This window comes from Pseudonocardia sp. GCM10023141 (genome assembly GCF_042653605.1).
Genome location: NZ_JBHSIR010000024.1, coordinates 1 through 55,052, shown reverse-complemented (window position 1 = coordinate 55,052; position 55,052 = coordinate 1). Strand labels below are relative to the sequence as shown.

Below are 55,052 nucleotides of genomic sequence, written 5' to 3'. Positions count from 1 at the left end.
CGCGGTGCGCCAGGCGCGGGCGGTCTGCTCGGCCGTGAGCGGCTCACCCAGCCGGGCGGTGATCTCCTCACCCGCGCTGGTGCGCCAGCTGGAGACGCCCGAGTAGGCCAGGAACACCACGGGCCGCACGACGCCGTCGGCCAGCGCCTCGGCGTAGCCGTAGTTGTGGTCGGCCCGGCTGCGCAGCGCCCCCTCGGCGTCGGGCAGGTAGTCGATGAACGGGATCGGGTTGTCGTCGCTGCGGAACGGCGTGCCGGTGAGCGTCAGCCGCCGGGTGGCGGGCTCGAAGGCCTCCTTGACCGCGTCGCCCCAGGACCGGGCGTCGCCGGTGTGGTGGACCTCGTCGAGTATCACCAGCGTGCGCCGGTTCTCGGTGCGGGCGCGGTGCAGCAGCGGGTGGGCCGCGATGCCGGCGTAGGTGACGGCGATGCCGGTGTAGTCCGACGACGTGGCGCCCGTGGAGTTGCGGAAGTCGGGGTCGATCGCGATCCCGACCGCGGCGGCCGCCGCCGACCACTGGTGCTTGAGGTGCTCGGTGGGGGTGACGATCGTGATGTTGCTGATCACGCGGTCGGCCAGCAGCTCGGCGGCCACCCGCAGCGCGAACGTCGTCTTGCCGGCGCCGGGCGTGGCGACCGCGAGGAAGTCGCGGGGCGCCGCGGCCAGGTAGCGGGCCAGCGCGCTGCGCTGCCACGCTCGCAGCGGACGTGCCGACGGAGCGATCTGCTGGGCCTGGGACACGCAACTCCCTGACATCTCGACGGCAGATGATCGGCCCTGCTCGGGCACCCGCCTCGGTGCGGGGCCCCTGGCAGCCATCCGGTGCTCGGCGTTCTCGGGGCGTCGGCCAGAGTAACCGGGACGCCTCAGCCGACGCGTCATGACCCGCCCGGCCCGCCGCGCGTCCACCATGCGTGGACCTTCCTGGGCGGGGAGCATCCTGGAGAGGCGATGACCCCCACCGAGCCCGCGTCCTCCGCAGCGACCGCCGGACCGGCGTCCCCACCCCGGCGCCCACCCCGGCGCGCCACGCTGGGCCGCGCCGATCTCGGCCGCGTCGCGCGGCGGACGCTGGGCAAGGCCTGGGACGACGACATCTTCTCCCACTCCGCGCAGGCCGCGTTCTGGCAGGCGCTCTCGCTCCCGCCACTGTTCCTGGGCCTGCTGGGGGCGCTGGGCTTCGTCGGGGGCTGGTTCGGGCCCGAGACGGTCACCACCGTGGAGACCGGCATCATCGGGTTCGCCCGGCGGGTGTTCACCTCCGACGTCGTGGACCAGATCATCGCGCCGACCGCGCAGAGCATCCTCACCACCGGGCGCGCCGACGTGGTGTCGATCGGGTTCGTGATCTCGCTGTGGGCCGGGTCGTCCGCGGTGGCCTCGATCATCGACTCGATCACCGACGCCCATGGCCAGAAGCTCGTGCGCCACCCGGTGTGGCAGCGGATCTTCTCGCTGCTGGTCTACCTGCTGGCGCTCGTGGTGGCCGTGTTCACGCTGCCGATCATCGCGCTGGGGCCCGACCTGCTGCCCGACGTCCTGCCGGCCGCGTGGCGACCGGCCGCGGTGCAGGCCATGGCGTCGTTCTACTACCCGGGCACCGGGCTGCTGCTGGTGGTCGTCCTCACGGCGCTCTACAAGGTGGCGCTGCCGCTGAGCCTGCCGTGGCGGCGGCTGCTGCCGGGCGCGCTGCTCGCGATGGTCGTGTTCATCGCCTCCACCACCGGCCTGCGCTTCTACATCGCGGTGCTGATCAGCTCGGGCTACACCTACGGCGCGCTCGCCACCCCGATCGCGTTCCTGCTCTTCGCGTTCCTGCTCGGGCTCTCGATCGTGCTGGGCGCCCACCTCAACAACGCGATCCAGGAGGTGTGGCCGCGGCCGCTGCCCGAGCAGCGCCGATGGCAGCGCTGGTGGCCACCCCACGAGGAGGCGCCCCCGGCCGCGGATTCACCCGCTCCGGATTTGCCAGCACCCACCGCCACCACCCAAGCTGATCCCGGCCAGAGCGTTCGGGTAGCACCCGCCGTCGAGAAGGAGCCAACGTGACCCACTCGACCTCCGAGAGCACGGGAGCCGACGCCGACGTCGCCACCGGCCTGGACATGCTGCTCACCGACGGTGCGCTCGGCCCGCTGCGCCGGATGCTGCCCGCCCTGCCCGCGCTGCGCACGGTGGCGGCGCTGGCCGGCAGCCCGGTCACGGTCGCGCGCCGCACGGCCGGTCTCGCCACCGAGCTGGCGCGGATCGCGGTGGGCCGCTCGGCGGTCGCCCCGAACCCGAAGGACAAGCGCTACGCCGCGCCTGCCTGGTCGAGCAACCCGGTGCTGCGCAGGCTCGTGCAGGCCCATCTCGCGGCCAGCACCACCGTCACCGACCTCGTGGCCGACGCAGAGCTCGACTGGGCCGACCACGAGCGGGTCATGTTCGCCGTCGGCAACATCGCCGACGCGCTCGCACCGAGCAACAGCCTGCTCAACCCGGTGGCGCTGCAGGCGGCGCGCGACACCCGCGGCGCGAGCCTGGTGCGCGGCACGAAACGGCTGATCGACGACATGTCCGCACCGCCGCGGGTGCCGTCGATGGTGGAGCCCGACGCGTTCACCGTGGGCGTCGACATGGCCGCGACGCCGGGTGCCGTGGTGCTGCGCACGCCGGTCTTCGAGCTGATCCAGTACCTGCCCCAGACCGAGCAGGTGCGCGAGCTCCCGGTGCTGGTGGTGCCGCCCACGATCAACAAGTTCTACGTGGCCGACCTCGCCCCCGGACGCAGCATCGTCGAGAACCTCGTCCGCGGCGGCCAGCAGGTGTTCCTGATGTCGTGGCGCAACCCGGGCGCCGAGCACGCCCACTGGGACCTCGACACCTACGGCCAGGCCATCCTCGACGCGATGAGCGCGTGCGAGCGGATCACCCGCACGCCGTCCACGGCGCTGATGGGCTTCTGCTCCGGCGGGATGATCACCTCGATGCTGCTGGGCCACCTCGCCGCCACCGACGAGCTGCACCGGGTGGCGTCGATGACGTTCGCCGTCACCGTGCTCGACCAGGAGAAGGCCGGCACCACCGGCGCGCTGATGGACCCGGAGACCGCGCGCGCCGCCGTAGCGGCGTCGGCGAAGAAGGGCTACCTCGACGGGCGCACGCTGGCCGAGGTCTTCGCCTGGCTGCGGCCCAACGACCTGATCTGGAACTACTGGGTCTCCAGCTACCTGCGCGGCGAGCCGCCCAAGGCGTTCGACATCCTGTTCTGGAACGCCGACACCACCCGCATGACGGCCGGGCTGCACCGCGACTTCATCGACGTCGCCCTGCGCAACGCGCTGGTCACCCCGGGCGAGGCCACGATGCTCGGCACGCCCGTCGACCTCTCGAAGGTCGACACCGACACCTACGTGATCGCCGGCATCGCCGATCACCTGTGCGCCTGGCAGTCCTGCTACCGCACCACGCAGCTGCTGGGCGGGTCCAGCAGGTTCGTGCTCTCCACCAGCGGCCACATCGCATCGATGGTGAACCCGCCGGGCAATCCGAAGGCGAGCTTCCGGGTCGGGCCCACCACACCCGCCGATCCCGAGCGCTGGCTGGCCGCTGCGGCCACGGAGAAGGGCTCGTGGTGGCCCGATCACCTGAGCTGGCTCAGCACGCGCAGCGGCGCACTGCGCGACGCTCCGCCGGAGCTCGGTGGGCGGGGGCTGCACGCGATCACCCCGGCGCCCGGCGACTACGTGCTGGCCCGATGACGGGCACGGGCATCGCCGCCGAGGAGTTCGAGCTCACCGTCCGGCGGCGCCGGCTGCGTGTGTCGGTGCGCCGGGCGTCCGGCGCCGGGCCGTCGCGCACCCCGTTGGTGCTGCTCAACGGCATCGGGGCCCCGCTGGAGCTGCTGCAGCCGTTCGTCGACCAGCTGCCACCCGGGCTCGAGGTGATCCGGTTCGACGTGCCCGGCATCGGCGGGTCGCCCATACCGGTGGTGCCCTACCACATGTCGACGTTCGCGTCGGTCGTCGGCACGCTGGTGGAGCGGCTGGGCTACGAGCGCGTGGACGTCATGGGGTTCTCCTGGGGCGGCGGGCTCGCCCAGCAGTTCGCGGTGACGCAGCGGCGCCGCTGCCGCAAGGTGGTGCTGGCCGCCACCGGCATGGGCTCGCTCATGGTGCCCGCCCGCCCGTCGGTGCTGGCGAAGATGCTGACCCCGCGGCGACACCGCGACGCCGCCTACGCCACCACGATCGCCGGGCAGATCTACGGCGGCACGATGCGCGAGCACCCCGAGCGGGCCGCTGCGGTGCTGCACAACTACTCGCGGCGGGGCCCGCAGCGCGGCTACTACTACCAGCTGCTGGCGGGCGCCGGCTGGAGCAGCCTGCCCGCGCTGGGCCTCATCCGCCGTCCCACCCTCATCCTCGCGGGCGACGACGACCCGATCATCCCGCTGGTCAATGCCAAGATCATGGCGCGCGGGATCCCGGGGGCCCGGCTACACGTCTACCGCGGCGGGCACCTAGCGCTCCTGACGGAGGCTGTCGAGCTCGCGCCGGTCGTCGACCGCTTCCTCCTCGCCTGAGCAGTCGGGGCAGGGATAGTCGACGCACTCCGCGCCGTGGGACACCATCGGTGCGGCGGCGACGGCGAGCCGGAACGAGGACTGCCTGCTGGACTTCATGGTGTGCATCTCGACGATGTCGACACCCGCGTCGGCGAAGCTGCCGCGGAACTCGTCCTCGTAGGTGACGCGCCCGAACTCGATGGTGGTGAAGTGGCGGATCAGCGGCTTGAGCCGCTCCCGCACCGGTGACCGGTGGTGGTGGAACGTCTGCGTGGCGAACACGCTGCCGCCCGGTGTGAGCAGCTTCGCGACGTGCGCGATGGCCCCCGCCGGATCGGGCAGCAGCATCAGGCTGGCCGAGAAGTAGACGGCGTCGTACGGGCCGTCGGTGTGGTCGTACACCGACGCCAGCTTCGCCGCGACCCGGCCGCTGAGCCCGGCCCTGGCGAGGTTGCGGTGGCAGCGCTGCAGGTAGTCGGCGTCGATGTCGAGGCCGTCGATGCGCAGCTCGCGCTCCCGCACGAGGTCGGCGCAGCCGGCCAGCGCCGCTCCGGTGCCGATGCCGACGTCGAGCAGGCGGGCCCGCTCGGGCAGCCGGCCCAGCACCTCGCGGTACCAGCCGGTGGTCATCCCGGCCACGAGTCGGTCGTACGCCCAGCCACGAACGGCGCGGCGGGCTGAGTGTGATGCCGGGTGTGATGCTGGGTGTGCTGCGGTGGCGTTCAGCCCTGACCGTCCTCAGTCCTTGCCGGGGCGCAGCGACTCGTAGATCTTCTTGCAATCCGGGCAGACCGGCGAACCGGGCTTGGGCGAGCGGGTGACCGGGAAGGTCTCGCCGCACAAGGCCTGCACCATGTTGCCGAGCACTGCGCTCTCGGCGATCTTGTTCTTCTTGACGTAGTGGAACATCTTGGGCTCGTCGGTGCCCGTTGAGTCGGTGCCCTCGGGGCGGGTCTCGACGTCGGGCAGCACCTGGGTGGCCATGGATACATGATACGTCCCCCGTCCCGGGCCGCAGGTAGGCTGCTGCCACCATGATCGCTGCACCGCCTGCCGGCCCCGTCCGGACGTCCCCCGAGGTCGCCGAGGCGCTCGCCGCGGGGCGCGCCGTCGTCGCGCTCGAGAGCACGCTGCTCGCCCACGGGCTGCCCGCACCCCAGAACCGCGCCGCCGCCGACGAGCTGGAGGCCGCCGTGCGTGCCCACGGCGCCGTCCCGGCCACCGTCGCCGTGCTCGACGGCGTCCCCAAGGTCGGGCTGTCGGCCGCCGAGCTCGATCGCGTGTGCGGTGATGACCTGGTCAAGCTGTCCGTGCGTGACCTGGGTGTCGCCGTCGGGCTCGGCCGCGACGGCGCCACCACGGTGGCCGCGACGGCCGCGCTCGCGCGCATCGCCGGGGTGGAGCTGTTCGCCACCGGCGGCCTCGGCGGGGTGCACCGCGGGGCCCGCGACACCTGGGACGTCTCGGCCGACCTGGCCGGGCTCGCCGCCACCGCCGTGCTCGTCGTCTGCTCGGGGGTCAAGTCGATCCTCGACGTCGCCGCCACGCTCGAGGTGCTCGAGACCGAGTCCGTCCCCGTGCTCGGTTACGGCACCGACTCCTTCCCCGGTTTCTACCGCCGTGATTCCGGACACGCCGTGCCGTGGCGCGTCGACTCGCCCGCCGAGGTGGCCGCCGTGTGGCGGGCCCACCGGTCGCTCGGCGGGGTCGCCGGGGCCGTGCTGGCCCAGCCCGTCCCGGCCGCCGACGAGCTCGACGCGGCACTGCACGACCGGCTGCTCGCCGAGGGGCTCATGCTGCTCGCGGAGCGCGGCATCACCGGCAAGGACGTCACCCCCGCGCTGCTCGAGCACTTCCACGCCGGCAGCGGGGGTGCCAGCCTGCACACCAACCTCGCGCTGGTGAAGGCCAACGTCGTGCTCGCGGCACAGGTGGCCGTCGCGCTGGCGTCGTGACCGGGCGCGTGCTCGTCGTCGGTGACGTGGCCGCCGACGTCCTCGTCACCCCGCTGGCGACACCTGTGCCGGGTGCCGATGTGCGCGCCCGGATCCGCACGACGGCGGGGGGTGCGGGGGCCAACACCGCGGCCTGGCTGGCACACCTGGGCGCGACCGTCACGCTCGTGGCCAGGGTCGGTGACGACGCGGCCGGGCGCGGCGCCGCCGCCGAGCTCGCGGCCGCCGGCATCGACACCGCGCTGGCCGTCGACCCGCAGCACCCCACCTGCACGGTCGTGGCGCTGCTGCACGACGGCGACCGCACGCTGCTCTCGGACCGGGGTGCGGCCGCGTACCTGTCCCCCGCCGATCTCCCCGACCCGGCGGGCGCCACCCACCTGCACCTGTCGGGCTACGTGCTGCTCGACGCGTCGTCGCGGCCGGCGGGGATCGCGGCACTCGCGGCGGCCCGCGCGGCCGGGCTCAGCACGTCGGTCGATCCGCAGGTCGCGCCGGCGCTGGGCCCGGCGTTCCTCGACCTGGTGCGCGGCGTCGACCTGCTGCTGCCCAACGCGGCGGAGCTGGCCGCGCTCGGCGGGATCGCGGCCGTCCGACGGTCGGTCGGTGCCGTGGCCAGCACGGCCGCGGGTGGCGTCGCCACCTGGCAGGACGGAGCCGGGACGTGGAACGTCGCGGCCCCCGCCGTCGAGGTGGTGGATGCGACGGGCGCCGGCGACGCGTTCAACGCCGGGGTGCTGCTGGCCCGGCTGCGCGGCGCGGACCCCGAGGCCGCGCTGCGGGCAGGGTGCGCCGCAGGAGCAGCGGCGGTGAGCGCACTGGGCGCGCGCCCGTCACCCTCGGCAACCCCCACCCCGTCGAGAACGACGTTGTCGTGATCAAATAGCCCTTTTGATCATGATAGGTGCGTTCTCGACGGTTGGAGGGTCAGCCGTCGATCACCGGGTGTGACCGGGATTCGAGCTGCGGGCGGTCTCCCTTGTAGCGGTTGGGGTCCTCGGACTTCTTCGGCAGCCGGTCGTTGGCGATGAGCACGGCCATCCACGGCAGCGGGATGGACAGCACCAGGAACGTCACGGCCAGCCACGGCGTCTGGTAGCAGATCGCGGCCAGGATCATCAGCGGGATGCGGAGCCCCATCATGATCTTGTAGCGGCGCTTGCGGGTGGCCAGCTCGTCCTCGTACGAGCGGGGTGCATCCGTGATCAGTACCGGATCCACGGGACGCTCGGCCTCTGTCACGGAAACTCCTCGCTGGCGCGATCGCGGCGCCTACCCAGCGTCCCGGGGACGACCTGCACCCGCCCGGGAACCGCCTCGCGCCTCATGGTGCCACCCGCCGGTCGCCACCGCGCGCCGGGTTCGGGCCACGTCCTCAGTGCGGGGCGGCGTTGCGGTGCAGCGCGACGTCGCCCACCACACCCTCGGACACGACGTCGAGCAGCCGGATCGTGAGATCCCCGGTGACGCTGTAGCGCACGAGCCGGCCCTCGCGGTGGGCGGCGACCATGCCGTGGGCGCGCAGCAGCCGCAGCGCGTGCGACACGGCGCTGTCGCTCATACCGACGGCGAAGGCCAGGTCGGAGACGCACAGGTTGCCGGCATGGTGCAGCGCCAGCAGCAGCGAGAGCCGGTTGGCGTCGCCGAGCGCGTCGAGCACCGCGGCGGCATGCTGCACCTGCGCGCCGTCGGCGAGGACGGCCGTGGCGTCGCACACCTGATCGGCGTCGATGATCCGCATGTCGCGGCGGGCCGTGGGGACCTGGTGCACAGAACGAGCTTATCCCTTGCCGGCCGCGGCTTCCTTGGCTGCGGCCTTGGCCGCCTGTTTGAACGCGCGGACCTTGCCCAGCGACTCCGGATCCACGACGTCGGCCACCGACTTGTAGACGCCGTCGACCCCGTAGCCACCCGCGGCCTCGCGCCAGCCGGTGGGGGTGACACCGCGCTGCTTGCCCAGCAGGGCGGTGAAGATCTGCGCCTTCTGCGGTCCGTAGCCCGGCAGCGCGACGAGCCGGGCGTAGAGCTCCCGGCCCTCGACGACATCGCGCCAGATCGTGGTGACGTCGCCGTCGTACTGCTCGACGATCGCGGCGCACAGCGTCTGCACCCGGCCGGCCATCGACTTCGGGTAGCGGTGCAGCGCCCGCGGCGTCGCGAAGATCGTGATGAGCGCGTCGGTGTCGTACCCGGCGATCTCGCGGGCGTCGAGGTGATCGCGGCCCAGCCTGCGGGCGAGCTCCGAGGGCGCCCAGAACGCGTGCTCCATCGGCACCTGCTGGTCGAGCAGCATCCCGATGAGCAGCGCGAGGGGATCGCGGTCGAGCAGCGCGTCGGCCTCGGCGTCCTGCGCGAGCGCCAGTGTCCTCGTCATGCCGGCCTCCCTGGTCATGGCCTGATACTGGCACGGCGCCGCGACCGCCACACATGACTCCACCCGCTCCGCGCCGGCCAGGCCCCTCCCAGCGCGAGAACTGCCCCGGCCGTGGTGACGACGATGCCCGTGAACACCCGCTTTCCCGCGGCCTGGCGGATCACGGTGGCCGGGTGCATCGGGTCGTAGACCAGCTCGACGGTGGCCCCGGTGGGCTCGGTGCCGCCCCCGGTGAACGTGTGGCGGGTGCCGTCGACCGCCTGGAACGCGATGGTGAGCTCGGTGTTCCCACTATCCCCAGCTGCCGTCGCGCCCCACTCGTGACGATCGACCACCGTGCCCACGGCCACGACGCCGCGCTCGTCGAGCACCGCACCCTCGCCGATGATGGTGATCCCCCAGAGCAGGACGGCTCCCGAGACCGCCACCCACCCCACGACCCGCGCGACAGCGGCCAGGCCCGGCTCGACCCGCCACCACCACGACTCCCATCTCCCCACGGGATCGATCGTGGCAGGTCCCCCCGACATTCGTGGCCCCCTGCATTCCTGGCCCCCTGCCGACCGCCCACACCCGGCGCGGCACGATCATCGGATGCTGCCCAACCTGTCCCCCGCCTCCGCGGATGCGCTGCGCACGGCGTTGCAGCGGGTCGGCTACACCACCGACGGGGTCCGCGAGCTGCTCGGACCCGGCGCGCACAGCGCGCTCGCCCGCGACGAGGTCGTGCCGGCACTGCGCGCCGCGGCAGGCCCGGACGACCTCGCCGTGCTCGTGCGGCTGCTGCTGCTCGGCACCACCGAGCCCGACGCCGCCGTGACCGCCGTCCTCGCCCCGCTGACGCCTGCCGCCGCCGCGGAGGCCGGCCTGCTGCGCCGCGACGGCGACGGCTGGCGCGCCGCGCTGGACCTGCGGCCCTACGGCGACGACTCCGACGGCACCGAGAAGGCGGAGTGGTGGGTGCTCTCGGACCTCGACCTGCGCCGCCAGGACCGCGACCACGTCACCGGCGTGGGGGCGGCGTCGCTGACGCTGGCCGCCGCCACCGTCCGGCGCCCGGTGGGCACGCTGCTCGACCTCGGCACCGGCTGCGGTGTGCAGGCCCTGCACGCCGGCCGCCACGCCGCGCGCGTCACCGGCACCGACCTGGCGCCGCGCGCGCTGGCGCTGGCCCGCTCCACGTTCGCCCTCAACGGGCTCGACGTCGAGCTGCTGGAGGGGCCGTGGCTGGAGCCGGTGGCCGGGCGCCGGTTCGACCAGATCGTGTCCAACCCGCCGTTCGTGCCGGGGCCGCCGCGCATCGACTACGTCTACCGCGACTCCGGGCAGGGTGGCGACGACGCGCTCGGCGCGCTCATCCGTGACCTGCCCGGCCACCTGGAGCCCGGTGGGGTGGCCCAGCTGCTCGGGTCCTGGCTGCACGTCGAGGGCGAGGACTGGCCGGACCGGGTGCGTTCCTGGCTCCCCGACGGCGTCGACGCCTGGATCCTGCAGCGCGAGGTCGCCGACCCGGCACTGCACGTGGGCACCTGGCAGCGCGACGCCGGGCTCGACCTCGCCTCCCCCACGGCGCGCGAGCAGGCCGGGGGCTGGTTGGACTGGCTGGAGCGCGAGCGCGTCGAGGGCATCGGCTTCGGCCTGATCACGCTGCGCCGCACCGGCGGCGCACCCACCGTCGTCTTCGAGGACATGGCGGGCGCTGTGGACGACCCGCTCGGGCTCGAGGCGCAGGGCTGGCTCGACCGGGTGGAATGGCTGCGCGCCCATGCCGCCGACGAGGCGCTGCTGGGCGCGCGGCTCGCCGTCGGGCCGCAGGTGGTGCTGGAGCGCTACGCCGAGCCCGGCACGGGTGACGACATCGGCTGGACCGAGGTCGGCGCCGCCGTCGCCCGGCTGGACGGGCCCCGCTGGCGCCACGAGATCGACGAGCCCGCTGTGGCGCTGCTGGCCGGCTGCCGCGGTGATCTCGCGCTGGGCGAGCTGGTGGAGCTGCTGTCGTTCGCCCACGACCGCCCCGCCGACGAGCTGGTGGCCGCGACGCTGCCCGCGGTGCGCGAGTTCGTGCGCCACGGCCTGCTGGTGCCGGTGCCGTGAGGGCCGTCGCGGCGCGGGTGACGCGCGCCTCGGTGCGGGTGGGCGGCGAGGTCGTGGGCGCGATCGACGGGCCGGGCCTGCTGGTGCTGCTCGGGGTGCACCGCGACGATCCGGCCGAGGCCGCGGCCACGATGGCCCGCAGGCTCCACGAGCTGCGCATCCTCGACGGTGAGCGCTCCTGCGCCGACCTCGGTGCACCGCTGCTCGTCGTCAGCCAGTTCACGCTCTACGGCGACGCCCGCAAGGGCCGCCGCCCGACGTGGTCCGCGGCCGCCCCGCCCGAGCAGGCCGCCCCGATCGTCGAGGCCGTGGTGGCGGCACTGCGCGAGCGTGGTGCCACCGTCGAGACCGGGGTCTTCCGGGCCCGGATGGAGGTGGAGTCGGTGAACGACGGTCCCTTCACCGTGATCATCGACGTGTGAGGGCACCGGCACGCGAAAGCCCCGTCCGAACGTGCCGGACGGGGCTTGCGCCTACTCCTGCGGGGAACCGCGGGTCAGCTCTTCGGCGTGGCCTTGGCGGCGCGGGTGGTGGCCGCGGTGGCCTTGCCCACGACCGACTCGGCGGCCTTGCTGACGCTCTCGCCGGCCGCGACGGTCTGCGCGGTGACGGTCTGCGTGGCCTTCTGAGCGGCCTGGGCGGCCTGCTCGGTGGCGGACTCGGTGGCCTTGGCCACCTGCTCCGTCACGGACTCGGCGGCCTGCGTGCCGGCGGCGAGCACCGTCTGCGCGAACTTGCGCTGGTTGTCGAGCACCTGCTGCGCGAAGTCGAAGTAGCGCTCCACGAACACGCCGGCGTCGGGCAGCGTGGAGTGCGGGGTCGCGAAGTTGCCCGCGACGCTCTGCACCGTGTCGGCCCACGTGCGGACAGCGGAGGTGACCGCTTCCTGGGTGCGGTTGGCGATGTCGGCGAACTGGTCGGTAGCTGCAGTCATCGGTTCGTCCCTCCTGGGATCGGATCAGCTCCTCGGGGTGGGGAACCTGCTACCCATACTGCGCACTGCCGTTAAGTATGTCAAGCAACGATGGTGTGTGCTCAGGCACTCGCGACGTAGCTGCGGTACACGGCCAGCAGCGCCGTGCGCTGCTCGGGACTGAGCCGCGGATCGGCCCGGATGGCGTCCTCGGTGCCGGTGACGGGCTCGGCGACGGGCGCGGAGTCCGTGGCGCCGGTGGCCCAGCCGCCCTGCTTGAGCAGCTGCTCTGTGGACAGCTGCAGCGCGTCGGCGATGGAGTGCAGCACCTTGAGCGAGGGCTGGTGCAGCCCCCGCTCCACCTGGCTCAGGTAGGCGTTGGACACGCTCGTCATCGAGGCCATCTCGCGCAGCGACAGCTTGGCCAGCTGCCGCTGCGCGCGGATGAAGTCGCCGAGCGCGTTGAACTGTGCCGACCAGCCTGCGGTGGTCACGGGGTCTTCCGGTCGCGCACTCATGTGCCCATCATCGCGCCTCACCGCACCGGCGAGCCACCCAACACCCGGCCGGCACTCAGCTGCCCAGCACGTAGCTTCCGGGTGCGTCCTGGAGTCCCGGATGGGCGGCGCTGCCGATCGCGCGTGCCGGCACCTGCTCGCCCGCCCGCTCCGCGATCCACGGCGTCCAGTCCTCCCACCAGCTCGTCCGGTGCTCGGCGGCGTCGTCGCGCCACCGCTGCGAGTCGGCACCCAGCGCGCCGACCGGGCCCGTCCAGTGCCGCGACTTCGACGAGGGCGGGTTGACGACACCGGCGATGTGCCCGGAGTTCGACAGCACGAACCGCACGTCGCCGCCCAGGTGCGTGGCGCCCTGGTAGGAGGAGCGCCACGGCGCGATGTGGTCGGCCTCGGCACTGATCACGTAGGCGTCCTGGCGCACGGCGGCGAGGTCGAGGCGCTCACCGGCGAGCTCCATCTTGCCCTCGGCGAGCTGGTTCTCCTGGTAGCAGGTGCGCAGGTACTCGGCCTGCATGGCCGCCGGCATCCGCGTCGAGTCGGCGTTCCAGCTGAGGATGTCGAAGGCGGCGGGGTCCTCCCCCAGCAGCCAGTCGTTGATGACGTAGTTCCACAGCAGGTCGCTGGGTCGCAGCATGTCGAAGGTGGTCTTCATGCTCTCCGCGGGCAGGTAGCCGGTGCGGCGCATGCTGCGCTCGAGCCGCCCCACCGTCTTGTCGTCGATGAAGACGCCCAGCAGGCCCGGCTCGGTGAAGTCGAGCAGCGTGTTCATCAGCGTGATCGATCCGATGCGACCGTCGTTGCGGGCCGCCGACCAGGCCGCCGCGGCCGTGGCCAGCGTGCCGCCGAGGCACAGGCCAGCGACGTTGACCTGTGGCGCGCCGGTGATCTCCTGCACCACGTCCAGCGCGGCGAGCGGGCCCTCGCGCAGGTAGTCGCTCATGGTGACGTCACGCAGGGACTCGTCGGGATTCCGGTAGCTGATCATGAAGACGGTGTGGCCGTGCGCGACCGCCCACTCCACGAGGCTCTTCCCCGGCGCAAGATCCATGATGTAGTACTTGTTGATCCACGGCGGCGAGAGCAGCAGCGGCGTCGCGTGCACGGTCTCGGTCTGCGGCGCGTACTGGATCAGCTCGATGAGCCGGTTGCGGTAGACCACCGTGCCCGGTGTGGTCGCGAGGTCGCGGCCGGGCACGAACTGGCCGGGCGTGGTCTGGCGCGGCAGGCCCTTGTTCGTCACCGCATCACGCAGCGCGTTGCGCGCACCGCGGACCAGGCTCAGCCCGCCGGTCTGCAGCGCCTTCGTGAGCATCGTCGGGTTGGACCACGGGAAGTTGACGGGCGCGGTGGCCGCGACCGCCTGCTGGACCAGGAAATCGATCTTGCGCCGGGCCGTCGGCGAGAGCTCCAGCCCCGACGCGACGGCCTGCAGCTGCTCGCTGAAGAGCGTGTGCTCCTGGCGGAGCAGGTAGTAGAGGGCGTTGCCCTCCCACGCCGGATCGGCGTAGCGGCGGTCCTTGTCCGGCACCGTGGCCGGTCCGGCGCTGTGGCCGCCCAGCCCGCGCTGCACCGCGGCGAGCGTCGCGCGGCTCGAGCTCGCGGCGAGCGCGGAGGCCGCCCTGGCCACTGGGAGAGGGTGGCGCGCCAGCGCCTTGGCAGCCTCGCCGAGAGCGCCGGCGAACCCGATCGGGTCCACGGCGGCAGCGAAGCCTTCGGGATCGAGCATCTCGCGCACCGTGCTTGTTGCCTGTCGCACCTGCGCGGCAGGGCCACTCGGACGGGTCACGTCGTCGCCTCCTGAAGGGGTTCCGGGTTCGGATGAGTACCCATGGTGACGGTGTACTCACCGGTAGGCAGCGTGGCCCGCACCAGGTCACGTGAGTGCCCGGTCACGTCCCCATCTTGCTTGACATGCCGAGCAGAAGTTACCGTTGAGTAGTACGGCACTGCCGCCGTACCCGCAGGGAGGAGCCGGTCGTGACCACTGGGGAATCCGGACCGACGATCACCGACGCCATGCAGCACCTCACGGCCTACAACGCCGCCGCAGGCGCGCGGTCGATCGCCGAGGTCACCCGCGCCGCAGGTACGGCTTGGGTCGACGCGCTGACGGGGGCCGTGCCGCCTGCCGGCCTCGCCACCAGGGGCCTGCTCTGGTGGACCACCATGGCCGACCGGCGCGCACCGCAGTGGCACCTGCCCAACGAGATCGTCCTGACCACGGCGTTCGCGCACCTGCGTGATTTCTCACCCGCGACGGCGGACCCGGACCTCATCCCCACCCTGGTGCTGCCCCCGCAGGCCGGGCACTCCAGCCACGTCATCGACTTCGCGCCGGGCCAGAGCCAGCTCGAGACGATCGCCGCCGCCGGGCTCGACCGGCTCTACGCGCTGGAGTGGCGCCCGGCCACCACCGCCACCCGCGGCGTGACGATCACCGACTACCTCGACGTGATCGACCGTTCGATCCGCCGGATGGGCGGGCGCGCCAACCTGGTCGGCGACTGCCAGGGTGGCTGGCTGGCCGCGATCTACGCCGCACTGCACCCTGAGCGCGTGCACACGCTCACGCTCGCCGGGGCGCCGATCGACTTCCACGCCGGCGAGTCGGTGATCGCCTCGTCCACCCGTGCGCTGGGCGGGTTGTTCGGCCTCGCCCCCTACCGCGCGATCGTGGCGCTCGGCGGCGGCAACATGCCCGGGTCGGCGCCGCTGGCCAACTTCATCGCGATCCAGCCGCAGTCCGAGATCGGCCGGCAGCTGGACCTGCTCAACAACATCACCGACGACGCGCACGTGGCGCGCTACCGGGTGTTCGAGGACTGGTTCAAACACACCCAGGACATCCCCGGCGCCTTCTACCTGTGGCTCGTGGAGCACCTGTTCCAGCGCAACGAGCTCATCGCGGGTGACCTCGTGATCGCAGGTCGGCGCGCCGACCTGCGGGCCATCACCTGCCCGCTGTTCCTGCTGGCGGGCTCCACCGACCACATCACACCGCCCGCCCAGCTGTTTGCCGCGGCGGCCGCCGTGGGTACCCCCGGGGAACTCGTGACGCAGCGAACCGCCACGGGTGGACATCTGGGGCTCTTCATGGGGCACAACGCCCTGGCCGAGGACTGGCCGGTGCTGATGGCGGGCGTCTACGCGCTGTCCTGAGGAAACGAGCTCCTGAGGACAAGCTGAGAGTTGCGTCGCCACCACGCAGCGTCGGGAACGTTCTGCTGGAAGCGCACGTTCTACCCCATGAGAGCTTCGGGCGGCAGGCGCCAGCAACGCCCCGCCCGGGTCGCGCAGGGGAGGAACTCCAGCTATGAGCACGCAAACCCTGTCGGAAGCGCCGAGCATCCCGAGCCAGCGTACCGACTCCATCCGCCGAAGCGAGCGTACCGACTTCGGCAGCGATGACGCCAGCATGGATGAGACCGTGACCACCGGTCGTCCCGAGCTGTCCGCAGAAGACCTCGACGCGCAGAGCCCGGCAGCAGACCTGGTGCGCGTCTACCTCAACGGCATCGGAAAGACCGCACTGCTGACGGCCGCGCAGGAGGTGGATCTCGCCCGCCGCATCGAGGCCGGCGTCTTCGCCCAGCACGTGATCGACACCTCGGCCGCCGAGGGCACCGAGCTGGACCAGCAGTACGCCCGTGACCTGCGCGCCATCGTGCGCGACGGCCACCGCGCCCGCAACCACCTGCTCGAGGCCAACCTCCGGCTCGTGGTCTCGCTGGCCAAGCGCTACACCGGGCGCGGCATGCCGCTGCTCGACCTGATCCAGGAGGGCAACCTGGGCCTGATCCGCGCGGTCGAGAAGTTCGACTACGCCAAGGGCTTCAAGTTCTCCACCTACGCCACGTGGTGGATCCGCCAGGCGATCACCCGCGGCATGGCTGACCAGGCCCGCACCATCCGGCTGCCCGTCCACCTGGTGGAGCAGGTCAACAAGCTGGCGCGGATCAAGCGTGATCTGCACCAGAAGCTGGGCCGCGACGCCACCCACGAGGAGCTGGCCACCGAGTCCGGCATCCCGGAGGAGAAGATCGCCGATCTCCTCGACCACGCCCGCGACCCGGTGAGCCTGGACATGCCGGTCGGTTCCGAGGAGGAGGCGCCGCTGGGCGACTTCATCGAGGACGGCGAGGCCACCGACGCCGAGACCGCGGTCATCTCGCGGCTGCTCCACGACGACCTGCGCCGGGTCCTGGCCACGCTGGAGGATCGCGAGCAGCACGTGATCCGCATGCGCTACGGCCTCGACGACGGCCAGCCGCGCACCCTCGACCAGATCGGTCGCCGCTTCGGGCTCTCGCGGGAGCGCGTGCGGCAGATCGAGCGGGAGGTCATGTCCAAGCTGCGGATCGGCGAGCGGGCCGACCGGCTGCGCGCCTACGCCAGCTGATCGACCCGCTCCACCGACACGTTGCCCTGACCGGCACCGTCCACTGGGCTCCCCGTGAGCGCGGACGGTGCCGGTCGACGTGTTGTCTACACGTCGCACCGGCAGTTGCGTAGCCGACCCGGCCGACACCGCCGCGATTTCACCCCAACGTGGGCGGCCGCTTCGGGTGGGCTTTCCCGATCCGTTGTGGTGTCCGACACGCCACTCCGTGGCCGAAGACATGGTGATGGGCCGCGACCGCACCTAGGGTCGTGGCATGACGGGTAGCGCACCACCCGGCCCGGTCTCGCCTGTGGTCATGCGAGACGTGCTGGGTCATTTCGTGACCGGGATCGTCGTCATCACGGCCAGCGGGCCGGACGGGGCGATCGGCTTCACCTGTCAGTCCTTCTCGTCGCTGTCGCTGGACCCCCCGTTGGTCAGCTTCTCCCCCGCCCGCTCGTCCACCACGTGGCCGCGGATCCGCGAGATCGGCACGTTCTGCATCAACGTGCTCGCCGCCGACCACCAGGACGTCAGTCGCGGGTTCGCGCGCTCGGGCATCGACAAGTTCGAGGGTGTGGAGTGGCGGCCCGCGCCGTCGTCGGGCGCGCCGGTGCTGAGCGGGGTGAGCGCCTGGGTGGACTGCGCGCTGTGGGCCGAGCACGACGGCGGCGACCACACCATCGCCGTCGGGCGGGTGCTGGACCTGGGCGCCGACCCGTCGCGCCTTCCCCTGCTGTTCTACCGCGGCCGCTACGGCGTGACCGCAGACCCCGAGGAGTCGCGTTGACCGTCACGATCATCGGTGTCGCCGGCGGCCCCGAGGCGGGCGGGCGCACCAGCACCGCGATCGCCGGGGTGCTCGCGGGCGCGGCCGCCACCGGTGCCACCACCACGCTGCTGGAGCTGTCGGCCAGCCCCGTCGACGAGGTCATCGCGGCGATCGAGGGCGCCGACGGTGTCGTGTTCGGCAGCCCGATCTACCGGGCCACCTACAGCGCGCTGCTCAAGGACCTCCTGGAGCGCACCGAGCGCGGCAAGTGGGGCGAGTCCACCGCTCCCCTGCAGGGCAAGGTCGCCGCCACCGTGCTGACCGGCGCCAGCGGCCATCACTTCCTGGCCACCAACGATCTGCGCGGGGTGCTCGCGAGCTTCTTCGCCGTGCAGGTGCTCTCGCCGGGGATCTACTTCGACCACGGCGCCTACGTCGACCGCTCCACCCTGACCGACGACAGCGCGGCGCTGACGGCGGCCCACGGTGCGGCACTGGCCGATCTGGCCGCCGCGGTGCGGGCGTCCAAGGCGCTGAGCGCGATCACGCCCCAGGTCTGAGCTCGCACACACCTCCAGGGCACGGCACACACCTCCTGCGGTGTGTGCCGTGCTGCTGCGGTGTGTGCGAGCTCAGTGAGCGGCGCGGACGGCCGCGGCGCTGGGCGCCGTCAGCGCCGCCGCCGCGCGGTGGGCGCACTCCGCCGCGTCGAGCGTCCGGACCTCTTGCTTGGTGGCAGCCACCGCGGGCGGGGTGACGCTCAGCTCGCGCACGCCGAGCCCGACGAACAGGGCGGCGGCCAGCGGGTCGGCGGCTGCCTCCCCGCACACCGCCACGAGCGCGCGCTCCCCCGCGGCGCGGCACACGGCGTCGACGAGGCGCAGCACGCCCGGATCGACGGCGTCGGCGAGGTCCGCCACGGCGGCGTTGCCGCGCTCCGCGGCCAGCGCGTACTGGGTGAGGTCGTTGGTGCCGATCGAGAAGAAGTCGACGTGGGGCGCGAACGCCGCGGCCTTCAGCGCCGTTGCCGGTACCTCGACCATGATCCCCACCTCCAGCCCCGCCGGGGTGCCACGACCGTCCGCGACGATCGCCGCGTCGAGCGCGGCCCGCGCCGTGAAGAGCTCGTCGAGCACCGCCACCATCGGGAACATGATCGACATCGGTGACTCGTGCGCCACCCGGACGGCGGCCAGTAGCTGGTCGGCGAGCAGGTCGGGGCGCCGCCGCGCGAGCCGGATGCCGCGCAGGCCCAGGTACGGGTTCGCCTCGGCGGGCAGGGGCAGGTAGGGCAGCGGCTTGTCACCGCCGACGTCGAGCGTGCGCAGCGTGACACGCCTGCCGCCCGCCGCCGCGGCGACCTCGCGGTAGGCCGCCACCTGCTCGTCGACATCGGGTGCCGCGGCGCGGCCGAGGAACAGGAACTCCGTGCGCAGCAGCCCGACCAGATCGGCGCCACCGACCGGGTCCGTGGTCGCCGCGACGTTGGCCCCCACCAGCACTTGCACCCCGTCGCGGGTCACCGCGGACTCGCCGGCGTGCTGCGCCGCGGCGCGGGCGCGGGCCCTCGCGGCTCCGGAGCGGGCGCGGAACGTCGCCGCCTCCGTGGCCGACGGGTCGATCACGAGCTCGCCGGTGGTGCCGTCGAGCGCCAGCAGCGTGCCGTCGGGCACCGCGAGGACGTCCGGTCCCGCTCCCAGCACGGCGGGCACGGCCCGGGAGCGCAGCAGGATCGCGCTGTGCGCGGTGGCGCTGCCCCCGGCGAGTACGACGCCCGCGGTGACGGCCGGGTCGAGCAGCGCCGCCTCGGCGGGCGTGAGGTCGGGCGCGACGAGCACGGCGCCCGCGGGCACCTGCCCCAGCCCGGTGGGCGCCCCGACGAGCGCCCGCAGCACCTGGTCGCCGACCGCCCGGACGTCGGCCGCACGGGCGGCGAGGTAGGCGTCGGGCAGCGCGTCGAAGGCGGCGGCCGCCGCGTGCACCGCATCGGCCCAGGCCCGGCCCGCGGACGCACCTGCGGCGATGGCGGCGGCGGTGGGGTCCAGCAGCGCCGGGTCGTCGAGCAGTTGCAGGTGCGCGTCGAAGATCTCGGCGCCCGCGACGGTGGCCGAGGCGCCGATCTCGGCCCGGACGGCGTCGCGGGCGGCGTCGAGCCCGGCCTGCTCGGCCGTGGGGTCCCCGGCAGGCGCCTGCGGGATCACGACGGCGGGCTGCCGCACCGCGAACGCCCTCCCGACAGCGATGCCCGGCGAGGCCCCGACCGGCCCCCCGGCCGCCGGTGGCGATGGCGGCGCGCCGCCGACCGCGGCGCCCATCATCGCGAGCACCGACGCCAGCGCGTCGGCGGTGGATGCCGCCACCTCGATCTCGTGGCCCTGCAGGGCGCTCAACGTCGCGATCCGCGACAGGCTCGCGCCCGGCACCCAGCCGGAGCCGGTGGTGGTGTTGCGCAGCCGCACCTCGGCGCCCTCGAGCGAGCGCACCAGCGTGACCAGCCGCGCCGCGGGGCGGGCGTGCAGACCGTGCGGATCGGCGACGACGAACGCGCCGCGCACCGCGGGTGCGGTCTCGGCGCCAGTTCCCGGCTCGGCGGGTGGGGCCAGCTGCGCCAGCTTGCCCGCGAGCGCGTCGGCGGCCTCCGCGGCGACCTCCGCACGGCTTGCCCCGCCTGCCGCCGAGACGGCCGCGACGACCAACCCCTCCACCAGTGGCGCCGGGCACAGCAGCGCGCGCCCGGGATCGTCGAGCAGCTCCAGCGCCAGCTCCGCCGACAGCACCGCGCTGCCCAGGTCCATGAGCACCACGACGCCGTCACCCCGGTCGGCCGCGGTGATCGCGGCGGCGATGGCGACGGCGTCGGTGCCGAAGGCGTGCGCGTCCAGGCCGGCGGCGATCTCGATCGGCGGCTCCCCCGGCGCCATCTCCCGCGCCAGCGCAACCGCCGCCGTCGCCAGCGCGTGGCTGTGCGAGACGACAACCAATCCGATCATGCTTCGGCCCCCGAGCCCCGTTGCCCCCGTGCCCCTCGTTGCAGGAAGGCCACCTTGCAGCGAGAATCTTGCGGCAAGCTGGCCTTCCTGCAATGGGGTTGGGGCGGGAGTCACCCTCAGCCGAGGGTGGCGGCGGCCGTCTCCAGCAGCAGCGCGGTGGACGTGGCACCCGGATCCTGGTGGCCCACGCTGCGCTCGCCCAGGTAGCTCGCCCGGCCCTTGCGCGCGCGCAACGGTGTGGTGGCGTCGCGACCGGCGGCCGCGGCGTCGGCGGCGGCCCGCAGCGCCCCCGCGATGTCCTCGGGTGCGGCCGCGAGCGCCCCGTCGAACGCGGCGACGGCCGGGACCAGCGCGTCGAGCATCGTCTTGTCGCCGACCGCCGCCTTCCCCCGTGCGACGACGCCGTCGAGACCGGCGCGCAGCGCGGCGGCGAACGCGGGACCGTCCAGTTCGGACGCCGGGCCCGCCGACTGCGCCATCCGCAGGAAGAACGTGCCGTAGAGCGGCCCGCTCGCCCCACCGACGGTGCTGACCAGCGTCATCCCGGCCTGCTTGAACAGCGCGCCCGGATCGGCGGCCGGGCCGGTGTCCAGCTTGGCGACCACGGCCTTCATGCCCCGGGCCATGTTGGACCCGTGATCGGCGTCGCCGATGGCCGAGTCCAGCTGCGTCAACAGCGCCTCGTTGTCGCTCACCGCGTCGGCGAACGCCCGGATCCAGCGCTGCAGCGACCCGACGTCGATCACACGCCCCACCGCAGGCCCGCCGTGCGCACCGGCATGTCCCAGAGCCGCTCCAGCTCGTCGTCCATGGCCAGCAGCGTGAGCGAGCAGCCCGCCATCTCGAGGCTGGTGATGTAGGGCCCGACCAGCGAACGCACCACCCGCACGCCCGCGGCGTCGAGGAGCTTGGCGACCTCGTTGTACATCAGGTACAGCTCCAGCAGGGGCGTGCCGCCCATGCCGTTGACGAACGCGAGCACGCCGCCGGCTCCGGTGAAGTCCAGATCTGCGAGAACGGGCTCCACCAGCTCGCGGGCGACGTCGCGGGCCGGCATCGCCTTGACCCGGCGTCTGCCCGGCTCGCCGTGGATGCCGATGCCGATCTCGATCTCGTCGTCGGGCAGGTCGAACGTGGGCCTCCCCGCGGCGGGCACCGTGCAGGACGTGAGCGCCATGCCCATGCTGCGTGACCGGGCGTTGACCCGGCGCGCCATGTCCGCGACCGCGGCCAGGTCGCGCCCCTCGTCCGCGGCGGCGCCGACGATCTTCTCCAGCAGCACGGTGGCGCCGACCCCGCGGCGGCCCGCGGTGTAGAGGCTGTCCTGCACCGCGACGTCGTCGTCGACGACCACCGACACGACCTCGACGCCCGTCTCCGCGACGGCCAGCTCGGCCGCCATCTCGAAGTTCATGACGTCACCGGTGTAGTTCTTGACGATGTGCAGCACGCCCGCACCGCCGTCGGCGCCGCGCGTGGCGGCGAGCATCTGGTCGGGAACCGGTGAGGTGAACACCTCACCCGCGCAGGCCGCGTCGAGCATCCCGGGTCCGACGAACCCACCGTGCATCGGCTCGTGTCCCGACCCGCCACCCGAGATCAGCGCGACCTTGCCCGCCACCGGGGCGTCGCCCCGATAGATGATCTTGTTCTCATGGTCGATGCGCAGCTCCGGATGGGCTGCGGCCATGCCCTGCAACGCCTCCGCGACCACATCGGCGGGATCGTTGATCAACTTCTTCACAGCGGCGGGCTCCCTGGTGCGACGTCAGGTCCCCGTAAGCTACGCGCCCGTGACGGTCGGTGACAGGGATGGATCAAGGTTGGGGATCGGCCTCGCCGCGGTGGCCCGACCGGCCTACATCACGTCCGGCCGAGCGGCCGATCTGGGTGTGCACCGCAGCGTCGAGGACCTGCGGCGGCGCAGCCACGCCGTGCTCGACGCGGCGTACGCCGCGGGGATGCGCTACGTCGACGTCGCCCGGTCCTACGGCCGCGCCGAGGAGTTCCTCGCGTCCTGGCTCGCCGCGCACCCGGCGATCGACGACGTCGAGATCGGCTCGAAGTGGGGCTATCGCTACGTCGGCGACTGGCAGCTCGACGCGGCCGTGCACGAGGTCAAGGACCACTCGCTCGCGATGTTCCGCACGCAGCTCGCCGAGACCGCCGCGCTGCTCGGGCCCCGGCCGGCCGTCTATCACGTGCACTCGGCGACGCTGGACACCGGCGTGCTCGACGACACCGCGCTGCACTGCGCGCTCGCCGGGCTGCGGGATCGTGGCGTGCGCGTGGGCATCTCCACGTCCGGCCCGCGCCAGGCCGACGCCGTGCGCAGGGCGATCGCCGTGACGGTCGACGGTGCGCCCCTGTTCACCTCCGTCCAGTCGACGTGGAACGTCCTGGAGCCCTCGGTGGGCTCCGCGCTGGCCGAGGCGGCCGCGGCGGGCGCGCGGGTGATCGTCAAGGAGCCGGTGGCCAACGGCAGGCTGGTGCCCGGCGGGGACGTCGCCGCCGAGGCGATCGCGGCCGCTCACGGCGTGCCGCTCGACCAGCTCGCCATCGCCGCCGCGCTCGCGCAGCCGTGGGCGTGGCGCGTGCTGTCCGGAGCCGTCGACGCCGGGCAGGTGGTGAGCAATGCGGCCGCGGCCGACCTCGCCGAGGTTCCATTGGACGAGCTGGGTGCACTTGCCGAACCGGCTGCGGACTACTGGGCGGCGCGCGGCAAGCGGGCTTGGGTCTGAGATCAGCCGCTGGTCGTTGAGGGCACTCCGCTGCAGGTGGGGCGGGAGCGCGGCCGCGCTCGCCGGCACCTCATGGAACCTTGCGGCCGTCGGAGCCCCGCCGCCAGGCGCCACATGGAACCATTTGGCTGCCCAAGCCCGCTGCCAGATGCCACATGGAACCTTGTGGCTGCCCGACCGATCAGCAGCGCGCCACGAAACCCGACCAGCGCCCCCAGCAACCAGCCGAACGCCGGAGCCCGCCCGTCACCCGTTATTCATCACCCGTTGAGTTTTACGTCGAACGGCGTTACCGTGGCTCATGACCACGACGCAGGCGTCCGTCATCGGCCTCGACGACCCCGCCGCACGCTCGCTCGCGCTGGTCGGCGGCAAGGCCGCCAACCTCGCCGAGCTCATCGCCGCGGGGTTCGACGTGCCGGGCGGGTTCTGCGTCGCCACCACCGCCTACGCCGAGACGGCAGCATCGGCCGGGCTCGCGGACGTCGTCACCGCCGCCGGGCCCGGCCTCCCCGAACGGGCCCGCACAACGCTCCTGCGCGCGCCGATCCCCGATGGCGTCGCTGCCGCGGTCACCGCCGCCTACGAGGCGCTCGGTGATCACGTTCCCGTGGCCGTCAGGTCCTCGGCCACCGCCGAGGACCTGCCCACCGCCAGCTTCGCGGGCCAGCAGGACACGTTCCTCAACGTGGTGGGCGCCGCAGCGGTGCTCGACGCCGTGCGCCGCTGCTGGGCGTCGCTGTGGACCGACCGCGCGGTCAGCTACCGGGAGAGCACCGGCATCCCGCACACCGACGTGCAGCTCGCCGTGGTCGTGCAGCGCATGGTCGAGGTCGAGGTGGCCGGGGTGCTCTTCACGGCCGACCCGATCAGCGGCAGGCGCACCCGCACCGTCATCGACGCGAGCCCTGGCCTCGGTGAGGCCGTCGTGTCGGGCGCGGTGAACCCCGACCACATCGTCGAGAGCGACGGTTCCATCCTCGAGCACCGGCGCGGTGACAAGGCCGTGGAGATCCACGCGCTGACCGGTGGGGGCACCGAGACCGTCCGGCGCAGCGACGGCGCCGACCGGGCCGCTCTCACCGACGCGCAGATCGGCGCGCTCGTGGCGCTCGGGCGCCGCGTCGAGGCGCACTACGGCGCACCCCAGGACATCGAGTGGGCGATCGACACGGCCGGGACGCTGCGACTCACGCAGTCACGCGCGATCACGACGCTGTACCCCGTGCCGGCGAGCCGCGCCGCCGGCAAGCGCGCCTACCTCAACGTCAGCCTCGCCCAGGGCCTGACGCGACCGATCACGCCGATGGGGCTGGCGGCCTTCCGGGTGCTCGGCGCCACCGGGTCCGCGCTCGCGTTCGGGGTGCCGGTCGCCGATCCGCTCGCCGGGCCGCCGGCGTTCGTCGTCGCGGGTGGCCGGGCGTTCGTCGACGTCACGCCGGTGCTGCGCAGCCGGATGGGCCGCACGCTCGCCCCGCGGGTGCTCGACGTCATGGAGACGCGTTCGGCTGTCGTCCTGCGCGGTCTGTTCGACGATCCGGCGTTCACGGTGACCGCGACGTCCCGGTGGCCCTTCGTGCGACGGGTGCTGCGGCTGCTGGTGCGGTTCCGGATCCCCGCGCTGGTCGCGTTCGCGCTGGCCCGGCCGGCGGCCGCCCGAGCACACATCGCCCGCTACGGCGTGGCACTGCAGTCCCTGATGGCCACGCCGGCCGGGGCGAGCGGCACGGCCCGGCTCGACCATGTCGAGCAGGTGCTCGCCGCCACCTTCCCGGTGCTGCCGCGAACCGCTCCGGTGGCCGCGGCGGGCTTCGCCATGTTCGGCCTGGCCGGCAAGCTCGCCGGCACCGATCTCGACGCCACGACCGGGCACGAGGTGATGCGGTCGCTCCCGCACAACGTCACCACGGAGATGGACCTGGAGCTCTGGTCGCTCGCCACCACCGTTCGCGCCGACGGCCCGTCGTCCGCGGCACTGCGCGCGACGCCGCCCGCCGAGCTGGCGGCCGCGTACGGCCGCGGCGCGCTGCCCGCGGTGCTGCAGCAGGCGCTCGCCGGGTTCCTGCGGGTGCACGGGCACCGCGCCGTCGCGGAGATCGACCTCGGCATGCCCCGCTGGTCCGACGACCCGGCCCACGTGCTCGGCGCGGTGGCCAACTACCTGCGCCTCGACGATCCCGACCAGGCCCCCGACGCCCAGTTCGCGCGGGGCACGGCCGCGGCCGACCGGGCCGTCGCCGCGGTGGTGGCCGCCGTCCGGAACCGGTCCCGGATCCGGGCGCTGCTGGTGGGGGCCGCGCTGCGGCGGATGCGCGAGCTCGCGGGCATGCGCGAGACCCACAAGGACTACCTCGTGCGCATGCTCGCCGCCGCCCGCGCCGAGCTGGCGACGATCGGGGCCGAACTGGCCGCCAGGGACTTGCTGACCGACGCCGCCGACGTCTACTTCCTCGATCTCGTGGAGGTGCGCTCGGCGCTCGCCGGCACCGACCACCGGGGCACGGTCGCCGCCCGCCACGAGGAGTACGACCGCGAGCTGCGCCGCCGGCACGTGCCCCGGGTACTGCTCTCGGACGGCACCGAACCGGAGATGCTCGCCGTCGCGGCCGACGTCGAGGGTGCGCTCGTCGGCACCCCGGCGTCGGCGGGCACCGTCACCGGCCCCGCCCGCGTCGTTCTCGACCCGGTCGGAGCGCACCTGGAACCGGGCGAGATCCTCGTCGCACCGTCCACGGACCCGGGATGGACGCCGCTGTTCCTCACCGCGGGCGGGCTCGTGATGGAGATGGGCGGCCCGGTGTCGCACGGCGCCGTGGTGGCGCGCGAGTACGGCATTCCCGCCGTGGTCGGGGTGCCGGATGCGACGTCCCGGATCCGTACCGGCGACATCGTCACCGTCGACGGAGCCGCCGGAGTGGTCCTGATCGAGGAACCCGAGGCAGACTGATCATGTGATCGTTCGCCCGCGCCAACCCGATGACCTCACCGCGTGCCGCGCGGTGCTGCACGGTGTCCACCTCGCCGACGCCTACCCGATGCGGTGGCCCGCCGACCCGGCTGGCTGGCTGCTCCGCGACGGGCTCGACACCGCCTGGGTCGGCGAGCTCGCCGGCGTCATTGCGGGGCACATCGCGCTGCGGCCGATCACGGACACCACCGCGGAGATCGTGCGGCTGTTCGTCGGGCCCTCCGCGCGCGGGTCCGGGCTGGGGCGCGCACTGCTCGACGCCGCCGCCGCGCACGCGGCGGGCACCGGGTTGCGGGCCGTACTCGATGTCGTCGACGGCACCGGGGCCGTCGCCTTCTACGAGGCCGCCGGCTGGGAGTTCACGACCATCGAGCCAGCGCTGTGGACCGCTCCCGACGGGCACCACCCGCTCCTGCGCCGCTACGCCGCCCCGGTCGCCGATCGCCCCCGCGCGCGATGGTGACGCGCGCTGTCGGGGTCGAGCAGCGGCGGGCCCGGCTGGGTCGACGCCACGGGCTGGCGGCAGGCTTCGCGGGGCCCATCGAGGCGGCCGCGGCGATGGTGGCCCTGCACGCGACCGATCCGGGCACCGTCTTCCTGTCGGCGCTGGTCCGGGCGCCCGGCACGGACATCGCGGCCATCGAGGCGGCGCTCTACACCGACCGTGCGCTGGTCAGGATGCTGTCGATGCGTCGCACGGTGTGGGTCACGCCGCGCGACACCGCGCCGGTGCTGCAGGCCGCCTGCACCCGCGACGTCGCAGCGGTGCAGCGCAAGCGGCTGCTGCTCCACCTCGATGTCGGCACCGATCTCGCCGATCCGCCGAGCTGGCTCGCCGCGGTCGAGCAGGCCACCGTCGCGGCGATCACCGAGCGCGGGGAGGCGACGGCGGCGGAGCTCGTGAGCGACGTCCCCGACCTGCGCACGCGCATCACCGTGCCGGGCCAGCCGGCGAGCCAGAACGCGACGAGCCGGGTGCTGCTGCTGCTCTCGGCCGACGGGCACATGGTGCGCGGCCGCCCGCTCGGCTCGTGGCTGTCCACCCAGTACCGGTGGTCCCCCACCACGGTGTGGTGGGACGGCGGCATGCCGCAGCTCGACGCGGATGTGGCGCGCGCCGAGCTGGCGCGGCGCTGGCTCGCGACGTTCGGGCCGGCGCCGGCGTCGGATCTGCAGTGGTGGGCAGGCTGGACGGTCGCCCGCACGAAGGCGGCGCTGGCCGCTGCCGGCGCCGTCGCCGTGACGCTGGACGGCGGGCCCGGCGTCGCACTGGCCGAGGACCTCGACGACGAGCCCGAACCCGAACCTTGGGTCGCCCTGCTGCCCGGGCTCGACCCGACCCCGATGGGCTGGCAGGCCCGCGACTGGTTCCTCGGGCCACACAAGGAACCCCTGTTCGACCGCAGCGGCAACATCGGGCCGACGCTGTGGAGCGACGGCCGGATCGTCGGTGGCTGGGCGCACCGGGCCGACGGCACGATCGCGCTGCGGCTGCTCGAGGATGTCGGCGCCGAGGTGCGGGCCGCGATCGAGGCGGCCGCCGAGCGGCTGGCGGCACGGATCGGGCCGGGCCGGGTGACGCCGCGGTTCCGCACGCCGCTGGAGAAGGAGCTCTCCGCCTGACGGTCTTCTAGTCCGCGAATTGGCCGCGACGGTCTACTAGCCTCGCCATGGTGACTGTTGATCCTCTCGACCTGTCCGCAGGCGCCGTCGGCGGCTGGCTGCAACTCCCCAGCGCACCCGTCGCCGAGCTGATGGGCAGCGTCGGATTCGCCTTCCTGTGCATCGACCAGCAGCACGGGATGATCGGGCCGGACGCGATGATCCCGATGCTGCAGGGCCTCGCCGCCGCCGGCACCCCCGCGGTCGTGCGAGTGCCGTCGAACGACCACACGGAGATCGGCCGGGCGCTCGACCACGGCGCCGCCGCGGTGATCGTTCCGCTGGTGAACTCCGCGGAGCAGGCCCGCGCCGCCGTCGACGCGTTCCACTACCCGCCGCGCGGCTCCCGCAGCTTCGGACCGACGCGCTCGAGCTGGTACCGCGACCTCCCCGCCCCGCTGTGCATCGTCATGATCGAGACGATGGCGGCCGTGGCGGCGCTGCCCGAGATACTCGCCGTGGAGGGCGTCGACGCGATCTTCGTCGGACCGTCGGACCTGTCGCTGAGCGCCGGGCTCCCCCTCACCGCGCAAGACGGCGACCCCGCCTTCGACGCGCTGCTGCAGCCGATCCTCGACGCCGCACGTGACCGCGGCATGCCGGCCGGGATCTTCTGCATGTCGGCGGCGCACGCCCGGCGCTTCCGGCAGATGGGCGCCACCTACGTCGCGCTGTTCTCGGAGGCGGGGATGCTGCGGGCGGCCGCCGGGAAACATCTGGCCGCCGCCCGCGAAGACGGCTAGCCTCTTGCAACACTGTAATCACGCTCATGGGGGTTTCGTGGCCGACACCGTTCCGACGCTCTACGACTGGTGCGGCGGCACCGACGCCCTGCACCGGCTCACCGAGGTCTTCTACGACCGCGTCCTCGCCGACCCGCTGCTCGAACCGGTCTTCCGGCACATGAGCCCGGACCACCGCGACCACGTCGCCCGCTGGCTCGGCGAGGTCTTCGGCGGCCCCACCGACTACACCGACGAGCTCGGCGGCTACCCCGCGATGCTGCGCCACCACATCGGCGTCGGGATCACCGAAGAGCAGCGCTCGCGATGGGCCGCCCTGATCGCGCTCAGCGCCGACGACGCCGGGCTGCCCGACGACCCGGAGTTCCGCTCGGCGTTCGTCGCGTACGTGGAGTGGGGCACGCGCCTCGCGCGGGCCAACTCGGCGCCGGGCGCGACGCCGCCGCCCGACGCCCCCACCCCGCGCTGGGGCTGGGGAGAGGCGCCGCCCTACACCGGGTGACCGCCGCGGGGCTGCTCCGGTTCCGGTGACGGGGCGTGGCTGGTGCGCCGCCGATGACGGCGCCAACGCAATGGCCACCGCGCCGATGTCGGGACATCGGCGCGGCGGCCAACTGGTTGGCGCGGTGGGCCCGCCAGCGACGGCGCCAACCAATTGGCCTCGGCGCCGACGCCGGGACATCGGCGCGGCGGCTACGCGGTTGGCGCGGTGGGCCCCGCCAGCGACCGCGCCAACCAATCGGCCTCGGCGCCGATGCCGGGACGTTGGCGCGGTGGCTACGCGGTTGGCGCGGTGGGGCCCGGACTGACGGCGCCAACGTAATCGCCACCGCGCCGATGTCGGGACGTTGGCGCGGTGGCCAACTGGTCGGCGCCGTGGCCGGCAGGGATGGTCCGGGGCTCCTACGGCCCGTACCGCAATCCCATCGTGTCGGAGCCTCCCGCCCACTCCAGCCGCAGCTCCCAGCACCCCGGCTCCGGCAGGTCGACGATCGACGGTCCTGGGCCGTCCGCCACGGTCCGGGTCGCGGTGGTCGACCCGAGCGTCGCCGTGATCGTCAACGGGCCGGTGCCGCCGAACTCCGGCACCACCCAGAGGATCTTGTTCTGCCGGTCGGGGGCGGGGGGTGCCGTCGGCGGGTTCGCGAACAGGATCGCGGCGATCCGGCCATGGTCGGACAGGACGTACGGCATCACCGGCTCCGGGTCGGTGAACCCGGCGCGGGCCCATGCGGGCAGCACCGCCGGTGCGATCACCGCCGCGCAGCCGGGCGGCGTGGCGAGCTCCGCGCGCCGGATCCCCAACCCGACGGGCACCAGCACCGCCACCGCGACCACCACCGCGACCGTCACGAGCACCTGCGCCACCCGGCGGCGGCGGGCCCGGCGGCGGCCGGCGGCGACGATCCGCTCCACCGGCGCCACCACGGACACATCGTCGACGGCCGCGTGCAGCACCGCGCGCAGACCGTCGGCACGCGCGTCGCCGATCATGACGGCTCCTTCCGGACGGCCGGGAGCTCCCCGGCGAGTGCGGGGTCGGCCGCGAGCAGCGCGAGCGCGCGCGACGTCCGGCTCTTGACCGTGCCCGCCGGGACCCCGAGCACGGCGGCCGTGCGGCTCTCGCTCAGGTCGGCGAAGAAGCGCAGCACCACGACCTGGCGATGGTCGGGCCGCAACCGACCCAGCGCCGCCTGCACCGCCGTCCGCTGCAGGCTCGCGCCCTCGTGATCGGCGCCGGCAGCGGGTTCGGGCGGCTCGGCGTGGGGCACCTCACCCCGCCAGCGCCGCCGCCACCCGCGGCGCAGCCCGTTGACGAGCACGCGGTAGGCGTAGGCCTCCGGGTCGTCGGCGCCCCGCACCCGAGCCCACGACACGTAGCAGCGCGTCAGCGCATCCTGGGCGGCGTCCTCCGCGTCGGCCGGGGCCGCTCCGAGCAGCACCGCGGCGCGCACGAGCGGTCCGTAGCGCTCCGCGACGAAGCGGCGGTAGTCGTCATCGGCTGCCACCCGGCCCCCTCTCCCCTGCTTCGAGGAGTACCTGGCCCCACCCTTCGGTTCCCGACGCTCAGTGCTCGTCGAACAGCACGCTCACCGACTCGCCGTTGTGGATCCGCCGCACTGCCTCCGCGAGCGGCCGGGCCACCGAGATGACCGTCAGCTTCGGTGCCCGGTCGGCACCCGGCACCGGCACCGTGTTGGTGCAGACGATCTCCGTGACGTCCGGGCGCGACCCGATGCGTTCCAGCGCGTTGTCGGTGAACAGGCCGTGGGTGGTGGCCACCCGGACCGACGCGACGTCCTGCTCGGCGAGCCGGTCGAGCAGCTCGAGGATCGTGCTGCCCCTGGCGATCTCGTCGTCGAGCACGATGACGTCGCGGCCGCGGACGTCGCCGATGATCGAGCTGATCACGACCTTGTCGTCGGCGAGGCGCTCCTTCGCCGCCGCCGCGACCGGCAGCCCGAGCAGGCGCGCGAACCGCGACGCCTCCTTGGCGTTGCCCAGGTCGGGCGAGACGACGATGCCGTTGCCGATGTCGACCTTCCGGAAGTGCTCGGCCAGCTCGTGCAGGGCGTGCAGGTGATCGACGGGCACCCCGAAGAAGCCGTGGACCTGCGGCGAGTGCAGCGTCATCGTCAGCACGCGGTCGGCGCCCGCGGTCTGCAGCAGGTCGGCCACCAGCCGGGCGCCGATCGAGATCCGCGGGGCGTTCTTCTTGTCCGAGCGCGCGTAGGCGAAGTGCGGCATGACCACCGTGATCCGGGCCGCCGACGCCCCGCGCGCCGCGTCGAGCATCAGCATGAGCTCGACGAGGTGCTCCTGCACCGGCGGCACCAGCGGCTGCACGATGAACACGTCGCGCTCCCGGCAGTTGGCCAGCAGCTGCACCTCGAGGCAGTCGTTGGCGAACCTCGTGACCCGCGACGGCGCCAGCGGCACCTCGAGGTGATGGCAGATCGCCGCAGCCAGCTCCCGGTGCGCGGAACCGCTGAAGATCGTGATGTCGCGCATGCGACCACCTCCGGGGCCAGCCTGCCACACCGGACCGGGCCCGCCGCGCGAGGCGGTGAGGGGTGAGGATGGGCACATGGACATCGTGGACGCGTGGGCGCAGCACCCCACGGAACGCTTCGCGCAGCAGCCCTGGCTCGCCACCCTGCTGCGCTGGACGAAGCAGGAGTCGGTCGCGCCGAGCCCTGCCGACACGCTCGCCGCGGCCGACGCGGCCGGGGTGCGCACGAGCCTGCTGTCGGCCTGGCACGGCCCGGCAGGCGCGCTGATCACCAACGACGAGGTGGCCGCGATGGTCGCCACCGCCCCGGACCGCTACGCCGGGGTCGCCTCGGTCGACCTCGACGACCCGATGGGCGCCGTCCGGGAGATCCGCCGCTGCGTGCAGGAACTGGGCTTCGTCGGCGTCCGGGTGGTGCCGTGGCTGTGGAACCTGCCGCCCAACGACCGCCGCTACTACCCCGTCTACGTCGCGTGCGTGGAGCTCGGCGTGCCCTTCTGCACGCAGATCGGGCACACCGGGCCGCTGTGCCCGTCGGAGCCCGGCCGCCCCATCCCCTACCTCGACGAGGTGCTGCTCGACTTCCCCGAGCTCGTCGTGATCGGCGGTCACGTCGGCTACCCGTGGATGAGCGAGGTGCTGTCGCTGGCCACGAAGTACCCGAACTTCCACATCGACACGTCCGCCTACGCGGTGCACCGGCTCCCGTCCGAGCTCGTGGAGTTCCTGCGCGGCCGCGGCCGCAGCCGGGTGCTGTTCGGCAGCAACTGGCCGATGCTCGCACCGGCCGCCTGCCTGGCGAGGCTCGACGACCTCGGGCTCGACGACGAGGCGAAGGGGCTCTTCCTCGCCGGGAACGCGCGCCGGATCTTCAAGCTCTGAGGTGCGCGGCGAACCACCCGATCCAGCGCTTCTGCCCCGGTGTCTCGACGGCCCGGCGACGGTAGTGGGTGCGTGTCCACGCCAGCGCCTCGGCGGCGGGATGTCCGGCGAGCACGGCCATGCACGCGATGACGGTGCCGGTGCGGCCGGTGCCGCCGTCGCACACGACCTCCACCCGCTCCCCCGCCCGCGCCCGGCCGAACGCCGCCGCGATCGACGCCGCGGCGGCCCGCCCGTCGCGGGGCATGCGGAAGTCTGGCCAGTCGACCCAGTCTGCGGCCCAGCTCGGCTCCCACTCCGCGACGGTCGTGCGCAGCAGCTTCCGGTGCGTCCCGGGCCGCCGGAAGAGGTAGAGGCCGAAGTCCGGTTCCGGCCCGGACGGCATCCCGTCGCGGCGGCCCCGGCCGCGGATCGCCGTGCCGTCGGGCAGGGCGATGGCGCCTTCCAGTTCCCCCGTCATCACCCCATCCTGCCGTCCCGCATCTCCACGATCCGGTCGGCGTAGTCCGCGAGCCGGTCGCGGTCATGGCTCACCACGAGCATCGCCGCCCGCGTCGGCGATCTCGCGCAGCAGCGCCGTGATCGCGGCCACTCTCGCGACGTCGAGGCTGGCGTGGGAGGGCACTCCCGATCACAGTGGCGAAGGCCGCGCCGGTCTCACACCGGACTTCCCGAGCACCACGACCGCGCAAAGCTAGCAGGGCGCGGCCGGAGGTGGCGGCCGGTGCCGATCTCGGCGAGATCTGGCCGCTGTCGCGCCGCACGCCTGCCGGGGACCTGCTGCAGTGGCGCCTCGCGTCGATCCGGCCCGCGCCGCTGGACGGGATCACGCCGTTCCTCATCGACCGGGGCGCCACCGCCCACCCCGCGCCCGGGCTCCCGGCGCTGCGGCTCGTCGGGCTGCACGGCACCCACCCCGACCCCGCAGCGGTGACGGTGGTCCTGGACGCGCTGGACGTCACCCTGACCGTGGGGCCAGGTCCGGCGGCGCTGACGGCGTGGCTCGACACCCCGCGCGGCCTCGTCACCCTGCGTTGACCCACCCCGTCGAGAACGACGTTGTCATGATCAACGAGCCCTTTTGATCATCGTAACGTCGTTCTCGACGGGCGGGGGGGTAGCGGGGCGTGAGCGGGTCAGGCGGACTCGCGGGACACCACCGACAGGAAGTCGCGGGTGGGGTGCGGGGGTGGCGGGGCGCCGGCGATCCCCGCCCCCACGAGCCGCGAGACGTGGGCCGTGATCGCGGCGATGTCCTGCTTGACCGTGGTGAGCGGGGGGTCGGCGAAGGGGGCCGTCGGGATGTCGTCGACGCCGATCACCGCGAGGTCCGACGGCGCCCGCAGGCCGGCCCGGCGCATGCCGTGCAGCACCGCGAACGCCACCTCGTCGTTGTAGGCGCACACCGCCGTGACCGATCCGTGCCAGGCCGCGACGGCCGCATCGGCGCCGGCGACGTCGAGCGCGACCGGCCGGACGTCGGGCGCGGGCAGCCCGGCCGCCGCGCACGCCGCGCGGATGCCGGCGAGTCGCCCGTCCGGGAGCGACCCCAGCCGCGGATCGGTGGGCACCGCGACGCCGAGGCGCCGGTGACCGGCCGCCGCGAGGTAGGCGACCTGCAGCGGCCCGCTCCCGGTCGTCGACGTCACCAGGTCGGCGGCATCGTCGCTGACCTGCCCGGAGATGCTCGTGACATAGGTGCCCGCGCGGCGCATCGCCTGCCGCTCGGCCACGTCGACCTCGCCGAAGTAGATCACCGCTGCCGGCGCCAGCTCCCGCCACAGCGCCGCGACCGACCTCTGCGGCAGCTCCCGGCGCGTCACCAGGCTCAGCCCCTGGCGGCCGAGGTCGTCGGTGAGACCGTCGATCACCTCGGCGATCAGCGGCCCGATCGGCCACGGCGGCAGGACGAGCAGCACGGTGTCGCCGCGTCCGGTGCTCAACGCCCTGGCCGCGGCCGAGCGCGTGTACCCCAGCTCCTCGACGGCGCGGCGGATCCGGGCCCGGGTGGCCTCGGAGATCTTCTGGTTGGGCACGTCGTTGAGGACGTAGCTCACCGTCGCCGACGAGACCCCGGCGGCGCGCCCCACATCGGCGAGGGTGATCCGCCTGCTCGGTCCCTCCGGTGGGGTACCCATCCGGTCCTCCCGCACGTCCGTGCTTGACGCCTCCCGCGAGCCGCCCGTACCGTTGCACTACGGCCTACTTAAGCGCATAAGTCAACGATGCGCTCCCCGGCTTGTCAACCTGTCCAGCACGATCGGAGTGACGTGACCGTCCCCAGCACAGCGAGCCCCTGGTGGCGCAGCGCCGTCATCTACCAGGTCTACATCCGCAGCTTCGCCGACTCGACCGGCGACGGCGTCGGCGACGTCGCCGGCATCCGGTCGCGGCTGCCCTACCTGCGTGATCTCGGCGTCGACGCCATCTGGATCAACCCCTGGTACCGCTCACCGATGGCCGATGCCGGCTACGACGTGGCCGACTACCGCGACATCGACCCCGTCTTCGGCACGCTCGCCGATGCCGAGGAGCTCGTGCGCGAGTCCCACGCCCACGGCATCCGGCTGATCGTCGACATCGTGCCCAACCACACCTCCGACCAGCACGCCTGGTTCCAGGCCGCGCTCGCCGCCGCCCCCGGATCGCCGGAGCGGGCCCGCTACATCTTCTGGCCCGGCCGCGGCGAGGGCGGCGCGCTCCCGCCCAACGACTGGCAGTCCAACTTCGGCGGCCCGGCCTGGACCCGCACCACCAACGCCGACGGCACCGCCGGCGACTGGTACCTGCACCTGTTCGCCCCCGAGCAGCCCGACCTCGACTGGAACAACCCGGAGGTCCACACCGAGTTCGAGTCGATCCTGCGGTTCTGGCTCGACCGCGGCGTCGACGGCTTCCGCATCGACGTGGCGCACGGGCTCGTCAAGCAGGACGGGCTGCCCGACACGGGCGTGCGCCCGCTCGCCGACACGGGCTCCCCCGACACCGTCGACCACCCGTTCTGGGACCGCGACGGCGTGCACGAGATCTACCAGGAGTGGCGCCGGGTGACCGACGCCTACGACGGCGACCGCACGTTCGTCGCCGAGGCCTGGGTCACCGGCTCCGACCGGCTCGCGCGCTACCTGCGCTCCGACGAGCTGCACACGGCCTTCAACTTCTCGTTCCTCGGCGCCGACTGGGACGAGGCGACGCTGCGCACCAGCATCGACGCCACGCTCGCGTCGCACGCGAGCGTCGGCGCCCCGCCCACGTGGGTGCTGTCCAACCACGACGTCGTCCGCGTCGTCACCCGCTACGGGCGCGCCGAGACGGGCCTGGCCGCCGCTCGCACGCACTTCGGGGAGCCGGTCGACCTGGACCTGGGCACCCGCCGGGCCCGCGCCGCCGCGCTGCTGATGCTCGCGCTGCCCGGCGGCGCGTACGTCTACCAGGGTGAGGAGCTCGGGCTCTGGGAGGTCGAGGACATCCCCGAGGACGCGCTGCAGGACCCCACGTGGACCAGTTCCGGGCACACCGTCAGGGGCCGCGACGGCTGCCGCGTCCCGATCCCGTGGTCGGGTGACCAGTCGCCGTTCGGGTTCAGCCCGGCCGGTGCCACCGCGGCGCCGTGGCTGCCGCAGCCGGCGTCGTTCAAGTCGGTCACCGCGCAGCGCGAGCAGGCCGACCCCGACTCGATGCACGCGCTCTACCAGGCCGCGCTGCGCCTCCGCCGCGAGCACCCCGCGCTGGGTGACGGCACGCTGACCTGGCACGACGCCGGTGCTGGGGTGCTCAGCTTCGACCGGGAGCCCGGGCTGCGGTGCGTGGTGAACCTGTCGGCCGCCGCCGTCGCGCTGCCCGAGCACCGCGAGGTGCTGCTGGCGAGCGGATCGGTGGCCGACGACACGCTGGCGCCGGACACGGCGGTGTGGCTGGCGCTCTGACGGGTGTCCGGGCAGGGTGCGGAGACATGACCGATCCGCACCCCGCCTACACCGACCTCCCACCCGCTCCCGCCGGCGGCCGCTCCGCGTGGGCCGTGTTCGCCGATCCGGACGTCGGCGCGCTCACCCTCCAGACCCCCGAGCGCATCGCCGCCGCCGCCCGGCTGGTGCGCAAGGGTGCGATGTTCGCGCTGCAGGCGCCGCTGGACGTGATCGACCCCGGCATGTTCACCCGCAGCCCGCCCCGCCACACGCGGATCGTGCGGCCGGGCGCGCGCAGCCTCGACGACGTCATCGACAACTTCTTCCCGCAGGTATCGAGCCAGTGGGACGCGCTGGGCCACGTCGGGTACCGGCCAGGGGAGTTCTTCGGCGGCGCCACCCTGGACGACCTGGCGGGCGGCTCCCGATCGGTGCGGCAGCTCGCCGAGCGCGGGATCGCCGGGCGCGGGGTGCTCCTCGACGCCGAGGCCGTGCTGCCCACGCTGCACCCGGACTACCACCCCGGCGCGAGCTTCCCGATCACCCCCGACGACCTCGAGGCGTGCCGGGAGGCGGCCGGGCTCACCTACCGCCGCGGCGACGTGCTCGTGCTCAACAGCGGCTTCCTGCGCTGGTACCGCGACCAGCCCGCCGCTGCGAAGGCCGCCATGGCCCCGCGCGACCGCCTCACGACCACCGGCATCGAGCACACCGAGCGGATGGCCGAGTACCTCTGGAACGCCGGGATCAGCGCCATCGTCTCCGACCTGCCTGCCACCGAGACGTGGCCGCCGGACGAGTCGGTGGCCGCCGAGCCGTTCGGGTTCCTGCACCGGATCCTGCTCGGGCAGCTGGGCATCGTGATCGGCGAGCTGTTCCACCTGCAGGATCTCGTCGACGACTCGCGCGCCGACGGCGTCCACGAGTCCTTCCTGGTCGGCGCGACGCTCAACATCGCAGGGGCGGTGGGTTCCACGGCCAACGCGCTCGCCCTCAAGTGACGGCGGCGGACGGGCTGCTCCAGCTCGCCAGCAGCTGCAGGCGCTCGGCCGAGGGCGAACCGGGCTCGGCGGTGTGCAGGCCGAGGGTCTGCTCCGGGTCGTCGGTGGGCGTGAGCGCCTCGTAGCCGAGCACGAGGTCGCCGACGACCGGGTGGTGGTAGCGCTTGGCGCCGTGGCTGCGGAAGTAGACCTCGCCCTCGGCCCACCAGCGCCGGAAGTCCGTGTCGCGCAGCGACAGCTCGCCGATCAGCTCGGCGAGCTGGGGGTCGTCCGGATGGCGCCCAGCATAGAGGTGCAGCATCGCGACGGCGCCACGGCCCGCACCCGGCCAGTCGACGTAGAGATCGCGGGCGGACTCGTCGAGGAAGACGAACCGGGCGACGTTGCGCTCGCGGAGCGGCACCTCGTCGAAGTCGGTGAACAGGGCCCGCGCCATCGCGTTGGACGCCAGCACGTCCAGCCGGCGGCCGAGCACGACGGCCGGCAGGTCGTGCAGCGACGCCACGACCTGGGCCAGTCCCGGCTGGATCCGCTGTGCCGTCAACGGCCGTCGCGATCCGCGGCGGGGCCGGGCCACCCGGAACAGGTGGGTGCGCTCGGTATCGTTGAGCTGCAGGGCCCTGGCGATCGCGTCGAGCACGGACTCCGACACGTTGACGCTGCGGCCGCGCTCGAGCCGGACGTAGTAGTCGACGCTGACCCCGGCGAGCAGCGCGACCTCCTCGCGGCGCAGGCCCGGCACGCGGCGCCCGGACGAGGCCGGCAGGCCCGCGTCGGCGGGCGTGATCTTCGCCCGGCGCGAGCGCAGGAAGTCCCGCAGCTCGCTGTTGCCACCGGCCGCGCTCATGAGGCCCAGGCTAGAACGTGTGCGGGCGCCGTGCGGGGGTCTGCTGGACCCCCGGTCGAGGCAGGCCCGTCTCGGTGCCACCGATGGGTGCCCCGCGGTGGTTGGGTGGAGGCATCAGCGGCAAGCACGAGCGAGGAACGCGACGATGAAGTACAGGACACTCGGCGGCACGGGCATCACGGTCAGCGAGCTGGCGCTGGGCACCATGATGTTCGGCGCCATGGGCAACGCCGATCACGACGAGTCGGTCCACATGATCCGCACGGCCCTGGATGCCGGGATCAACCTCGTGGACACCGCGGACGTCTACTCGCGCGGCGAGTCGGAGACGATCGTCGGCCGGGCACTGCTGGGCCGCCGCGACGACGTCGTGCTCGCCACGAAGTTCGCCCTGCCGATGGGCACCGACCCCAACCAGCAGGGCGGCTCGGCGCGTTGGATCAAGCGCGCGGTGGAGGACAGCCTGCGGCGCCTGGGCACCGATCACATCGACCTCTACCAGATGCACCGTCCCGACCACGACACCGACATCGACGAGACCCTCGCCGCGCTCTCGGACCTCGTCCGCTCCGGCAAGGTCCGCGCGATCGGCTCCTCGACGTTCCCGGCCGAGCTGATCGTCGAGGCCCAGTGGGCGGCGCAGCGGGGCGGGCACCACCGCTTCCGCACCGAGCAGCCCCGGTACTCGATCCTGTCGCGGACGATCGAGAACGCGGTGCTGCCCACCGCGCAGCGCCACGGCATGGGCGTGCTGTCGTACGGGCCGCTCAGCAGCGGCTGGCTGTCCGGGCGGGCCGACCCGACCACGGGCCACCGCGCCGCAACGGCCCCGCAGGGGTTCGACATGTCCGTGCCCGCCAACCAGGCCCGGCTCGACGTGGTGCAGCAGCTCGGCAAGCTCGCCGAGGAGGCCGGCCTGCCGCTCGCGCACCTTGCGCTCGCCTTCGTGCTGGCCCACCCCGCGCTCACGTCCGTCCTCATCGGACCGCGCACGCCCGAGCAGCTGGCCGGGCTGGTGGGTGCCGCCGACGTCGAGCTGAGCGGGGACGTCCTCGACCGGATCGACGAGATCGTGCCGCCCGGCACGGAGATCAACCCCGCCGACAACTACAACGCGGCGGCACCGGCGATCGCGGACAAGCGGCTGCGGCGCCGCTGACCCCGCCCCGTCCACGGCGACGTCACATAGCGCTGGCGCGTCCCCCGTCACCGGGGCGCGCGTCAGCGCCGGGCGGCCGCCAGTACCGCGCGGGCGTGGTCGTCGGCCGGGCCCGCGAAACGCTCCCGCAGCGCGGTGAACAGCTCCTCGGCGGCGAGGCCGTTCCAGTCGGCCGGCAGCAGCTCCAGCGGCAGGCCGGGATCGGCGTAGGGCAGTCGGCGCCATGCGGTGAGCATCTCGACGTACGCGGCGAACGTCGCCGCCGGCTCGCCACCCTCGCCAGCCGACCAGCGCTGCTGCACCGGCCGATGGACGTCGAGGAACGCCGCGTAGAGCGCACGCAGCGCGTCGAGGTCCCACCAGGTGCGCACGTTGACCTGCGGATCACCGAACGCCACGTGCTGCGCCCTGAACAGCTCCACGTACTCGGTGAGCCGCAGCCTGCGGATCAGCTCGTTGGCCTCGGTCTCGACGTGCCCGGGCGCGACCCAGACGCCGGGCGCCACGGTGCCGAACCCCAGGTGGGTGAGCTCGGAGCGCAGTTGGTGGCGCTTCTCGCGCTCCGACTCCGGCACCGAGAACACCACCAGCAGCCAGCCGTCGGCCACCGTGGCACGGCGCCTGCCGAAGATCCGGGCGTCGCCGTCGGCGAGTATCTCCTGGGCGACGTCGGAGAGCCGGTAGCCCGCGGCGCCCCCCACCTTCTCGGCCACCAGCAGGTCGCGGCGCTTGAGCCGGTAGATCGACGAGCGCACCGCCTGCTCGTCCACGCCCAGATCGGCCATCAGCCGCACGACCGACGCCACCGACAGCCAGCCACCGTGCTGGCGCGCGTACAGCCCGTACAGCGTGACGATCAGCTGCCGCGGCTGCACGGCGCTGGGCGCCTGCGCGGTGCCGAACGGATCCTCGACGACGGTCACCACGGGACTATAGCTGGCCGCCGCGCACGGTTACCTCGCCGAAATACTGGTGCTTCATAGACGGCGATGACAGATACGCAATACTCTCCTCCGACGCGACCCGCTGAACGGCCGGGGTGGCGCTTCCCGCACGACCCACCACGTGAAGGGACAGCCATGACCGAATCGACCGCCATACCGCAGACGTTCACCACGATGGAGGCGTGCATGACGCTCGCCGCCGGCACCGAGGACCAGTTCTGGGCCGCGCAGGAGAAGATCGGCGCCGTCGTCGCCGCCCAACCCGGCTTCGAGGCCGTGATCGGCGGGCCCATCGCCAACTCGCGGTGGATGTACTTCTGCGGGAAGTTCAGCACCCCCGATGCGATGAACGACTGGTACCACAGCCCCAAGCACAAGCCGGTGATGAACAAGGCGCACAGCACCTGGTTCGACGCCTTCTACATCCGCAAGTGGCGCCGCCCGGCCGACGGCGAGGCCCTCGACGGGCCGCTGTTCTGCGAGACCGCCATCGTTCCCGATGCCGCGTTGAGCGACGAGGTGCACGCGGCCACCGTCGCGGGCCTGACCGCGACGCTGCCCACGTTCAACGCCCCCGCGTTCGAGACAGCCATCGGGGAGTTCGAGGAGCAGCCGTTCCAGTTCGTCGGCCCGGTGGAGGAGTTCCCGCAGGTCGCGCCGGTGCGCTACCTGCTCATCACGCACTGGGACACCGAGGCCGACCTCAAGGCCTGGCTGGACTCCCCCTCCTACGCCGAGCTCGCCCAGCTCGGCGAGGTCACGTCGCAGGTCAGCGTCCTCATCCGGCACGCGGCCCAGGAGCGCGAGGGCCTCAACGCCGACGGCTCGCTGCGCAGCTGGGCGCGCGCGGCGGTCTGACCGGTCACCGGGCCCGGCGGCGGCGCAGCACCAGCACCACCGCGGCCAGCACCGCGGCGACCGCGAGTGCACGGCCGCGGCGCGCTGCGGGGGCGCGGGAAGCGGCGGCGAGCGGCGCCGCGGCGGGGGCCTCCTCGTCACCCTCGAGCAGCGTGACGGTGCCGGCGTCGCCGTCGACGTGCACGCGCGCGCCGTCGGTGATGCGGCGCGTGGCCGTGCCGGTGCCCAGCACCGCCGGGATGCCGTACTCCCTGGCCACGATGGAGCTGTGGCTCAGCGGGCCGCCGATGTCGGTGACGACACCCCCCGCCATCGCGAACAGCGACGTCCATGCGGGCGTCGTGATGCTGGCGACCAGCACGTCGCCGGGCTGCAGGCGGCCGAAGTCGCCCGCGCCCTCGAGCACCCGCGCGGTGGCGGTGACGCTGCCGGAGCTGGCGCCCATGCCGCGCAGCACGTTGCCGGCCTGCTCGCCCGCCACGCCGGGCATGACCGACTCGAACCGCTCCATCACCGTGCCCTGCGGCAACAGCAGCGGGGGCGTCACGCGGCGCCGTCCGCGCCACAGCGCCTTGCGCTCGTCCACCGCGACGGCGAGCCGGGCGTCGCGCGATCCCAGCACCTCCGCGGCGCGCAGCCAGTAGACGTCGTCGGCGGTGGTGATCACGCCGCTTGCCGCCAGCCGCGAGCCCAGCTCGTGCAGCATCCGGCGCAGCTGCGGCCAGGCCAGCCCGATGTCGGCGAGCGCGTCCTCCCGGATCGGCGCGATGCCCTGCGCCCAGCGCAGCAGCCGCGCGAGCACGGCGCGCCGCGCCGGGTCCAGCCTGCCGAGCGCGGCCGCCGCCACGGCATCGCGACGCTCACCGGAGACCCGCTGCCGTTCATGGGGATCGGCGCCGCCACCGCAGAGGTAGAAGCGCACCGTGTCGAGCAGCGGCGCCGGGTCGTCGGCCGGCACGGGGTTCACGAAGTCGAGGTTGTAGACGGTGTGCCCGAACCGGCCCAGATGCGCCTGGAACCGGGCCCGCCAGTCCTTCCAGGTGCCCTCGTCGACGCCGGCGGGCGGGCCGTCGGCTGCGAGCAGCCCGGCCACCTCGGCCGAGGGCGCCGTGCGCAACAGCGCGGCGAGGTCCTCGTGGTCCCGCGCCCACGTGGCGATGTCGTAGAGCGACTTCTCGGCCAGTATGGGCGCGCTGTCGAAGCCCAGCAGCATGGTCGGCGCGGGCGGATCGCCCTCCCGGCGCACGAACCGGTCGTAGAACTGCGTGAGCAGCACCTCGCTCGACGCCGCGATCGGGATGATCGTCTGCACGGCCGTGTAGTAGACCGTGCCGGCATCCAGCAGCTCGACGACCCCGGCCAGCAGCTCGGCGTCCGGCACCGCCGCCAGCGGGCGCTGCTCCCAGGCCGCGACCGCGGCGACGTAGCGGGGACGCGCGCTGTCGCGCCAGTAGGCCTTCCCGATCTTCCGGCGGGCGCCGACGGCAGCCTTCAGCAGGGACGGTCGGGGCGTGACCATTCGCAGCATCCCCGACCGCGTGTAGCGGTAGTACGCGTAGCCGTTGACCGTCGGCATCCCGATGTCGTCGTCGTGGATGGCGGCGCTGCCGAGCAGGTCGTTCATCATCGCCTGCAACCCGCGCACCACCGACGGCGCGCCGAGGTCCTCGAACAGCGGCGAGAGCGGGTCGGGCAGCTGCTCGACGATGCTCGCGCGGAAGTAGTAGTCCCGCGGACGCGGCACGACCCAGTCGGTGGGCGGGTCCACCTCCGGTGCGGGGAGCGCGGTGATCGGCCGCGACTGCACGATCCAGAACGTGCCGCCCGCACGGGCCCACTCGATGTCCTGCGGCGCCCCGAACCGCCCCTCGATGCGGCTGCCCAGCGCGGCCAGCTCCACCGCGGCGGCGTCGTCGAGGACGGGCCGGCTGCGCTGCGCCACCGGAACCGGCCGCTCCTCGGTGCCCGTGACGGCGTAGACGGTCATCACGGCCTTGTCCGCGGTGGCGCGGGACAGCACGGCGCCTGCCTGCTTGTCGACGACCAGGTCGTCGGTGGTCACCGACCCGCTCACCACCGACTCCCCCAGCCCCCACGCGGCGGAGACGACGGCCTCACCGCGGTGCCCGTTGATCGGGTTGGCGGTGAACAGGACGCCGGCGGCGTCGGCGTCGACCATCCGCTGCACCACCACGGCCAGCGCCACCGCGGCCGGGGCGATGCGCTGGCGGGCCCGGTAGGCCATGGCCCGCGCCGTCCACAGCGACGCCCAGCAGTCGCGGATCGCCGCCAGCAGCGCGTCGGCGCTGCGGACGTTGAGGTAGGTGTCCTGCTGACCGGCGAAGCTCGCCCCCTCCAGGTCCTCCGCGGTCGCCGACGACCGCACGGCCACGGCCGTCTCCCCCAGCGGGACGCGGGCGGCGAGTATCTCGCGCATCGTCGTCTCGGGGATCTCCGCGGTGTCGAACAGCGCGCGGATCCGGGCGGAGGGCTCCTCGTAGTCCGCAGGTGCGGCGTCCGCGGGCAGCGCGGCGAGCTCCTGGATGCGGGGCCCGATCCCGCTCTCGGCCACGAACTCGCGGTACGCGTCGGTGGTGAGCACGAAGCCGGCGGGCACCGGTAGGCCGGCCCGGGTGAGCTCCCCCAGGTTCGCACCCTTGCCGCCGGCGATGTCGATGTCGCCGCGGCCGAGATCCTCGAAGCGCCGGATCATGCTCATGAGCGCATTCTGCCGCGTGCCGGCGATCGCCGCGGCCCGCTCACTCAGATGGTGACGACCACCTTGCCCCGCGACCGGCCCTCCTGCACGTAGCGCAGCGCGTCGGGCACCTCGGGCAGCGTGAACGTCCGGTCGACCACCGGCGTGACGGTCCCCTCGGCGACGAAGCGGGCCACCTCGCGCATGTCGGCCGCCTTCTCGGCGGGGAACAGCGACGTCAGCCGCTGCCCGACGAACGGTGCCAGCAGGGCGGCCCGGAGCTGGCGGCCCATGCCGCCGAGGACGGCACCGCCATCCTCCCCGCCGCCGAGCACGAGGGTGCCCCGCGGCGTCAGCACGCGCCGCAGCAGCGACAGCGGGCGGTTGCCGGCGAGGTCGAGGACGAGGTCGTAGCGGCGGCCGGCGTCGGTGATCTCCTGGCGGGTGTGGTCGATGACCTCGCTCGCCCCGAGCGACCGCACCAGGTCGGCCTTCGCCGGACCGCAGACGCCCGTGACGTCGGCCCCGAGCGCCCGTGCGAGCTGCACCGCGTACGTACCCACCCCGCCGGACGCGCCGATGACCAGCACGTGCTGCCCGGACCGCAGCCGACCGACGTCGCGCAGCCCGCGCAGCGCGGTGATCCCGGAGATCGCGATCGCCGCCGCCGCCTCGAAACCGAGACCGGCCGGCTTCGGGGCCAGCTTGGCCACGGGAGCAACGGCGTACTCGGCGAAGGCGCCCCGGCCGATGCCGAACACCTCGTCCCCCACGGCGAAGCCGGCCTCACGCGCGTCGCCGCCGACCGCCTCCACCACCCCGGCCAGGTCACCGCCGAGCCCGGCGAACCGCGGCGCGCGGAGCCCGAACCCGAACAGGCGGATCAGGTGGGGCGTGCCGGTCATGAGGTGCACGGCACCCCGGTCGACCGACGCGGCGCGCACCCGGACGAGGACCTCGCCCGCGCCGGGCACCGGCACGTCCACGTCCACCAGCGACACGACGTCGGGCGGCCCGTACTCAGTGCGCACGATGGCCTTCATGGCTGCTCTCCCTCGGGGTACTGGAACACATCGTCGAGCCCGACGCCGAACACCCGCGCGATCTGGAACGCGACCTCCAGCGACGGCGAGTAGCGGCCCTGCTCGATCGCGATCACGGTCTGCCGGGTGACGTCGAGCCGGTCGGCGAGCACGGCCTGCGTCATCTCGCCGTGGGCGAACCGCAGCGCCCGGATCCGGTTGGTGACCTTCGTCGGTTTCACCACGTCGCGATCACCATGCTGGGAGTCCCCACCGGTAGGCCGCTAGCCTGGCCACCGACCCGAGCACCGCAGAGAGGACGAACGCCAGGTAGACGGCGTTGGCGATCCAGAAGTGATCGGCCCCGACGAGCGCCATGAGCAGCGCCGCGACGGCCCCGAGCACGACGAAGGAGTGCCCGATGTGCCCGCCGAACCGGCTGATCTCCCGATCTCGCTGGTCGGTGCGGCCTGCGGCGCGCGACCCGATGGCCACGGCGATGTTCCCGATGATGGAGACGGCGACGGCGATCCCGACGGTCCACACCAGCGGGCCCGCGTACGCCACCGCGGCGAGCGGCGCGGTACCCGCCCGTCCCAGTACGACGACGAGGTAGGCGACGTACCCGCCGATCGCCACCACGAGCGCGATCCACGCGCGCTTCTGTTCGAGCGACATGACTCGAAGGTAAAGCAGACTTGACGCGATGTCAAAAATTACAGACATAGTGTCAGGTTTGTCAGACCTCCGGTGTCACGCAGCCCCGGAAAGCCTGATCACTCAGAAGCGCTGACTCGTGAGCTTCTCCACCACGATCTCGGTGGCGAAGCGCACCGTGCCCGGCGGCTCGATGTCGACGTGCTCGCCTGCGTACTTCTCCGCGATGCGCCGCTCCAGCTCCAGCTCCGGGTCGCGGCGCAGCTCCCCGATCCGGCCCCGCAGCTCCACGTAGGTGGTGGGATGGGCCGGGTCGACCACGACCACCGCGATGCGGGGGTCGCGGCGCAGGTTGCGCAGCTTCTGACGGTCCTCGACGAGGCTGATCAGCACGCGGTCTCCGTCGCGCAGGAACCACATGGGCGTGACCTGGGGTTCGCCGCGGCTGCCGATCGTGGAGACGAACGCGACGGCGAGGGAGTCGAGCAGGTCGTGGAAGGGCGCGAGGGTCGGCACCCGACAGGTATACCGGCGGGGACCGACGCGGGCGACCCCGACACCGGCGATGCATGTCGTCCGGGTTCGGGCAGGATGTCCCCGTGATCGACGCGTCGACGCAGCCCAGCGCACCGGCCCTGCACCTGCCCAGCGCCGGACCCGACCCGCTGCCACTCGACACGGCCGTGGCGGCGGTGCTGGGCTATGCCCGCGGGCGGCGGCCGCTGCGGTTCCGCTCCCCTGACGCCCCGCAGGGCCGCTGGGTGCAGCTGCCCGCGTTCGGCTGGACGCGTTTCGACACCCGTCCGGTGGGGCCGCCCGGCGACCTCGACGTGCTGGTCGGTGAGGGTCTGCACGGCCGGCTGGACCGGGTCGCGTGGGCCACGGTCCGGGACGCGCTGCTGGACGTCCGCCCGCTGGCCACCACCGCCGTCGAGCGCGCCGCCGGCCGGGCCTTCTGGGAGCTGCCCGACGACGAGCTGTCGGTGCTCGGCGAGCCCGGCACGGTCGGGGCGGCCCTGCGCACGATCGGGCGCGGCAGCGGCGAGCACCACGCGCACGTGTCCGCGGCGCTGCACCACCGCCACCCCAGCGTGCTCCCGCACCTCACCCGCACCACCCGGCGCGCGCTGCTCCCCCACGTCGAGGAGGGCGACAGCGGCGTGGAGGCGGTGATCCGGCGCGAGCTGCGCGCCAACGTCGACGCCTTCGCCGCGCTGGAGGCCGCCGTGGCCGGGCTGCTCGACGACGCCCGGCCCGGGCCGCTGCGCCTGCACGACATCCTGCTCTGGCTCGCCACCACGCTGCGCCTGACCCATGCCGTCGGGCTCGGCCTGGCCACCGCCGAGTGGCAGGCGTGGGACAGCGGCCGCATCGCCGCGATGGAGCGCTGAGCCGGTCGGAGCACGCACCGCAAACCGGGTGACACGCCGTCCCGGGCGCCGTCGACACCGGGGGGAGCAGCACGTGAACGCGCAGCTGCACCCGTTCGCCGGTGTCTCGGCCCTCTCCGGCTGAGCTGATCGCCTCCCGGCCCTCCCGTCCGCGGATGGGCCGTCGGAGGCCTCGCCCACGCCCGTGACCACCCGGGTGGCGTGCGGCCGCGCCGTGTTCCGGCGAGCCAGCGATCGCCCGGTCCGTGAGAGGACCGACCATGACCCGCCACACCGATCTGCATCTCGTCCGCAACGTGGGCGTGATGGCCCACGTCGACGCCGGCAAGACCACCGTCTCGGAGCGCATCCCGTTCCTGACCGGCGTGAACCACCGCATCGGTGAGGTCCACGACGGCGCCGCGACGCTGGACTGGACCCGCCAGGAACGCGAACGCGGCATCACCATCACCGCGGCCGCCACCACCTGCACCTGGGCCGGTCACCTGCTCACGCTCGTCGACACGCCCGGCCACGTCGACTTCACCGCCGAGGTCGAGCGGACGCTGCGGGTGCTCGACGGGCTCTGGGGCGACGGCCCGGGCGACGTTGCGGAGCAGGACGTGCCCGCCTGCCTGCGCGACGCTGCCGCGCAGGCCCGGACGGAGCTGATCGAGCAGCTCGTCGACCTCGACGAGGAGCTGGGTGAGGGGTTCCTGAGCGGGGCGGCCATCGACCGATCTGCGGCCCGGTCGGCGATCCGGCGGCTGACGCTGTCCGGGCGGGCGGTGCCCGTGCTGCTGGGTCCGCGCTGCGCAACAAGGGGATCCAGCCGCTGCTCGACGCGGTCGTCGCCTTTCCTGCCCTCCCCCGTCGATGCCCGGGTGGTGGTGGGGACGCGGCCGGACGGCGACGCCGTGGCCTGCCCATCGGACCCGGACGCGCCGGCCTGCGCGCTCGCGTTCAAGCAGGCCACGCTGCCGGGCGGGCAGTCGATGACGTACGTGCGCGTGTACGCCGGCACGCTGCGCCCCGGCGACCGGGTGGTGATCAGCCGGACCGGTCGCACCGAACGCCTCGGCCGCATGCTGCTCGTGCATGCCGGCGCCACCCGGGACGTCGGTGTGCACGGTCCGGGGGAGCTCGGCCCGGGCGGGATCGGTGCGGTGATCGGGCTGCGCGACGTGCGGGACCGGCGACACGCTCGCCGATCCGGCCGCGCCGGTGCGGTCGGAGGGCATGGAGTTCCCCGACCCCGTGCTCGCGATCGTCGTCGAACCCGCGGGATGGGAGAGCCGCACCTGGAGGTGATGCTCGGGCAGCTGGTCGACGACCACGGCGTGCGGGTCACGTCCGGAGCGCCCCGGTGGCCTACCGCGAGACGGTCACGCAGCCCGTGACCGGGCACCGCACCGGTTCTCCCGCCAGACCGGCCGCGACCACGGGCGGCCGGGTGCCGCGCGAGTTCGCGGCGGCGACCGGGCTCGGCGTCGCCGACGGGCTCGCCGCGGGCCCGCTGGGCGGGTACCCGGTCGTCGGGGTGCACGTCACGCTCGTCGACGGCCTGACGCACCCGATGGACTCGTCGGAGGCGGCGTTCCGCATCGCCGGGGCCCGGGCGATCCGGGAGGCGCTGGTGCTGGCGGCCCCGGTGCTGCGGGAGCCGGTGATGGCCGTCGAGGTGGTGGTGCCCGCGGAGTTCCTGGGCACCGTGATCGGTGACCTGTCCGCCCGCCGGGGCACCGTCACCGGTCTCGGCGTCCGAGCGGGTGCCCGCCCCGGCGACTACGCCGCGGTAGCGGCCCGCAGCACGGCGGCGACCGAGCGGTCGATGTCTCGCTCGGTCGTCGTCGCGTTCGAGACCGAGACGCGGATCCAGCGCCGCCCGCGCCAGGTCGTGCCACCGAACCAGCAGGTGCCGTCGCGCTGCACCGCGTCGATCACGGCGTCGGTGCGCGCGTCGTCACCGAAGCGGGCGAGCACCTGGTTGAGCACGACGTCGTTGCCGATCTCGGCGCCGCCCGCAGCCAGTCCGGCCGCGAACCGCCCGGCGAGCGTGCAGCAGCGCGCCACCAGGTCGGCGACGCCGTCCGCGCCCAGTTCCCGCACCGCCGCCCATGCCGCGAACCCGCGGGCGCGCCGCGAGGACTCCGCCGTGAGGTCGCCGGGGGCGGGCTGGGCGCTGCCCGACCCGACCAGGTAGGCCGCGGTGTAGGACAGCGCGGCGACGTGCGTCTGCGGGTGCGCGCAGATCGCGAAGCCGCAGTCGTAGGGCAGGTTGAGCCACTTGTGCCCGTCACACCCCCAGGAGTCGGCGAGCTCCACCCCGTCCACGAGATGGGCGTGCGCGGGGCTCGCGCCCGCCCACAGCCCGAACGCGCCGTCGACGTGCACCCAGGCACCGTGCTCGCGGGCGAGCGGGATGGCGGCGCGCAGGTCGTCGCACGCGCCGGTGTTCACGTTGCCCGACTGCAGCGCCACGATCAGCGGACCGGGTGGGCCCGCGGCCAGCACGCGGCGCAGGTCGGCGACGTCGATCGCGCCGTTGGCATCGGGCGCGACCTCCTCCACCGCGGCCGTCCCGAGGCCCAGCAGCCGCAGCGCCCGGTCGATCGTCGCGTGGCGCTCGGCGCCCGCCACGACCCGCACGCGCGGCGCCCCGGCCAGCCCGTCGCGCTCGACGTCCCAGCCGGCCCGGGCGAGCACGTCGTGGCGGGCCGCGGCGAGCCCGACGGTGTTGGCGGCCTGGCCGCCCGTCACGAACCCGACGGTGGCACCGGCCGGCAGCCCGAGCAGCTCGGTGATCCACCGCCCCGCCACGGCCTCCGCCGCCGCGCCCGCCGGGGAGAGCACCGCGTTCATGGCGTTCTGGTCCCAGCCCGCGGCGAGCACCTCCGCCGCCGTCGACGAGGCGAGCGCGCCACCGACGACGAACCCGAAGTACCGCGGGCCCGCCGTCGCGACCAGCCCGCCCGCTGCGGCCGCGATCAGCTCCTCGACGACCTCGGCGGCGGGCGTCGGCGTACGGGGCAGCGGGCCGTCGAACGCCGCGCGCACCGCATCGTCGGTCAGCGCCGCGCGGACCGGCTGCGCGGCGAGGCCGGCGCGGTAGGCGGCGGCGACCCCGGCCGCGCGGGCAAGGAGATCGTCCACCGCCGCGACGCTACGCCGCGCCGCCGCACCGGGACGCTTCAGCGGGATGCGGCCCGCAGGTGCTCGGCCAGTGCCGCGAGCGCGGCGGGTGAGCTCGGCGAGCGGGTGCCCCAGCACAGCAGGTGGTGGCGGCGGGCCCACGGGTCCTGCAGCTCGCGGACGTCGAGCGCGAGCTCGGGCGGGATCGCCCTGCGCGGGACGACGGCGAGCCCGACACCGGCGGCGACCAGCGCGATCAGCGTGGTGAGGTCGCCGACGAGCGTGCGGTAGCGCGCCGCCGGCGCGTGCGCGCCGAGGTGCTTCTCGATCCACTGCTGCAGCGACGACTGCGCGTCGAGCCCGACGAGCGGGTGCTCGGCCACCTCGCGGTAGGTCATCGTCGCGCGCTCGGCGAGCACCCCGCCGGCCTGCCCGATCACGACGATCGAGTCGTCACCCAGTCGTTCGGTGCGCAGGCCGGAGTCCCGGGACTCGCCGTCGAGGACGATGCCGAGATCGGCCCCGCCGTCGGCGAGCAGGTGCAGCGTCTGTGGCGTGCGGCGCTCGGCGACGGTGACGTCGACCTCGGGGCGTTCCCGCAGGAACGCGGCGAGCGCCTGCGGCACCAGCCGGTGCATCGCCGAGCCGCCCGCGAGCAGCACCAGCGGCGCGACCGATGGTCGGACGTAGCCGGCCACCGCGCTCTCCATCCGCACCGTCTGGTCGAGCACGTCGCGGGCGTGGCGTGCCAGCGTCGAACCGGCCGGGGTGGGTCGCACGCCCCGGCGGCCCCGCACCAGCAGCTCGACCCCGGCGTGGTGCTCGAGCGAGCGGACCCGGGCGCTGGCCGAGGGCAGGCTCAGGTGCATCCGGCGCGCTCCCGCCGTGATCGACCCCTCCGTGACGACGTGCACGAACAACCTCAGATCGTCCAGGTCGTAGCGCATACGCCACAGCCTATGGCTCGGCCTGAGGCTGGCTGCGTCGATCGCGCATTGTGCAGCTCGCGCAACGGCTCGATGCTCGACGGATGATCGACGTCGCCGTGCTCCTGCTCGCCGGGCTCGCCGCCGGCGCGCTCAACGCCGTCGGCGGGGGTGGCACATTCGTGGCGCTGCCTGCACTCGTGGCCGTCGGGCTGTCGCCCGTCACGGCCAACGCGGCGACCACGGTGGCGCTGGTGCCCGCCGCGCTCCTCAGCGCCTGGGTCTACCGGCGCGCGATCGTGCCGGTCGGGACGACATCAACCGTGGCGCTGACCGTGATGAGCGTGCTCGGCGGGGGGTTGGGTGTCGCGCTGCTGCTGGTGCTGCCGTCGTCCTCGTTCGACGCCGCGGTGCCGTGGCTGCTGGGGTTCGCGACGGTGGTACTCGCGTTCGGACGGCGGGTCTCCGGCCGGCTCGTGGCGTGGCGGGGCCGGCCCGTCGGCCTGGGCGTCGGGGCGGTGCTGGCCGGGCAGTTCGTCCTCGCCGTCTACGGCGGATACTTCGGCGGGGCCGTAGGCATCCTCATGCTCGCGCTGTGGGGCATCGGGCTCGGGCTCGACACGGCGGTCAGCAACCCGATGCGCGTCGCGCAACTGGCAGCCGTCTACCTCACGGCCACCGTGGCCTTCCTCGTCGCCTCCGACGTGCTCGCCGACCCCGGGCCGCCGGCGTTGGTGCTGGTCGGAGCGCTGGCCGGCGGTCATGCCGGGGCGCACCTGGCGCGGCGGCTGCCGGGCCGCGTGCTGCGCGGCGCCGTCCTCGGCACGGCGGTGACCATGACCGTGCTGTACGCGATCCATGGCTAGCGCACCCGACCGTCGAGTGGCCCGGCTGCTCGCGGCGTACGAGGCGTGCGAGCTCAGCGACCTCGCCCGGAGCGCGGTCACGACCGGAGGATCGCTGCTCGACGACGCCGCCCAGGTGCTGCGAGCCGCACTGCGCTACGCCGAGGCCGCTGCGGCGGCCGCGCGCGTCGAGGGTGCCGGCTGGGACGACATCGGCGCCGCACTGGGCATGGCGCCGGAGCGGGCGCGGGAGCGCTTCGCGGCGGCCGAGGAGCGGCTGCGCGCTGCGGCCGACCCGGATCCGGTGGCTGGCGGCTGGTGGCGCCACCACGCCCGCCGGGATCCGGACGAGCTGGCCGCCGACCTCGCCGACTGGGTGCGCCGCAACCCCTCGTGACCCTCGTCACATCAGGTTCGCCGTGACATCGCGGCGCCTCACGACGTCTCACTGGCAACGGTCGACACCCGACGGCCGCCGGAGGGAGGGTCTCGGTGAGTGCGGCAGGGCCTGCGGCCCTCGGTCCGGCGCCGGTCGATCCCGGCGAGCTGGACGAGGCCACCCTGGTGGCACGGGCGCGGGACCGGGACGCGGGGGCGTTCGAGGTGCTGGTGCGACGCTACGAACGACGCATCTACGCGCTGTGCGTCCGCATGCTGGGTCCGGGTCGGGCGGAAGCGCAGGACGTCGCGCAGGACGCCTTCATCACGGCATGGCGGCGGCTGCCCGACATCGAGCAGGACGGGGCGTTCGGCGGCTGGCTCTACCGGATCGCCACGAACCGCTGCCTCACCGCGCTGCGGTCGAAGCGGCCGACCAGCGAGATCGACGAGCGGAACGCGCCCGCCGCCACCGCGCCGGGCACCGATCCCCAGCGGACGGCGCAGAACGCCGCGGCGATGGACGCGCTGAGCAGGGCGTTGCAGTACCTGCCACCATCGCAGCGGGCGGCGTGGTTGCTCCGCGAGGTGCACGGCCGTTCCTACGACGAGATCGCCGCGCTGGTGGGAGCGAGCCCGACAGCGGTTCGAGGACGGATCGCGCGGGCACGGATCGAGCTGGCGGAGGTGATGGCGCCATGGCGATGAACGCGGACGACGCCCCGAACCCGAGCGGTCTCGACGACCCGGCACGGGAGCACGGCCTGCCGTGCGGGCGCACCGTCGAGGCTGTGTGGACGGAGCTGGAGGAGCAGACGACCAGCGAGCACGGCGTAGGTTGCCCGCACTGCACCACCGTGCGGGCGAGCCTGACGCAGCTCATGGAGGCCACCCGGCTGCTCGTCGACGACCCGATCGAACCCCCCGCCGGGATGATGGAGCGGATCATGGACGCGGTCCGCGCCGACCTGGGACGGTCGTCGTCGATCCCGCTCCCGACGCCGTCCGGGCTGCCACCGGCACTGGGAGGGATCGACATCTCGACCTCCGCGTTGGCCGCGGTGCTGCGCTACGCCGTCGACGGGGTCGACGGGGTGCGCGCCCAGCGCTGCCGCGTGGAGCTCGACCCCGACCGGCCCTACACCGTGCTGGTGACGATGTCGGTGTCGCTGCGCTACTCCGCATCCGGCGCCGACGGCCGGGTCGAGCTGCTCGACGAGGCCCGCACGCGGGTGCGCGCGGCGATCGGCGAGCAGGTCGGCCTGCGGATCGCGGCGCTCGACATCGAGGTCGCCGACGTCTGGACCGACCCGGCCAGTGATGCCCGGTGATGCCGCCGGAACCGGCGACGTCGCTGTTCGGATCGCTGGACGTCGTCGTCGAGGTGCGTTGTGCGGAGGCCGCGGCCGCGGCGGCCCGCGCGGTGCCGGGCGTGGCACGGTTGCAGCCGGGGGTGGTCGGGCTGCTGATGCAGTTCGTCCGGGAGGGCTGGCAACGCGCCACCGGGCTGGACCTGCCCGACATCGCCGGGGTGCAGGCCGAACTGGAGCACGACGGCACCGGCGGGGCCGCCAGCGGCGTCGCGATCGACGTGCGGGTGGTGGTGCGGGCGGGGTTCCACACCGCCGCCGTTGCGGTGGCGGTGCAGGAGGCGGTGGTGGCGGCGGTGCCGCTCCCGGTCAGCGGGGTTGCGGTGCATGTGGTGGATGTGGAGTTGCACGGGAGGTAGGGGCGGGTCGGGTCGAGTTGGGTTGTGTGCCCCGGCTTTAGGGCCGCCTCGCCGGCGGGGCAGGTGGGGGGCGCCCGGTGTGCGCGCAGCGCGCGCACGGGCTCTCGGCCTCGGCAGGGCACGGGGCGGCAGGCGCACGGCTTGCCGCGAGTTGCGCTCCAACGCACCGCGAGTCGGGATGGATCGGCCCGCGAGTCGGGGTGGCCGAAGGGTCGCGTTCGGTTGCGTGCCCCGGCTTTTAGGGCCGCCTCGCCGGCGGGGCAGGTCTCCGAGAGGTTGGAGGTCGTGTCCCGGTGTGCGCGCAGCGCGCGCCCGGGCTCTCGGCCGGGCAGGGCACGGGGCAGCAGGCGAACGGCTTGCCGCGAGTTGCGCTCGAACGCACCGCGAGTTGCGACGGAAGGACCCGCGAGTCGGGATGGATCGGCCCGCGAGTCGGGACGGCCGAAGGGTCGCGTTCCGTTGCGTGCCCCGGCTTTAGGGCCGCCTCGCCGGCGGGGCAGGTCTCCAGGAGGTGGGGGTCGTGTCCTCCCGTCGACCTACCCGACGGGCTACCACGCGGCCGCCCCACGGTCAGGCTTGGTCGTGGATCTAGGGGTGCCGGAGTGGCTGCCCGTGGGGCGGCCACGTGGTCGGAATCGGGCAGGCCGACGGGAGGACACTCCGGGCCCCGGTGTGCGCGCAGCGCGCACCTGGGCTCTCGGCCTCGGCAGGGCACGGGGCAGCAGACGCACGGCTTGCCGCGAGTTGCGGTGAATGGCCCCGCGAGTTGCGACGGAAGGACCCGCGAGTTGGGGTCACGTTGCACGGCCAGATGAGCTTGATCAGCGATCGCGGTACCTGAGCTGCATGGGTGCACCTCCGGTACCGCAGCTGGCGATCATGGCCGGTGCTCCGCAACCGATGCGACAGATAGGGCTTCGTCGAGAACGAAGTTAATGTGATCAACAGGGCCATGGGCGTGTCACGGCATCCGTGTAAGCCGCGGGTGGACCAAGATCGGCTCAGCGTGATCTTCACGCTGCC

Annotated in this window: 57 protein-coding genes and 1 pseudogene (1 of these 58 running past the window's edge); 31 read left to right on the top strand and 27 right to left on the bottom strand. The window is 73.8% G+C overall.

Going from position 1 to position 55,052, the window contains the following annotated elements; genetic code table 11:
* A protein-coding gene (locus ACFPFQ_RS13020; protein WP_379618279.1) for a DEAD/DEAH box helicase crosses the window boundary here: on the bottom strand, window positions 1-756 show its 5' end (the start). Its footprint begins 972 nt before the window's first position; the window shows 756 of its 1,728 coding nt (coding positions 1-756); it begins with the start codon at window positions 754-756; its stop codon lies off the left edge, out of view.
* A 195-nt stretch (window positions 757-951) separates the two neighbouring features.
* On the opposite strand from ACFPFQ_RS13020, the gene ACFPFQ_RS13015 reads away from it, so the two are divergent.
* From ACFPFQ_RS13015 to phaZ, 3 genes are read left to right on the top strand one after another with little or no spacing between them, the layout of a single operon-like run.
* On the top strand, window positions 952-2,049 hold the full coding sequence (locus ACFPFQ_RS13015) for a YihY/virulence factor BrkB family protein (protein WP_379618277.1): 1,098 nt from the start codon (window positions 952-954) through the stop codon (window positions 2,047-2,049).
* Entirely contained in the window at window positions 2,046-3,743 is a 1,698-nt protein-coding gene (locus tag ACFPFQ_RS13010; RefSeq protein WP_379618275.1) for a PHA/PHB synthase family protein, read from the top strand. Before ACFPFQ_RS13015 ends, ACFPFQ_RS13010 begins: the two co-directional genes overlap by 4 nt.
* Entirely contained in the window at window positions 3,740-4,567 is an 828-nt protein-coding gene (phaZ, locus tag ACFPFQ_RS13005) for a poly(3-hydroxyalkanoate) depolymerase (RefSeq protein WP_379618273.1), read from the top strand. Before ACFPFQ_RS13010 ends, phaZ begins: the two co-directional genes overlap by 4 nt.
* Here phaZ and ACFPFQ_RS13000 read toward each other — a convergent pair.
* Both ACFPFQ_RS13000 and ACFPFQ_RS12995 read right to left on the bottom strand, forming a co-directional pair.
* A complete protein-coding gene (locus tag ACFPFQ_RS13000; protein ID WP_379618419.1) occupies window positions 4,505-5,179 on the bottom strand; it encodes a class I SAM-dependent methyltransferase in 675 nt (224 codons plus the stop codon). The genes phaZ and ACFPFQ_RS13000 overlap by 63 nt on opposite strands.
* 108 nt (window positions 5,180-5,287) lie before the next feature.
* Window positions 5,288-5,533 (bottom strand): DUF3039 domain-containing protein, encoded by a 246-nt coding sequence (locus ACFPFQ_RS12995; RefSeq protein WP_379618271.1) that lies wholly within the window; start codon window positions 5,531-5,533, stop codon window positions 5,288-5,290.
* Window positions 5,534-5,583: 50 nt separating this feature from the next.
* Here ACFPFQ_RS12995 and ACFPFQ_RS12990 point away from each other — a divergent pair, with 50 nt between their 5' ends.
* On the top strand, window positions 5,584-6,504 hold the full coding sequence (locus ACFPFQ_RS12990) for a pseudouridine-5'-phosphate glycosidase (protein WP_379618269.1): 921 nt from the start codon (window positions 5,584-5,586) through the stop codon (window positions 6,502-6,504).
* Window positions 6,501-7,382 (top strand): carbohydrate kinase family protein, encoded by an 882-nt coding sequence (locus ACFPFQ_RS12985; RefSeq protein WP_379618267.1) that lies wholly within the window; start codon window positions 6,501-6,503, stop codon window positions 7,380-7,382. The genes ACFPFQ_RS12990 and ACFPFQ_RS12985 overlap by 4 nt, the downstream gene beginning before the upstream one ends.
* A gap of 49 nt (window positions 7,383-7,431) precedes the next feature.
* On the opposite strand, the gene ACFPFQ_RS12980 is transcribed toward ACFPFQ_RS12985, so the two are convergent.
* From ACFPFQ_RS12980 to ACFPFQ_RS12965, 4 genes are all read right to left on the bottom strand, one after another.
* Window positions 7,432-7,746, bottom strand: coding sequence for a DUF3099 domain-containing protein (locus ACFPFQ_RS12980; RefSeq protein WP_379618265.1), 315 nt, complete (start codon window positions 7,744-7,746; stop codon window positions 7,432-7,434).
* A gap of 133 nt (window positions 7,747-7,879) precedes the next feature.
* Window positions 7,880-8,275, bottom strand: coding sequence for a helix-turn-helix domain-containing protein (locus ACFPFQ_RS12975; RefSeq protein ID WP_379618263.1), 396 nt, complete (start codon window positions 8,273-8,275; stop codon window positions 7,880-7,882).
* Window positions 8,276-8,284: 9 nt separating this feature from the next.
* On the bottom strand, window positions 8,285-8,878 hold the full coding sequence (locus ACFPFQ_RS12970) for an HhH-GPD-type base excision DNA repair protein (RefSeq protein WP_379618261.1): 594 nt from the start codon (window positions 8,876-8,878) through the stop codon (window positions 8,285-8,287).
* A gap of 14 nt (window positions 8,879-8,892) precedes the next feature.
* Window positions 8,893-9,378 carry a hypothetical protein gene (locus ACFPFQ_RS12965; RefSeq protein ID WP_379618259.1) on the bottom strand — a complete coding sequence of 162 codons (486 nt, stop codon included), beginning with the start codon at window positions 9,376-9,378 and terminating at the stop codon, window positions 8,893-8,895.
* Window positions 9,379-9,472: 94 nt separating this feature from the next.
* Here ACFPFQ_RS12965 and ACFPFQ_RS12960 point away from each other — a divergent pair, with 94 nt between their 5' ends.
* Entirely contained in the window at window positions 9,473-10,972 is a 1,500-nt protein-coding gene (locus tag ACFPFQ_RS12960; protein WP_379618257.1) for a DUF7059 domain-containing protein, read from the top strand.
* On the top strand, window positions 10,969-11,394 hold the full coding sequence (dtd, locus tag ACFPFQ_RS12955; protein WP_379618256.1) for a D-aminoacyl-tRNA deacylase: 426 nt from the start codon (window positions 10,969-10,971) through the stop codon (window positions 11,392-11,394). The genes ACFPFQ_RS12960 and dtd overlap by 4 nt, the downstream gene beginning before the upstream one ends.
* 74 nt (window positions 11,395-11,468) lie before the next feature.
* On the opposite strand, the gene ACFPFQ_RS12950 is transcribed toward dtd, so the two are convergent.
* The 3 genes from ACFPFQ_RS12950 to ACFPFQ_RS12940 form a co-directional block, all read right to left on the bottom strand.
* Window positions 11,469-11,906 (bottom strand): hypothetical protein, encoded by a 438-nt coding sequence (locus ACFPFQ_RS12950; RefSeq protein ID WP_379618255.1) that lies wholly within the window; start codon window positions 11,904-11,906, stop codon window positions 11,469-11,471.
* 101 nt (window positions 11,907-12,007) lie between these two features.
* Complete coding sequence (locus tag ACFPFQ_RS12945; RefSeq protein ID WP_379618253.1) at window positions 12,008-12,403, bottom strand: helix-turn-helix domain-containing protein; 396 nt, start codon at window positions 12,401-12,403, stop codon at window positions 12,008-12,010.
* A 55-nt stretch (window positions 12,404-12,458) separates the two neighbouring features.
* Entirely contained in the window at window positions 12,459-14,129 is a 1,671-nt protein-coding gene (locus ACFPFQ_RS12940; protein WP_379618251.1) for a PHA/PHB synthase family protein, read from the bottom strand.
* Window positions 14,130-14,380: 251 nt separating this feature from the next.
* Here ACFPFQ_RS12940 and ACFPFQ_RS12935 point away from each other — a divergent pair, with 251 nt between their 5' ends.
* From ACFPFQ_RS12935 to ACFPFQ_RS12920, 4 genes are all read left to right on the top strand, one after another.
* A complete protein-coding gene (locus ACFPFQ_RS12935) occupies window positions 14,381-15,562 on the top strand; it encodes a DUF3141 domain-containing protein (protein ID WP_379618249.1) in 1,182 nt (393 codons plus the stop codon).
* A 256-nt stretch (window positions 15,563-15,818) separates the two neighbouring features.
* Window positions 15,819-16,802: a sigma-70 family RNA polymerase sigma factor gene (locus ACFPFQ_RS12930; protein ID WP_379618247.1), complete on the top strand. Its 984-nt coding sequence runs from the start codon at window positions 15,819-15,821 to the stop codon at window positions 16,800-16,802.
* Between the two features lie 256 nt (window positions 16,803-17,058).
* Window positions 17,059-17,574, top strand: coding sequence for a flavin reductase family protein (locus ACFPFQ_RS12925; protein ID WP_379618245.1), 516 nt, complete (start codon window positions 17,059-17,061; stop codon window positions 17,572-17,574).
* The gene (locus ACFPFQ_RS12920) at window positions 17,571-18,116 is read left to right on the top strand and encodes an NAD(P)H-dependent oxidoreductase (RefSeq protein WP_379618243.1); all 546 of its coding nucleotides are present in this window, start codon (window positions 17,571-17,573) and stop codon (window positions 18,114-18,116) included. Before ACFPFQ_RS12925 ends, ACFPFQ_RS12920 begins: the two co-directional genes overlap by 4 nt.
* A 72-nt stretch (window positions 18,117-18,188) precedes the next feature.
* On the opposite strand, the gene ptsP is transcribed toward ACFPFQ_RS12920, so the two are convergent.
* The 3 genes from ptsP to dhaK form a co-directional block, all read right to left on the bottom strand.
* Window positions 18,189-20,546, bottom strand: coding sequence for a phosphoenolpyruvate--protein phosphotransferase (gene ptsP, locus ACFPFQ_RS12915; protein ID WP_379618241.1), 2,358 nt, complete (start codon window positions 20,544-20,546; stop codon window positions 18,189-18,191).
* 116 nt (window positions 20,547-20,662) lie between these two features.
* Complete coding sequence (gene dhaL / locus ACFPFQ_RS12910) at window positions 20,663-21,292, bottom strand: dihydroxyacetone kinase subunit DhaL (protein ID WP_379618239.1); 630 nt, start codon at window positions 21,290-21,292, stop codon at window positions 20,663-20,665.
* The gene (gene dhaK / locus ACFPFQ_RS12905; protein ID WP_379618237.1) at window positions 21,289-22,290 is read right to left on the bottom strand and encodes a dihydroxyacetone kinase subunit DhaK; all 1,002 of its coding nucleotides are present in this window, start codon (window positions 22,288-22,290) and stop codon (window positions 21,289-21,291) included. Before dhaK ends, dhaL begins: the two co-directional genes overlap by 4 nt.
* A 79-nt stretch (window positions 22,291-22,369) precedes the next feature.
* Here dhaK and ACFPFQ_RS12900 point away from each other — a divergent pair, with 79 nt between their 5' ends.
* From ACFPFQ_RS12900 to ACFPFQ_RS12875, 6 genes are all read left to right on the top strand, one after another.
* On the top strand, window positions 22,370-23,287 hold the full coding sequence (locus tag ACFPFQ_RS12900; RefSeq protein WP_379618235.1) for an aldo/keto reductase: 918 nt from the start codon (window positions 22,370-22,372) through the stop codon (window positions 23,285-23,287).
* 301 nt (window positions 23,288-23,588) lie between these two features.
* On the top strand, window positions 23,589-26,234 hold the full coding sequence (locus ACFPFQ_RS12895; protein ID WP_379618233.1) for a PEP/pyruvate-binding domain-containing protein: 2,646 nt from the start codon (window positions 23,589-23,591) through the stop codon (window positions 26,232-26,234).
* 4 nt (window positions 26,235-26,238) lie between these two features.
* A complete protein-coding gene (locus ACFPFQ_RS12890; protein ID WP_379618231.1) occupies window positions 26,239-26,718 on the top strand; it encodes a GNAT family N-acetyltransferase in 480 nt (159 codons plus the stop codon).
* Window positions 26,715-27,878 carry a winged helix DNA-binding domain-containing protein gene (locus ACFPFQ_RS12885; RefSeq protein ID WP_379618417.1) on the top strand — a complete coding sequence of 388 codons (1,164 nt, stop codon included), beginning with the start codon at window positions 26,715-26,717 and terminating at the stop codon, window positions 27,876-27,878. Before ACFPFQ_RS12890 ends, ACFPFQ_RS12885 begins: the two co-directional genes overlap by 4 nt.
* A 50-nt stretch (window positions 27,879-27,928) precedes the next feature.
* Window positions 27,929-28,660: an HpcH/HpaI aldolase family protein gene (locus tag ACFPFQ_RS12880; RefSeq protein WP_379618229.1), complete on the top strand. Its 732-nt coding sequence runs from the start codon at window positions 27,929-27,931 to the stop codon at window positions 28,658-28,660.
* Window positions 28,661-28,697: 37 nt separating this feature from the next.
* Window positions 28,698-29,162: a group II truncated hemoglobin gene (locus ACFPFQ_RS12875; protein WP_379618227.1), complete on the top strand. Its 465-nt coding sequence runs from the start codon at window positions 28,698-28,700 to the stop codon at window positions 29,160-29,162.
* A gap of 401 nt (window positions 29,163-29,563) precedes the next feature.
* Here the strand turns inward: ACFPFQ_RS12875 and ACFPFQ_RS12870 are convergent, their stop codons facing one another.
* The 3 genes from ACFPFQ_RS12870 to ACFPFQ_RS12860 are packed head-to-tail and all read right to left on the bottom strand — an operon-like array spanning window position 29,564 to window position 31,672.
* On the bottom strand, window positions 29,564-30,154 hold the full coding sequence (locus ACFPFQ_RS12870; protein WP_379618225.1) for a hypothetical protein: 591 nt from the start codon (window positions 30,152-30,154) through the stop codon (window positions 29,564-29,566).
* Window positions 30,151-30,669 carry a SigE family RNA polymerase sigma factor gene (locus ACFPFQ_RS12865; RefSeq protein WP_379618223.1) on the bottom strand — a complete coding sequence of 173 codons (519 nt, stop codon included), beginning with the start codon at window positions 30,667-30,669 and terminating at the stop codon, window positions 30,151-30,153. Before ACFPFQ_RS12865 ends, ACFPFQ_RS12870 begins: the two co-directional genes overlap by 4 nt.
* Before the next feature lie 58 nt (window positions 30,670-30,727).
* Window positions 30,728-31,672 (bottom strand): ribose-phosphate diphosphokinase, encoded by a 945-nt coding sequence (locus tag ACFPFQ_RS12860; RefSeq protein ID WP_379618221.1) that lies wholly within the window; start codon window positions 31,670-31,672, stop codon window positions 30,728-30,730.
* Window positions 31,673-31,748: 76 nt separating this feature from the next.
* Here ACFPFQ_RS12860 and ACFPFQ_RS12855 point away from each other — a divergent pair, with 76 nt between their 5' ends.
* Entirely contained in the window at window positions 31,749-32,555 is an 807-nt protein-coding gene (locus ACFPFQ_RS12855; RefSeq protein ID WP_379618219.1) for an amidohydrolase family protein, read from the top strand.
* On the opposite strand, the gene ACFPFQ_RS12850 is transcribed toward ACFPFQ_RS12855, so the two are convergent.
* The gene (locus ACFPFQ_RS12850; RefSeq protein ID WP_379618217.1) at window positions 32,545-33,015 is read right to left on the bottom strand and encodes a protein-tyrosine phosphatase family protein; all 471 of its coding nucleotides are present in this window, start codon (window positions 33,013-33,015) and stop codon (window positions 32,545-32,547) included. The genes ACFPFQ_RS12855 and ACFPFQ_RS12850 overlap by 11 nt on opposite strands.
* A gap of 254 nt (window positions 33,016-33,269) precedes the next feature.
* Between ACFPFQ_RS12850 and ACFPFQ_RS12845 the strand changes: the two genes are divergently transcribed.
* Window positions 33,270-33,593, top strand: coding sequence for a VOC family protein (locus ACFPFQ_RS12845; protein ID WP_379618215.1), 324 nt, complete (start codon window positions 33,270-33,272; stop codon window positions 33,591-33,593).
* A gap of 98 nt (window positions 33,594-33,691) precedes the next feature.
* Here the strand turns inward: ACFPFQ_RS12845 and ACFPFQ_RS12840 are convergent, their stop codons facing one another.
* Window positions 33,692-34,693 (bottom strand): LacI family DNA-binding transcriptional regulator, encoded by a 1,002-nt coding sequence (locus ACFPFQ_RS12840; RefSeq protein ID WP_379618213.1) that lies wholly within the window; start codon window positions 34,691-34,693, stop codon window positions 33,692-33,694.
* A 132-nt stretch (window positions 34,694-34,825) separates the two neighbouring features.
* On the opposite strand from ACFPFQ_RS12840, the gene ACFPFQ_RS12835 reads away from it, so the two are divergent.
* Both ACFPFQ_RS12835 and ACFPFQ_RS12830 read left to right on the top strand, forming a co-directional pair.
* Window positions 34,826-36,481, top strand: coding sequence for a glycoside hydrolase family 13 protein (locus ACFPFQ_RS12835; protein WP_379618211.1), 1,656 nt, complete (start codon window positions 34,826-34,828; stop codon window positions 36,479-36,481).
* A gap of 26 nt (window positions 36,482-36,507) precedes the next feature.
* Window positions 36,508-37,464: a cyclase family protein gene (locus tag ACFPFQ_RS12830; RefSeq protein WP_379618209.1), complete on the top strand. Its 957-nt coding sequence runs from the start codon at window positions 36,508-36,510 to the stop codon at window positions 37,462-37,464.
* Here ACFPFQ_RS12830 and ACFPFQ_RS12825 read toward each other — a convergent pair.
* Window positions 37,457-38,311, bottom strand: a complete 855-nt coding sequence (locus ACFPFQ_RS12825) for a helix-turn-helix domain-containing protein (RefSeq protein ID WP_379618207.1) — start codon at window positions 38,309-38,311, stop codon at window positions 37,457-37,459. The two genes, ACFPFQ_RS12830 and ACFPFQ_RS12825, sit on opposite strands and share 8 nt — an antisense overlap.
* Before the next feature lie 145 nt (window positions 38,312-38,456).
* Between ACFPFQ_RS12825 and ACFPFQ_RS12820 the strand changes: the two genes are divergently transcribed.
* Window positions 38,457-39,470, top strand: coding sequence for an aldo/keto reductase (locus ACFPFQ_RS12820; protein ID WP_379618205.1), 1,014 nt, complete (start codon window positions 38,457-38,459; stop codon window positions 39,468-39,470).
* Window positions 39,471-39,532: 62 nt separating this feature from the next.
* On the opposite strand, the gene ACFPFQ_RS12815 is transcribed toward ACFPFQ_RS12820, so the two are convergent.
* Window positions 39,533-40,393, bottom strand: a complete 861-nt coding sequence (locus ACFPFQ_RS12815) for a PaaX family transcriptional regulator C-terminal domain-containing protein (RefSeq protein ID WP_379618203.1) — start codon at window positions 40,391-40,393, stop codon at window positions 39,533-39,535.
* Between the two features lie 156 nt (window positions 40,394-40,549).
* Here ACFPFQ_RS12815 and ACFPFQ_RS12810 point away from each other — a divergent pair, with 156 nt between their 5' ends.
* The gene (locus ACFPFQ_RS12810; RefSeq protein WP_379618201.1) at window positions 40,550-41,272 is read left to right on the top strand and encodes an antibiotic biosynthesis monooxygenase family protein; all 723 of its coding nucleotides are present in this window, start codon (window positions 40,550-40,552) and stop codon (window positions 41,270-41,272) included.
* A 4-nt stretch (window positions 41,273-41,276) separates the two neighbouring features.
* Here ACFPFQ_RS12810 and ACFPFQ_RS12805 read toward each other — a convergent pair whose 3' ends face one another.
* The 5 genes from ACFPFQ_RS12805 to ACFPFQ_RS12785 form a co-directional block, all read right to left on the bottom strand.
* Window positions 41,277-43,991, bottom strand: coding sequence for a PEP/pyruvate-binding domain-containing protein (locus tag ACFPFQ_RS12805; RefSeq protein ID WP_379618199.1), 2,715 nt, complete (start codon window positions 43,989-43,991; stop codon window positions 41,277-41,279).
* Window positions 43,992-44,035: 44 nt separating this feature from the next.
* Window positions 44,036-45,013 (bottom strand): NAD(P)-dependent alcohol dehydrogenase, encoded by a 978-nt coding sequence (locus tag ACFPFQ_RS12800; protein WP_379618197.1) that lies wholly within the window; start codon window positions 45,011-45,013, stop codon window positions 44,036-44,038.
* Window positions 45,010-45,237: a helix-turn-helix transcriptional regulator gene (locus tag ACFPFQ_RS12795; RefSeq protein WP_379618195.1), complete on the bottom strand. Its 228-nt coding sequence runs from the start codon at window positions 45,235-45,237 to the stop codon at window positions 45,010-45,012. The genes ACFPFQ_RS12800 and ACFPFQ_RS12795 overlap by 4 nt, the downstream gene beginning before the upstream one ends.
* Window positions 45,238-45,244: 7 nt before the next feature.
* Window positions 45,245-45,670 (bottom strand): hypothetical protein, encoded by a 426-nt coding sequence (locus ACFPFQ_RS12790; RefSeq protein WP_379618193.1) that lies wholly within the window; start codon window positions 45,668-45,670, stop codon window positions 45,245-45,247.
* 102 nt (window positions 45,671-45,772) lie between these two features.
* The gene (locus ACFPFQ_RS12785; protein WP_379618191.1) at window positions 45,773-46,165 is read right to left on the bottom strand and encodes a PPOX class F420-dependent oxidoreductase; all 393 of its coding nucleotides are present in this window, start codon (window positions 46,163-46,165) and stop codon (window positions 45,773-45,775) included.
* 83 nt (window positions 46,166-46,248) lie between these two features.
* On the opposite strand from ACFPFQ_RS12785, the gene ACFPFQ_RS12780 reads away from it, so the two are divergent.
* The 3 genes and pseudogenes from ACFPFQ_RS12780 to fusA all read left to right on the top strand — a co-directional run.
* On the top strand, window positions 46,249-47,040 hold the full coding sequence (locus tag ACFPFQ_RS12780; protein WP_379618189.1) for a hypothetical protein: 792 nt from the start codon (window positions 46,249-46,251) through the stop codon (window positions 47,038-47,040).
* Between the two features lie 260 nt (window positions 47,041-47,300).
* Complete coding sequence (locus tag ACFPFQ_RS12775) at window positions 47,301-48,419, top strand: GTP-binding protein (RefSeq protein WP_379618187.1); 1,119 nt, start codon at window positions 47,301-47,303, stop codon at window positions 48,417-48,419.
* A pseudogene (gene fusA / locus ACFPFQ_RS12770) lies at window positions 48,386-48,730 on the top strand (elongation factor G); the annotation flags it as partial. The gene ACFPFQ_RS12775 and the pseudogene fusA, both read left to right, overlap by 34 nt.
* A 74-nt stretch (window positions 48,731-48,804) precedes the next feature.
* On the opposite strand, the gene ACFPFQ_RS12765 reads toward fusA, so the two are convergent.
* Window positions 48,805-50,172 carry a pyridoxal phosphate-dependent decarboxylase family protein gene (locus ACFPFQ_RS12765; RefSeq protein WP_379618185.1) on the bottom strand — a complete coding sequence of 456 codons (1,368 nt, stop codon included), beginning with the start codon at window positions 50,170-50,172 and terminating at the stop codon, window positions 48,805-48,807.
* Window positions 50,173-50,210: 38 nt separating this feature from the next.
* Window positions 50,211-51,098: a LysR family transcriptional regulator gene (locus ACFPFQ_RS12760; protein ID WP_379618183.1), complete on the bottom strand. Its 888-nt coding sequence runs from the start codon at window positions 51,096-51,098 to the stop codon at window positions 50,211-50,213.
* 83 nt (window positions 51,099-51,181) lie between these two features.
* Here ACFPFQ_RS12760 and ACFPFQ_RS12755 point away from each other — a divergent pair, with 83 nt between their 5' ends.
* The 5 genes from ACFPFQ_RS12755 to ACFPFQ_RS12735 all read left to right on the top strand — a co-directional run bounded on the left by ACFPFQ_RS12755 (window position 51,182) and on the right by ACFPFQ_RS12735 (window position 54,029).
* Window positions 51,182-51,943: a TSUP family transporter gene (locus tag ACFPFQ_RS12755; RefSeq protein ID WP_379618181.1), complete on the top strand. Its 762-nt coding sequence runs from the start codon at window positions 51,182-51,184 to the stop codon at window positions 51,941-51,943.
* Entirely contained in the window at window positions 51,936-52,319 is a 384-nt protein-coding gene (locus tag ACFPFQ_RS12750; RefSeq protein ID WP_379618179.1) for a hypothetical protein, read from the top strand. The genes ACFPFQ_RS12755 and ACFPFQ_RS12750 overlap by 8 nt, the downstream gene beginning before the upstream one ends.
* A 95-nt stretch (window positions 52,320-52,414) precedes the next feature.
* On the top strand, window positions 52,415-53,008 hold the full coding sequence (locus ACFPFQ_RS12745) for an RNA polymerase sigma factor (RefSeq protein ID WP_379618177.1): 594 nt from the start codon (window positions 52,415-52,417) through the stop codon (window positions 53,006-53,008).
* A complete protein-coding gene (locus ACFPFQ_RS12740; RefSeq protein ID WP_379618175.1) occupies window positions 52,999-53,631 on the top strand; it encodes an Asp23/Gls24 family envelope stress response protein in 633 nt (210 codons plus the stop codon). Before ACFPFQ_RS12745 ends, ACFPFQ_RS12740 begins: the two co-directional genes overlap by 10 nt.
* Window positions 53,631-54,029, top strand: coding sequence for a hypothetical protein (locus tag ACFPFQ_RS12735; protein WP_379618173.1), 399 nt, complete (start codon window positions 53,631-53,633; stop codon window positions 54,027-54,029). The genes ACFPFQ_RS12740 and ACFPFQ_RS12735 overlap by 1 nt, the downstream gene beginning before the upstream one ends.
* The last annotated feature ends 1,023 nt before the right edge of the window (window positions 54,030-55,052 follow it).

Coding starts and splice junctions, on each gene's coding strand:
- ACFPFQ_RS12750 (WP_379618179.1), top strand. CDS start 51,936: ATGGCTAGCGCACCCGACCGTCGAGTGGCCCGGCTGCTCGCGGCGTAC.
- ACFPFQ_RS12895 (WP_379618233.1), top strand. CDS start 23,589: ATGACCACGACGCAGGCGTCCGTCATCGGCCTCGACGACCCCGCCGCA.
- ACFPFQ_RS12820 (WP_379618205.1), top strand. CDS start 38,457: ATGAAGTACAGGACACTCGGCGGCACGGGCATCACGGTCAGCGAGCTG.
- ACFPFQ_RS12740 (WP_379618175.1), top strand. CDS start 52,999: ATGGCGATGAACGCGGACGACGCCCCGAACCCGAGCGGTCTCGACGAC.
- ACFPFQ_RS12850 (WP_379618217.1), bottom strand. CDS start 33,015: ATGACGGGGGAACTGGAAGGCGCCATCGCCCTGCCCGACGGCACGGCG.
- ACFPFQ_RS12860 (WP_379618221.1), bottom strand. CDS start 31,672: ATGCGCGACATCACGATCTTCAGCGGTTCCGCGCACCGGGAGCTGGCT.
- ACFPFQ_RS12760 (WP_379618183.1), bottom strand. CDS start 51,098: ATGCGCTACGACCTGGACGATCTGAGGTTGTTCGTGCACGTCGTCACG.
- ACFPFQ_RS12805 (WP_379618199.1), bottom strand. CDS start 43,991: ATGAGCATGATCCGGCGCTTCGAGGATCTCGGCCGCGGCGACATCGAC.
- ACFPFQ_RS12830 (WP_379618209.1), top strand. CDS start 36,508: ATGACCGATCCGCACCCCGCCTACACCGACCTCCCACCCGCTCCCGCC.
- ACFPFQ_RS13015 (WP_379618277.1), top strand. CDS start 952: ATGACCCCCACCGAGCCCGCGTCCTCCGCAGCGACCGCCGGACCGGCG.
- ACFPFQ_RS13000 (WP_379618419.1), bottom strand. CDS start 5,179: ATGACCACCGGCTGGTACCGCGAGGTGCTGGGCCGGCTGCCCGAGCGG.
- ACFPFQ_RS12800 (WP_379618197.1), bottom strand. CDS start 45,013: ATGAAGGCCATCGTGCGCACTGAGTACGGGCCGCCCGACGTCGTGTCG.
- ACFPFQ_RS12925 (WP_379618245.1), top strand. CDS start 17,059: ATGACGGGTAGCGCACCACCCGGCCCGGTCTCGCCTGTGGTCATGCGA.
- ACFPFQ_RS12855 (WP_379618219.1), top strand. CDS start 31,749: ATGGACATCGTGGACGCGTGGGCGCAGCACCCCACGGAACGCTTCGCG.
- ACFPFQ_RS12945 (WP_379618253.1), bottom strand. CDS start 12,403: ATGAGTGCGCGACCGGAAGACCCCGTGACCACCGCAGGCTGGTCGGCA.
- ACFPFQ_RS12775 (WP_379618187.1), top strand. CDS start 47,301: ATGACCCGCCACACCGATCTGCATCTCGTCCGCAACGTGGGCGTGATG.
- ACFPFQ_RS12825 (WP_379618207.1), bottom strand. CDS start 38,311: ATGAGCGCGGCCGGTGGCAACAGCGAGCTGCGGGACTTCCTGCGCTCG.
- ptsP (WP_379618241.1), bottom strand. CDS start 20,546: ATGATCGGATTGGTTGTCGTCTCGCACAGCCACGCGCTGGCGACGGCG.
- ACFPFQ_RS12755 (WP_379618181.1), top strand. CDS start 51,182: ATGATCGACGTCGCCGTGCTCCTGCTCGCCGGGCTCGCCGCCGGCGCG.
- ACFPFQ_RS12840 (WP_379618213.1), bottom strand. CDS start 34,693: ATGGGTACCCCACCGGAGGGACCGAGCAGGCGGATCACCCTCGCCGAT.
- ACFPFQ_RS12950 (WP_379618255.1), bottom strand. CDS start 11,906: ATGACTGCAGCTACCGACCAGTTCGCCGACATCGCCAACCGCACCCAG.
- ACFPFQ_RS12790 (WP_379618193.1), bottom strand. CDS start 45,670: ATGTCGCTCGAACAGAAGCGCGCGTGGATCGCGCTCGTGGTGGCGATC.
- ACFPFQ_RS12960 (WP_379618257.1), top strand. CDS start 9,473: ATGCTGCCCAACCTGTCCCCCGCCTCCGCGGATGCGCTGCGCACGGCG.
- ACFPFQ_RS12990 (WP_379618269.1), top strand. CDS start 5,584: ATGATCGCTGCACCGCCTGCCGGCCCCGTCCGGACGTCCCCCGAGGTC.
- ACFPFQ_RS12970 (WP_379618261.1), bottom strand. CDS start 8,878: ATGACGAGGACACTGGCGCTCGCGCAGGACGCCGAGGCCGACGCGCTG.
- ACFPFQ_RS12810 (WP_379618201.1), top strand. CDS start 40,550: ATGACCGAATCGACCGCCATACCGCAGACGTTCACCACGATGGAGGCG.
- phaZ (WP_379618273.1), top strand. CDS start 3,740: ATGACGGGCACGGGCATCGCCGCCGAGGAGTTCGAGCTCACCGTCCGG.
- ACFPFQ_RS12930 (WP_379618247.1), top strand. CDS start 15,819: ATGGATGAGACCGTGACCACCGGTCGTCCCGAGCTGTCCGCAGAAGAC.
- ACFPFQ_RS12870 (WP_379618225.1), bottom strand. CDS start 30,154: ATGATCGGCGACGCGCGTGCCGACGGTCTGCGCGCGGTGCTGCACGCG.
- ACFPFQ_RS12995 (WP_379618271.1), bottom strand. CDS start 5,533: ATGGCCACCCAGGTGCTGCCCGACGTCGAGACCCGCCCCGAGGGCACC.
- ACFPFQ_RS12735 (WP_379618173.1), top strand. CDS start 53,631: ATGCCGCCGGAACCGGCGACGTCGCTGTTCGGATCGCTGGACGTCGTC.
- ACFPFQ_RS12940 (WP_379618251.1), bottom strand. CDS start 14,129: ATGCTCGATCCCGAAGGCTTCGCTGCCGCCGTGGACCCGATCGGGTTC.